This window comes from Faecalibacterium butyricigenerans, from assembly GCF_020687345.1.
Lineage (GTDB): Bacteria > Bacillota > Clostridia > Oscillospirales > Ruminococcaceae > Faecalibacterium > Faecalibacterium butyricigenerans.
Genome location: NZ_JAJEQL010000007.1, coordinates 1 through 57,671, shown reverse-complemented (window position 1 = coordinate 57,671; position 57,671 = coordinate 1). Strand labels below are relative to the sequence as shown.

The 57,671-nt window shown below is 58.7% G+C and carries 49 protein-coding genes and 1 tRNA gene (1 of these 50 running past the window's edge); 32 read left to right on the top strand and 18 right to left on the bottom strand.

From position 1 onward, the window contains the following. Together LKD23_RS04470 and LKD23_RS04465 are read left to right on the top strand one after the other, a co-directional pair. On the top strand, positions 1 to 439 hold the 3' end of the coding sequence (locus LKD23_RS04470) for a cell division protein FtsQ/DivIB (protein ID WP_227620597.1). It extends 1,004 nt beyond the left edge of the window; the window shows 439 of its 1,443 coding nt (coding positions 1,005–1,443); its start codon lies off the left edge, out of view; its stop codon occupies positions 437 to 439. 14 nt (positions 440 to 453) lie between these two features. Then, positions 454 to 1,932 carry a UDP-N-acetylmuramoyl-L-alanyl-D-glutamate--2,6-diaminopimelate ligase gene (locus tag LKD23_RS04465; protein ID WP_227620596.1) on the top strand — a complete coding sequence of 493 codons (1,479 nt, stop codon included), beginning with the start codon at positions 454 to 456 and terminating at the stop codon, positions 1,930 to 1,932. Between the two features lie 73 nt (positions 1,933 to 2,005). Here the strand turns inward: LKD23_RS04465 and LKD23_RS04460 are convergent, their stop codons facing one another. Together LKD23_RS04460 and LKD23_RS04455 are read right to left on the bottom strand one after the other, a co-directional pair. Continuing rightward, positions 2,006 to 4,117 (bottom strand): heavy metal translocating P-type ATPase, encoded by a 2,112-nt coding sequence (locus LKD23_RS04460; RefSeq protein ID WP_227620595.1) that lies wholly within the window; start codon positions 4,115 to 4,117, stop codon positions 2,006 to 2,008. 75 nt (positions 4,118 to 4,192) lie between these two features. Beyond that, positions 4,193 to 4,477: a DUF6110 family protein gene (locus tag LKD23_RS04455; RefSeq protein WP_227620594.1), complete on the bottom strand. Its 285-nt coding sequence runs from the start codon at positions 4,475 to 4,477 to the stop codon at positions 4,193 to 4,195. A gap of 340 nt (positions 4,478 to 4,817) precedes the next feature. Between LKD23_RS04455 and LKD23_RS04450 the strand changes: the two genes are divergently transcribed. The 3 genes from LKD23_RS04450 (at position 4,818) to LKD23_RS04440 (ending at position 7,426) form a co-directional block, all read left to right on the top strand. Next, positions 4,818 to 5,636 (top strand): Cof-type HAD-IIB family hydrolase, encoded by an 819-nt coding sequence (locus LKD23_RS04450; protein ID WP_227620593.1) that lies wholly within the window; start codon positions 4,818 to 4,820, stop codon positions 5,634 to 5,636. Between the two features lie 35 nt (positions 5,637 to 5,671). Continuing rightward, positions 5,672 to 6,658, top strand: a complete 987-nt coding sequence (locus tag LKD23_RS04445; RefSeq protein ID WP_227620592.1) for a 3'-5' exonuclease — start codon at positions 5,672 to 5,674, stop codon at positions 6,656 to 6,658. Between the two features lie 165 nt (positions 6,659 to 6,823). Beyond that, positions 6,824 to 7,426 carry a TVP38/TMEM64 family protein gene (locus LKD23_RS04440; protein ID WP_227620591.1) on the top strand — a complete coding sequence of 201 codons (603 nt, stop codon included), beginning with the start codon at positions 6,824 to 6,826 and terminating at the stop codon, positions 7,424 to 7,426. Positions 7,427 to 7,811: 385 nt separating this feature from the next. On the opposite strand, the gene LKD23_RS04435 is transcribed toward LKD23_RS04440, so the two are convergent. The 4 genes from LKD23_RS04435 to LKD23_RS04420 form a co-directional block, all read right to left on the bottom strand. Further along, the gene (locus LKD23_RS04435) at positions 7,812 to 9,740 is read right to left on the bottom strand and encodes an ABC transporter ATP-binding protein (protein WP_227620590.1); all 1,929 of its coding nucleotides are present in this window, start codon (positions 9,738 to 9,740) and stop codon (positions 7,812 to 7,814) included. Next, positions 9,740 to 11,494, bottom strand: coding sequence for an ABC transporter ATP-binding protein (locus LKD23_RS04430; RefSeq protein WP_227620589.1), 1,755 nt, complete (start codon positions 11,492 to 11,494; stop codon positions 9,740 to 9,742). The genes LKD23_RS04435 and LKD23_RS04430 overlap by 1 nt, the downstream gene beginning before the upstream one ends. 384 nt (positions 11,495 to 11,878) lie before the next feature. Next, positions 11,879 to 12,358, bottom strand: a complete 480-nt coding sequence (locus LKD23_RS04425; protein WP_227620588.1) for a MarR family winged helix-turn-helix transcriptional regulator — start codon at positions 12,356 to 12,358, stop codon at positions 11,879 to 11,881. A gap of 129 nt (positions 12,359 to 12,487) precedes the next feature. Continuing rightward, entirely contained in the window at positions 12,488 to 13,486 is a 999-nt protein-coding gene (locus tag LKD23_RS04420; protein WP_227620587.1) for a glycerophosphodiester phosphodiesterase, read from the bottom strand. 367 nt (positions 13,487 to 13,853) lie between these two features. On the opposite strand from LKD23_RS04420, the gene LKD23_RS04415 reads away from it, so the two are divergent. Both LKD23_RS04415 and LKD23_RS04410 read left to right on the top strand, forming a co-directional pair. Next, a complete protein-coding gene (locus LKD23_RS04415; protein WP_227620586.1) occupies positions 13,854 to 14,723 on the top strand; it encodes a phosphoribosylaminoimidazolesuccinocarboxamide synthase in 870 nt (289 codons plus the stop codon). 186 nt (positions 14,724 to 14,909) lie between these two features. Next, positions 14,910 to 15,779: a YitT family protein gene (locus LKD23_RS04410; RefSeq protein ID WP_227620585.1), complete on the top strand. Its 870-nt coding sequence runs from the start codon at positions 14,910 to 14,912 to the stop codon at positions 15,777 to 15,779. Here the strand turns inward: LKD23_RS04410 and LKD23_RS04405 are convergent. Next, the gene (locus tag LKD23_RS04405) at positions 15,766 to 15,933 is read right to left on the bottom strand and encodes a hypothetical protein (RefSeq protein ID WP_227620584.1); all 168 of its coding nucleotides are present in this window, start codon (positions 15,931 to 15,933) and stop codon (positions 15,766 to 15,768) included. The genes LKD23_RS04410 and LKD23_RS04405 overlap by 14 nt on opposite strands. Positions 15,934 to 16,010: 77 nt before the next feature. Between LKD23_RS04405 and LKD23_RS04400 the strand changes: the two genes are divergently transcribed. The 7 genes from LKD23_RS04400 to citF all read left to right on the top strand — a co-directional run bounded on the left by LKD23_RS04400 (position 16,011) and on the right by citF (position 23,650). Further along, positions 16,011 to 16,937: a LysR family transcriptional regulator gene (locus tag LKD23_RS04400; protein ID WP_227620583.1), complete on the top strand. Its 927-nt coding sequence runs from the start codon at positions 16,011 to 16,013 to the stop codon at positions 16,935 to 16,937. Between the two features lie 104 nt (positions 16,938 to 17,041). After that, the gene (locus LKD23_RS04395; protein ID WP_227620582.1) at positions 17,042 to 18,232 is read left to right on the top strand and encodes a M20 family metallopeptidase; all 1,191 of its coding nucleotides are present in this window, start codon (positions 17,042 to 17,044) and stop codon (positions 18,230 to 18,232) included. Between the two features lie 32 nt (positions 18,233 to 18,264). After that, positions 18,265 to 19,665, top strand: coding sequence for a YfcC family protein (locus tag LKD23_RS04390; RefSeq protein WP_227620581.1), 1,401 nt, complete (start codon positions 18,265 to 18,267; stop codon positions 19,663 to 19,665). Positions 19,666 to 19,691: 26 nt separating this feature from the next. Beyond that, entirely contained in the window at positions 19,692 to 20,567 is an 876-nt protein-coding gene (locus tag LKD23_RS04385) for a YitT family protein (protein ID WP_255668107.1), read from the top strand. Between the two features lie 313 nt (positions 20,568 to 20,880). Further along, complete coding sequence (citD, locus tag LKD23_RS04380) at positions 20,881 to 21,180, top strand: citrate lyase acyl carrier protein (protein WP_227620580.1); 300 nt, start codon at positions 20,881 to 20,883, stop codon at positions 21,178 to 21,180. Further along, positions 21,177 to 22,079 carry an aldolase/citrate lyase family protein gene (locus LKD23_RS04375; protein ID WP_207676938.1) on the top strand — a complete coding sequence of 301 codons (903 nt, stop codon included), beginning with the start codon at positions 21,177 to 21,179 and terminating at the stop codon, positions 22,077 to 22,079. Before citD ends, LKD23_RS04375 begins: the two co-directional genes overlap by 4 nt. A gap of 2 nt (positions 22,080 to 22,081) precedes the next feature. Beyond that, positions 22,082 to 23,650: a citrate lyase subunit alpha gene (gene citF, locus LKD23_RS04370; RefSeq protein ID WP_227620579.1), complete on the top strand. Its 1,569-nt coding sequence runs from the start codon at positions 22,082 to 22,084 to the stop codon at positions 23,648 to 23,650. A 233-nt stretch (positions 23,651 to 23,883) separates the two neighbouring features. On the opposite strand, the gene LKD23_RS04365 is transcribed toward citF, so the two are convergent. Beyond that, positions 23,884 to 24,576: a response regulator transcription factor gene (locus LKD23_RS04365; RefSeq protein WP_227620578.1), complete on the bottom strand. Its 693-nt coding sequence runs from the start codon at positions 24,574 to 24,576 to the stop codon at positions 23,884 to 23,886. Between the two features lie 114 nt (positions 24,577 to 24,690). Here LKD23_RS04365 and LKD23_RS04360 point away from each other — a divergent pair, with 114 nt between their 5' ends. From LKD23_RS04360 to LKD23_RS04340, 5 genes are all read left to right on the top strand, one after another. After that, positions 24,691 to 26,847, top strand: coding sequence for an ATP-binding protein (locus LKD23_RS04360; RefSeq protein WP_227620577.1), 2,157 nt, complete (start codon positions 24,691 to 24,693; stop codon positions 26,845 to 26,847). A 234-nt stretch (positions 26,848 to 27,081) separates the two neighbouring features. Further along, the gene (locus tag LKD23_RS04355; protein WP_227620576.1) at positions 27,082 to 28,419 is read left to right on the top strand and encodes a CitMHS family transporter; all 1,338 of its coding nucleotides are present in this window, start codon (positions 27,082 to 27,084) and stop codon (positions 28,417 to 28,419) included. 92 nt (positions 28,420 to 28,511) lie between these two features. Continuing rightward, positions 28,512 to 29,084: a carbonic anhydrase gene (locus tag LKD23_RS04350; protein WP_227620575.1), complete on the top strand. Its 573-nt coding sequence runs from the start codon at positions 28,512 to 28,514 to the stop codon at positions 29,082 to 29,084. A 125-nt stretch (positions 29,085 to 29,209) separates the two neighbouring features. Next, positions 29,210 to 30,145, top strand: a complete 936-nt coding sequence (locus LKD23_RS04345; RefSeq protein ID WP_227620574.1) for a CobW family GTP-binding protein — start codon at positions 29,210 to 29,212, stop codon at positions 30,143 to 30,145. 94 nt (positions 30,146 to 30,239) lie between these two features. Next, positions 30,240 to 30,881: a YczE/YyaS/YitT family protein gene (locus LKD23_RS04340; RefSeq protein WP_158396311.1), complete on the top strand. Its 642-nt coding sequence runs from the start codon at positions 30,240 to 30,242 to the stop codon at positions 30,879 to 30,881. Between the two features lie 47 nt (positions 30,882 to 30,928). Here LKD23_RS04340 and LKD23_RS04335 read toward each other — a convergent pair whose 3' ends face one another. Both LKD23_RS04335 and LKD23_RS04330 read right to left on the bottom strand, forming a co-directional pair. Next, the gene (locus LKD23_RS04335; RefSeq protein ID WP_227620573.1) at positions 30,929 to 31,447 is read right to left on the bottom strand and encodes a PTS sugar transporter subunit IIA; all 519 of its coding nucleotides are present in this window, start codon (positions 31,445 to 31,447) and stop codon (positions 30,929 to 30,931) included. 14 nt (positions 31,448 to 31,461) lie between these two features. Then, a complete protein-coding gene (locus LKD23_RS04330) occupies positions 31,462 to 32,484 on the bottom strand; it encodes a threonine aldolase family protein (protein WP_227620572.1) in 1,023 nt (340 codons plus the stop codon). A 161-nt stretch (positions 32,485 to 32,645) separates the two neighbouring features. On the opposite strand from LKD23_RS04330, the gene LKD23_RS04325 reads away from it, so the two are divergent. From LKD23_RS04325 to LKD23_RS04305, 5 genes are all read left to right on the top strand, one after another. After that, positions 32,646 to 33,722 (top strand): sensor histidine kinase, encoded by a 1,077-nt coding sequence (locus tag LKD23_RS04325; protein WP_227620571.1) that lies wholly within the window; start codon positions 32,646 to 32,648, stop codon positions 33,720 to 33,722. After that, positions 33,712 to 34,446, top strand: coding sequence for a response regulator transcription factor (locus LKD23_RS04320; protein ID WP_227620570.1), 735 nt, complete (start codon positions 33,712 to 33,714; stop codon positions 34,444 to 34,446). The genes LKD23_RS04325 and LKD23_RS04320 overlap by 11 nt, the downstream gene beginning before the upstream one ends. Next, positions 34,443 to 35,762 carry an ArsB/NhaD family transporter gene (locus LKD23_RS04315; protein WP_227620569.1) on the top strand — a complete coding sequence of 440 codons (1,320 nt, stop codon included), beginning with the start codon at positions 34,443 to 34,445 and terminating at the stop codon, positions 35,760 to 35,762. The genes LKD23_RS04320 and LKD23_RS04315 overlap by 4 nt, the downstream gene beginning before the upstream one ends. 226 nt (positions 35,763 to 35,988) lie before the next feature. Further along, positions 35,989 to 36,075 (top strand) — tRNA-Leu (locus LKD23_RS04310). Between the two features lie 168 nt (positions 36,076 to 36,243). After that, entirely contained in the window at positions 36,244 to 36,495 is a 252-nt protein-coding gene (locus LKD23_RS04305; protein ID WP_227620568.1) for a DUF6061 family protein, read from the top strand. Between the two features lie 420 nt (positions 36,496 to 36,915). On the opposite strand, the gene LKD23_RS04300 is transcribed toward LKD23_RS04305, so the two are convergent. The 3 genes from LKD23_RS04300 to LKD23_RS04290 are packed head-to-tail and all read right to left on the bottom strand — an operon-like array spanning position 36,916 to position 39,835. Beyond that, positions 36,916 to 37,881: a ParB N-terminal domain-containing protein gene (locus LKD23_RS04300; RefSeq protein WP_227620567.1), complete on the bottom strand. Its 966-nt coding sequence runs from the start codon at positions 37,879 to 37,881 to the stop codon at positions 36,916 to 36,918. A 12-nt stretch (positions 37,882 to 37,893) separates the two neighbouring features. Further along, positions 37,894 to 39,429 carry a relaxase/mobilization nuclease domain-containing protein gene (locus LKD23_RS04295; RefSeq protein WP_227620566.1) on the bottom strand — a complete coding sequence of 512 codons (1,536 nt, stop codon included), beginning with the start codon at positions 39,427 to 39,429 and terminating at the stop codon, positions 37,894 to 37,896. Next, on the bottom strand, positions 39,401 to 39,835 hold the full coding sequence (locus LKD23_RS04290; RefSeq protein WP_227620565.1) for a plasmid mobilization protein: 435 nt from the start codon (positions 39,833 to 39,835) through the stop codon (positions 39,401 to 39,403). Before LKD23_RS04290 ends, LKD23_RS04295 begins: the two co-directional genes overlap by 29 nt. A gap of 767 nt (positions 39,836 to 40,602) precedes the next feature. On the opposite strand from LKD23_RS04290, the gene LKD23_RS04285 reads away from it, so the two are divergent. Continuing rightward, positions 40,603 to 40,800, top strand: a complete 198-nt coding sequence (locus LKD23_RS04285; protein ID WP_227620564.1) for a hypothetical protein — start codon at positions 40,603 to 40,605, stop codon at positions 40,798 to 40,800. A 213-nt stretch (positions 40,801 to 41,013) separates the two neighbouring features. On the opposite strand, the gene LKD23_RS04280 is transcribed toward LKD23_RS04285, so the two are convergent. The 5 genes from LKD23_RS04280 to LKD23_RS04260 are packed head-to-tail and all read right to left on the bottom strand — an operon-like array spanning position 41,014 to position 48,090. Next, positions 41,014 to 42,417 (bottom strand): hypothetical protein, encoded by a 1,404-nt coding sequence (locus LKD23_RS04280; RefSeq protein WP_015565849.1) that lies wholly within the window; start codon positions 42,415 to 42,417, stop codon positions 41,014 to 41,016. A gap of 1 nt (position 42,418) precedes the next feature. Then, positions 42,419 to 43,213: a hypothetical protein gene (locus LKD23_RS04275; RefSeq protein ID WP_015565850.1), complete on the bottom strand. Its 795-nt coding sequence runs from the start codon at positions 43,211 to 43,213 to the stop codon at positions 42,419 to 42,421. Positions 43,214 to 43,224: 11 nt separating this feature from the next. Continuing rightward, a complete protein-coding gene (locus tag LKD23_RS04270; protein ID WP_227620563.1) occupies positions 43,225 to 45,021 on the bottom strand; it encodes a heparinase II/III domain-containing protein in 1,797 nt (598 codons plus the stop codon). 14 nt (positions 45,022 to 45,035) lie between these two features. Then, positions 45,036 to 46,298, bottom strand: coding sequence for a response regulator transcription factor (locus LKD23_RS04265; RefSeq protein WP_097840119.1), 1,263 nt, complete (start codon positions 46,296 to 46,298; stop codon positions 45,036 to 45,038). Further along, positions 46,273 to 48,090, bottom strand: coding sequence for a sensor histidine kinase (locus LKD23_RS04260; RefSeq protein WP_227620562.1), 1,818 nt, complete (start codon positions 48,088 to 48,090; stop codon positions 46,273 to 46,275). Before LKD23_RS04260 ends, LKD23_RS04265 begins: the two co-directional genes overlap by 26 nt. 344 nt (positions 48,091 to 48,434) lie before the next feature. Between LKD23_RS04260 and LKD23_RS04255 the strand changes: the two genes are divergently transcribed. The 7 genes from LKD23_RS04255 to LKD23_RS04225 form a co-directional block, all read left to right on the top strand. Further along, positions 48,435 to 49,754, top strand: a complete 1,320-nt coding sequence (locus LKD23_RS04255) for an ABC transporter substrate-binding protein (RefSeq protein WP_227620561.1) — start codon at positions 48,435 to 48,437, stop codon at positions 49,752 to 49,754. Positions 49,755 to 49,930: 176 nt separating this feature from the next. Next, positions 49,931 to 50,857 (top strand): carbohydrate ABC transporter permease, encoded by a 927-nt coding sequence (locus LKD23_RS04250; RefSeq protein ID WP_227620560.1) that lies wholly within the window; start codon positions 49,931 to 49,933, stop codon positions 50,855 to 50,857. 17 nt (positions 50,858 to 50,874) lie between these two features. Then, complete coding sequence (locus LKD23_RS04245; protein WP_227620559.1) at positions 50,875 to 51,735, top strand: carbohydrate ABC transporter permease; 861 nt, start codon at positions 50,875 to 50,877, stop codon at positions 51,733 to 51,735. A 73-nt stretch (positions 51,736 to 51,808) separates the two neighbouring features. Further along, positions 51,809 to 53,605, top strand: a complete 1,797-nt coding sequence (gene uidA / locus LKD23_RS04240; protein ID WP_227620558.1) for a beta-glucuronidase — start codon at positions 51,809 to 51,811, stop codon at positions 53,603 to 53,605. A 2-nt stretch (positions 53,606 to 53,607) separates the two neighbouring features. Further along, entirely contained in the window at positions 53,608 to 54,771 is a 1,164-nt protein-coding gene (locus tag LKD23_RS04235; protein WP_158401021.1) for a glycoside hydrolase family 88 protein, read from the top strand. After that, complete coding sequence (locus LKD23_RS04230) at positions 54,771 to 56,459, top strand: DUF2264 domain-containing protein (protein ID WP_227620557.1); 1,689 nt, start codon at positions 54,771 to 54,773, stop codon at positions 56,457 to 56,459. The genes LKD23_RS04235 and LKD23_RS04230 overlap by 1 nt, the downstream gene beginning before the upstream one ends. A gap of 190 nt (positions 56,460 to 56,649) precedes the next feature. Next, on the top strand, positions 56,650 to 57,671 hold a 1,022-nt coding region (locus LKD23_RS04225; RefSeq protein WP_349138517.1), incomplete at its 3' end, for a sugar-binding domain-containing protein.

The following is a 57,671-nucleotide window of genomic DNA, read 5'->3' as shown; positions in this document are numbered from 1 at the left end:
CTCCCTGAATACCCTGCTGACCGCGCTGGACAGCAGCGGTCTGGGGGCGGACGTCACCCGCATCGAGCTCGAAGACCCCGAACAGATGGCGTTCCTGTATCAGGGCCGCATCAGTGTGCTTCTGGGCACTTTGAACGAGCTGGACTATAAGCTCCGGCTGGCAAAATACGTCCTGCTGGACGAGGACGGCAAGGGCTGCTCGCCCACCGACACCGGGATGCTGGACCTGAGCCACCTGAGCGCCTCGTCCACCCGCAAATTCCGCTTCGCACAGGGAGAGCCGACCCTGCCCTCGGGCTATATCGCCCCGGTGCAGGCCGAGGCCCCGGCACAGACAGAGCCTCAGCCGGAGGAAGCCTCCGACCCCGAACCTGACACGGAGGGCGCGGACGCTGCGCCTGCCGATGAACCCACTGCCGCAGCGGCAGAACAGCAATAAGGAGCATCTGAACCATGAAACTGGAACAACTGTTGGAGGGCGTGCCCTATACGCTGGTACAGGGCAGCCTTGAGCTTGACATCGAGGACATCATCTACGACAGCCGCAAGGCGGCCCCGGGACGGCTCTTCGTCTGCATCGTGGGCACCCAGCGGGACAGCCATGACTATGCCGCCCAGTGTGCGGCCGAGGGGGTCACGGCGCTGGTCGTCCAGCACGACATCGACCTCTCTGCCGTCCCCGGCGTCACTGTGCTGAAGGTGGAGAGCAGCCGCTATGCGCTGGCCCTCATGAGCGGCAATCTCTTCGGCAACCCCTCCCGCCGGATGACCATGATCGGCGTCACCGGCACCAAGGGCAAGACCACCACCACCCATATGATCAAGAGCGTGCTGGAGGCCGCAGGCCGCAAGGTGGGCATGATCGGCACCAACGGCATCTACTTCCTCGGCCATCATCAGGAGACGGCCAACACCACCCCCGAGAGCTATGAGCTGCAGAAGACCTTCCGGGAGTTTCTGGACGCGGGCTGCGACACGGCTCTGATGGAGGTGTCCAGTCAGGGCCTCATGATGGACCGCGTGGCGGGCATCCACTACGACGTCGGCGTCTTTACGAATCTCTCGCCCGACCACATCGGCCCCGGCGAGCACAAGACCTTCGAGGAGTACCGCAGCTGGAAGGGACAGCTCTTCCGACGCTGCACCACCGGCGTCGTGAACATCGACGACGAGAACACCGAGGCCCTGCTGGAAGGCCACACCTGCAAGCTGGTGACTTACGGCTGCGATGAAAAGGCCGACTACCGCGCCGGTACGTACCAGCTGCTGCGCACCCACGACTTCCTCGGCGTCCGGTTCCATGTCTCCGGCAAGGACGATATGGACGTCAGGGTCAATATGCCCGGCGAGTTCAGCGTCTACAACGCGCTGGCTGCCCTTACCGTGGGCAAGGTGCTGGGCCTGCCGGATGAGGCCATCCACGAGGGCCTGAGCCGCTGCGTGGTCAAAGGCCGCGTCGAGCTGGTGCCCATCAGCAGGAAGTTCACCATCCTGCTGGACTACGCCCACAACGAGGTCTCCACCGAGAGCCTGCTGACCACCCTGCGGGCCTACAAGCCCCACCGCCTCGTGGTGGTGTTCGGCTGCGGCGGCAACCGCTCCAAGCTGCGCCGCTACGGCATGGGTGAGATCTGCGCCAAGATGGCTGACTTCTCCATCCTCACCGAGGACAACAACCGCTTTGAGAAGGTGGAGGACATCCTCGCCGACATCCGCGTGGGCATGAACAAGGGCAACCCCGACGCCAAATTCGTGGAGATCCCCGACCGCCTCGATGCGCTGCACTATGCCGTGGACCATGCACAGGAGGGCGACCTCATCGCCGTCATCGGCAAGGGCCACGAGACCTACCGCGACCGCGAGGGCGTCAAGACCCCCTTCCTTGAGCGGGAGCTGCTGGAAGAGTATGCCCAGCAGATCGGCCTTGAGTAAACGGTAATATTTGGACATAAAAATACCGGCTGTGCAGCTGCACAGCCGGTATTTTTATGGATTCCGGAGGGAGTTAATTCTTTTCCGCCAGCGCCTTCTGCGCCTTTTCCTCAGGGATGAGGTTGGTCATGCTCTTGAGGCTGATGCCGATGGTGGAGAGGTTGTGCAGCATGGCCGAAGAGGCAGGCTGCAGGATGCCCAGAGCACCCAGTGCGATGAGGGCAGAGTTGAAGGTCAGCACAAAGCGGTAGTTGGCGCTGACGCGGCGCTGCAGGGAGTTGGCGATGGTCTTGAGGATGACCAGCTCCTCGAGGCTGTCGGCCTTGATGGTCACATCCGCGATCTCGCGGGCGATGGCAGCGCCGGAGTTGATGGCGATGCCGACATCGGCGGCGGAGAGGGCGGGGGAGTCGTTGATGCCGTCGCCGATCATCACGACGGTGTGGCCCTCGGACTTGGCCTTCTGGACGAAGGCGGCCTTGTCCTCGGGCAGAACCTCGGCGAAGAAGCGGTCCACGCCCACCTGCTTTGCGATGGCGGCGGCGGTGCGCTCGCTGTCACCGGTCATCATGACCGTGTTGGTAATGCCGAGGCCGCGCAGGGCGCGCAGCACACGGGCGGCTTCCGGGCGGAGCGGGTCGGCGATGCAGATGACGCCGACCAGACGGCCCGAGGCAGCCAGATAGAGGTGGGAGTATTCCGGCTCGAGATCGTCAAACTTCTGGCGCTCCTCCTCGGGGATGCTGCAGTGCTCGTCCTCAAAGACGAAGTGATGGCTGCCGATGACGACCCGGTCGCCGCTGACCCGGCTGGCGATGCCGTGGGCCACGATATATTCCACCTCGGAGTGCATCTCCTCGTGGGAGATGCCGCGCTCTTTGGCTTCCCGGACGACGGCGTTGGCCATCGAGTGGGGGAAATGCTCTTCGAGGCAGGCGGCCAGCTGAAGGACTTCGACCTCGGTACGGCCGGAGAAGGGCACGACCTTGACCACCTTGGGGGTGGCGCGGGTCAGGGTGCCGGTCTTGTCGAAGACGATGGTGTCGGCTTTGGACAGGGCCTCAAGGTATTTGCCGCCCTTGACGGTGATGTGGCTTGCGCCGCACTCCCGCATGGCGGACAGGACAGCCAGCGGCATCGAGAGCTTGAGGGCGCAGGAGAAATCCACCATCAGGCAGGAGATGGCACGGGTGGCGTTCCGGGTCAGGGCATAGGTGACGATGGTCGCGCCGAGGCACCAAGGCACCAGACGGTCGGCCAGAGCCAGTGCACGGTTCTCAGTGCTGGACTTGAGCTTCTCGGACTCCTCGATCATGGCCACGATCTTGTCGTAGCGGTTGGTGCCGCCCTCGGCCTTGGTGGTCAGGACGCATTCGCCCTCCTCCACCACCGTGCCGGCGTAGACGGTGGCACCGGTGATCTTCCGCACCGGCATGGATTCGCCGGTCAGCGCGGCCTGATTGACCATGGCCTCGCCCTCGATGACGGTGCCGTCCAGCGGGATCATGCTGCCGGAGCGGACGACGATCTCGTCGCCGGGGTGCACCTTGGTCAGGGGCATCAACACCTCGGTGCCCTGTGCGCGCACCCAGACCTTATCGACGTTCAGGGCCATGCTGCGGGCAAGATCGTCAAGGCTCTTCTTGCGGGTCCACTCTTCCAGCAGGGAGCCGACGTTGAGCAGGAACATGACCGAGCCTGCGGTGGCAAAATCCCTCCGTAGGATGGACACGCCGATGCTCAGGGCGTCCAGCACCTCGACTTCCAGCCTGCGCCGCCACAGGCAGCGCACACCCTTCCAGAGGAAGTGGAGGGAGCGCAGCACCGTATAGGCGGCGTCGAGGGGGGCAGGCAGGAAGAGCTTGCGCAGCACCCGGCCCGCCACGAGGTCATACATCTTTTCCTGATATTCCTGATTGATGCGGCGGCTGTCGGCGCTGGTGACCAGAGCGTCCAGCTCAGGGTCGTCGAAGCGGTAGCCGCTCAGGGCGGCGACGGCCGCCTTGCGGGAACCGGTGTAGCAGACGACCACGTCGCCCGTCCGCTCGTAGACCTTGGCCTTGCTGACAGCGTCGTGGTGGTTCAGGTAGGCTTCCAACACGTCGGCCCGGTGCAGCGTCATCCGCACGTTGCAGACGTGTACCCGCAGACGGCCGCGGCTTTCATGAAGAATAGTACATTTCATATCTGAATATCCTCTGCGTATTGCAAAAACAGCCACGAAAAAGAGCCGCCCGCAGGCGGCTCAGAGGCTGTAAGATCACTCGTTGGTCTCGGCGGCAGCAGCCTCAGCCGTGTCCTCGATGACCTCGGCCTCAGCCTTGGCAGCGCGGGCCTCGTTGATGGCCTTTGCATCCTCGAGGATGTCACCGGCCTGCTCCTGCACCTTGCTGACGGTCTCCATGGTGCAGTCCTTCATGCGCAGGACAGCAGCGGTGGTCTGGGTGTAGACCTTCTTGGCATCGCTGCTGGACAGCAGCTTGAAGCCGGCGGAGCCGAACAGGGTGCCGGCAGCGAACAGAGCGATCTTCTTCATATCGACCATAGTTTATATACCTTCCTTTTATCGTACTTCACAGAGGTGCCGGGAAAGACACCGTACAAGTGTTTCTGCGGATATTATAGCGCGGATTTCGGAATTTGCAAGGGTTTTTGACGATGTTAAGATGTATTAACTTTTTACGGAAAGTAGTTAGAGAGGACTGTCTCTTCGCGTTTTTTGAAGCAAACTACAGTTTGTATTTTCAAACAAACCGGGAATTTCGGAGAAATCTCGGCCAGAGTCTTGCGCAGGACGCTGCATCCGTTGTACAATAAACAATGTATGACCAAAAACAGCGACAGGGCGGCGCGTTCCGGCCTGTTCCAGATAAGTGAGGCAGGAAATGGAAAAGAAAGAGATCCGTGTGCTGGCGCTCGACCTCGACGGCACCCTGACCAACGACCAGAAGGTCGTTACCCCCGCCACCCGGACAGCGCTGGACGCTGCCGCCGCCAAGGGTGTGACCATCGTGCTGGCTTCGGGTCGTCCCACGGCGGGCGTAGTGCCGCTGGCACGGGAGCTGGAGCTGGACAAGAAGGGCGGCTGCATCCTCTCCTACAACGGCGGCTCCATCACCGACTGCGCCACCGGCAGGACGCTCTACAGCCAGTGGCTGGATTCAAAATATGTGCCGGCCCTCTGTGCCTTTGCCAAGGAGCAGAAGGTGGCCATTGTCACATACAATGAGCAGGGCGTCGTCTCCGAAAGCCCCGAGGACCCGTGGGCGCTGAAGGAGTGCTTCACCTGCGGGCTGCCCATGCAAAGGGTGGAGGATCTCGCCGCCTATGTGGACTACCCCATCTGCAAGATGCTCATCACCCTCGACCCCGCCCGCCGCGACGAGGTGCTGGCGGCAGGCCGGAAGGTGTTTGAAGGCCGGATCGACCTTTACCCGTCCAGCCCCTTCTTCATCGAGGCCGTGCCACTGGGCGTCGCCAAGGACGTGAGCCTTGCGGGCCTGCTGAAAGAGATGGGCCTGACCCGCGACAACCTGATGGCCTGCGGCGACGGCCTCAACGACCGCTCCATGATCCGCTATGCCGGTGTGGGCGTGGCCATGCAGAACGCCGAGCCGCCCGTCAAGGAGGCTGCCGACTATGTGACGGAGGCCGACAACAACCACGACGGTGTGGCTGAGGCCATCGAGAAGTTCATTTTGTGAAAGGATACCAAACGCAAATGCCGCGCAACTTAGTTTTGTTCGATCTGGAGTGGAATATCGGCTATAAGCCCTTTACCTTCAATTACCATGGCGTCCAGCAGACGCTCCGGGGCGAGATCATCGAGATCGGCGCTGTCAAGATCGACGAGGACGCCAATGTGCTGGATACCTTCTCCATCCACCTCCGTCCCCGCATCTTCCGCAGCCTGCAGCACCACATCGCCAAAGTCACCGGTCTGACGCAGGAGGACCTCGACAAGGGCGAACCCATCCTTCAGGGCCTCCGCCGCTTCATGAAGTGGTGCGGCCCCGATGCCGAGTTTGCCGAGTGGGGGCTGGACGATGTGCCGGTGCTCAAGCAGAACCTCTTCCTGTGCAACCTCGACGAGAGCCGCCCGACGGTCTGGTACGACCTGCAGCAGATCTTCCTGCGGGAGCATCCCCGCAAAGAGGGCGAGGGGATGAAGCTGGAGAGCGTCGTCACCCGGATGGGCATCCCGATGGAGCGACCCTTCCACGATGCCCTGTCTGACACCCTCTACACCGCCGACATCTGCCGCAGGCTGGACCTGCGGGCCGGGCTGGCCGCTTACCCTACCGAGGACGAGACGCTGCACCAGAACCTCTGCCCGACACCGGGCGACTACCGGGATTTCAAGGTGTTCCGGGGCTATCTGGAACAGTCCACATGGAAGCTGGACCCGGTCATCGGCACGATGGCCTGCCCGGTCTGCGGCACGGCCCTGCAGCCGGACGACGTCTGGCTGAAAAAGGGGAGCAGCGGCTGGTATACCCTGTCCCAGTGCCCCGTCTGTGCGGGCAAGGGCGGCGAGGTAGGCCGGGGCGTGTTCCAGAAATACCGGATGTCCCGCCGGGACGGCCTGCACTGGGCCTTCGCCCGCTGCATCCAGATGCCGGACGATGCCTCTCTGGCCAACTGGAAAAGGCAGCGCGCCCAGTATCTGGAACGCCAGCGCATCAAGGCCGAAAAGCAGGCCGCCGAAGCGGCCCAGAACAATTGAAAAAGAAAATATCGTGCAGGAAAACGAGGGCCTGTTCCGTTGTTATAGGAGAGATGAGGCTGTAAAATGGCAAAATTGCTCAGATTTTGTTCATCTCCCGGTCATAGATGATGGATATACTATGACTCAATAATGGTCGGAAGCGAAAGGAAGGGTACGGGCACGATGGGAACGATGTTCATCGATGGGATACATCAGCTGGGTACGCTGGAATTCTGGAAGACATTGCTGGACAGCTTTGAGGGGCTGGGGCCGGTGGCACCTATCCTTCTGGCGATGGTGGAGTCCATCTTCCCGCCGCTGCCCCTTATCGCCATCGTGGCCCTCAACGTCGCAGCCCACGGCGGGCTGCTGGGCTTTGTCTACAGCTGGGTCGGCGTCGCTGCCGGAGGCACGGTGGTGTTCCTGTTCTGGCGGCGGGTGGTTAAGCGCTTTTTTTGGAAGCTGGCCTCCCGCTCCGAAAAGCTGAAAAAAGCCCAGCAGTGGGTCAGCCATATGGACACCGCCACCCTCTTCATGCTGGCGGTCCTGCCCTTCACGCCCACAGCGTTTCTGCATCTGGCTTTCGGAATCTCGGATTTTGACGAGAAGCGCTATCTGCTCACCCTTCTGGTCGGCAAGGCCGTGATGGTGGCAATGATGGCCCTCTTCGGCCAGTCGCTGGTCAGCTCGCTGCGGAACCCGGTGTACCTTATCCTCGCCATCGCCATCTGGGCCGGGATGTACTGGGTGAGCAAGAAGATCTGCAAAAAGCACGATCTGAACTGACAAAAATGCGAAGCACTTGACTTTTTTGCAGAAAGAGCATATAATAAAACCATAAAGGAACGGATGAGTATTCCATGTGCTCACCTAAAACTCAGCAAACAGAAGCCCCACGGTATTGCAGTACCGCGGGGCTTCTGTTTTGCGGGGATCAGTGCTTACCGGCCTTGAACCATCCGCCAAGCCACTTGTAGATGTATTCAGCGACTACACCTGCTGCGACGGACAGAATAAAGGAACGAATCTCATCCATGTGCTTTCACCCCCTTCCCCAATTTAATGGAGTCGGAAGGCCGACACCTACAGGATACCATAAAATTCGACGAAACACAAGAAAAGCCGCTGTACAGCTGTGAAAGGCTGCACGGCGGCTTTTGTGGTAGTGCGCTTAGTTTTCGGCCAGATTGCCGGTGTAGAGCTGGTAATACTTGCCCTTTTTGGCGATCAGCTCGTCGTGGCTGCCGCGTTCAATGATGCGGCCCTGCTCGAGAACCACGATGCAGTCCGCGTTGCGGACGGTGGAGAGGCGGTGGGCGATGACGAAGCTGGTGCGGCCATACATGAGGCCGTCCATGCCGCGCTGCACCAGAGCCTCGGTACGGGTGTCGATGGAAGAAGTAGCCTCGTCGAGGATGAGCACCGGCGGGTCAGCGACCGCTGCGCGGGCGATGGCCAGCAGTTGACGCTGGCCCTGCGACAGGTTCGCGCCGTCGCCGGTCAGCATGGTGTTGTAGCCGTCGGGCAGACGCTTGATAAAGCCATCGGCGTTGGCCAGACGGGCGGCGGCGATGCACTCCTCATCAGAGGCATCCAGCCGACCATAGCGGATGTTCTCCATGACCGTGCCGGTGAACAGGTGGGTGTCCTGCAGCACAATGCCCAGAGAGCGGCGGAGGTCGGATTTCCGGATCTTCTGGATGTTGATGCCGTCGTACCGGATCTTGCCGTCCTGAATGTCGTAGAAGCGGTTGATGAGGTTGGTGATGGTGGTCTTGCCGGCACCGGTGGAGCCGACAAAGGCGATCTTCTGGCCCGGACGGCCATAGAGGTTGATGTCATGGAGGACAGTCTTGTCCGGCAGATAGCCGAAATCGACGTCGGTGAAGGTGATGTCGCCCTCCAGCTTGTGGTAGGTGGTGGTGCCGTCGTGGTGGGGGTGCTTCCACGCCCAGATACCGGTGCGTTCGCTGGTCTCCACGAGGGTGTCGTCCTTATCATACTTGGCGTTGACGAGGGTGACATAGCCCTCGTCGGCCTCGCTGGGTTCATCCATCATCTTGAAGATGCGCTCTGCACCGGCCAGCGCCATGATGATACTGTTGGCCTGCATGGATACCTGACTGATGGGCATATTGAAGCTCTTGTTCAGAGCGAGGAAGGCCATGACGGTGCCCAGCGTCACGCTGCCGACGCCGCTGACGGCCATGGCTGCGCCCGCCAGAGCACAGATGGCATAGCTGATGTTGCCCAGCTGGGCAGTGACGGGCATGATGATGTTGGCAAAGCTGTTGGCCTGCTTGGCGCTGTCCTTGAGCTTATCGTTCAGCTCGCGGAAGCCCTCGAGGGTCTTCTGCTCGTGGGTAAAGACCTTGACGACCTTCTGGCCTTCCATCATCTCTTCGATGTAGCCGTTTACCTTGCCGAGGTCGCGCTGCTGGGCGATGAAGAACTTGCCGCTCTGCTGGGTGATCTTCTTGGAGCAGAACAGCATCAGGGCCACCATCAGCATGGTGACGATGGTGAGCTGCCAGCTCAGCATACACATACTGGCAAAGACGGAAACGATGGTGATGGCGCTGGATACCAGCTGGGGGATGCTCTGGCTGAGCATCTGGCGGAGGGTATCCACGTCGTTGGTGTAGACGGACATGATGTCGCCGTGGGGATGGGTGTCAAAGTAGCGGATGGGCAGGCTCTCCATGTGGGTGAAGAGCTGGACACGCAGATTGCGCAGGGTGCCCTGCGTGACGTTGACCATGATGCGGGCATTGAGCCATGCGGCGAGGATGCCCACCACATAGATGCAGCCCACCCGCATCAGTGCACCGGCCAGCGGCGCAAAGCTGGGGTCCTGCTGCTGGGTCATGGGGATGATATAGTCGTCGATGAGGGTCTGGAGGAACAGGCTGGCCTGCACGTTGGCCAGTGCGCTGACCACGATGCAGATGAGCACGAGGATGCAGTGGGGCAGATAGTGCTGGAACACCTCAGCCATGATGCGCTTGAGCAGTCTGCCCGGGTTTTCGACCTTCGGACGCGGGCCTCCCATGCCGCGGGGGCCGGGGCCGTGGACGACCTTTGCTTTCTGTTCTGCCATTACTGCTCACCTCCCTGCTTGTCGAAGTCGCCGCTGCCGCCCTGTGTCTGGCTGTTGTAGACTTCCTGATAGATCGTGTTGGTCTTCAGCAGCTCCTCGTGGGTGCCCAGACCGTTAATCTGGCCATTGTCCAGCACAAGGATGCGGTCGGCATCCTGCACCGAGGAGATGCGCTGTGCGATGATGATCTTGGTGGTGCCGGGGATCTCCTCCCGGAACGCCTTCCGGATCTTTGCGTCGGTGGCGGTATCCACGGCGCTGGTGGAGTCATCGAGGATCAGGATCTTCGGCTTGCGCAGCAGGGCGCGGGCGATGGTCAGGCGCTGCTTCTGGCCGCCGGACACGTTGGAGCCGCCCTGCTCGATCCAAGTATTGTACTTGTCCGGGAAGCGCTCAATGAACTCATCGGCGCAGGCCAGCTTGGCCATCCGGATGCACTCTTCCTCGCTGGCGTTCTCGTTGCCCCAGCGGAGGTTGTCGAGGATGGTGCCGGAGAACAGGACGTTCTTCTGGAGCACCATGGAGACCTCCCGACGGAGAACATTGAGGTCGTAGTCCCGGACATCCACGCCGCCCACGCTGACGGTACCGCTTTCGGCGTCGTACAGGCGGGGGATGAGCTGCACCAGACTGGACTTTGCGCTGCCGGTGCCGCCGATAATGCCCAGTGTCTCGCCGGGCTTGATGTCGAAGGTGATGTCGTTCAGGACGGGCTGGCCTGCACCATGCTTATACTTGAAGGAGACATGGTCGAAGCGGATGCTGCCGTCCTTGACCTCCTGCACCGGGGCCTTGGCCGGGGGCAGGTCGGTCTTTTCGTCCAGGACCTCGACGATACGCTTGGCGGAGGCAGCGGACATGGAGATCATGACGAAAGCCATGCTCAGCATCATCAGGGCCATCAGGATGTTCATGATGTAGCCGAACAGGGCGTTCAGCTGGCCGGTGGTCAGTGCGCCGTGGAGGATGTACTTTGCGCCGAACCAGCTCAGGGCGATGTTGCAGCCATAGATGGCCGTCAGCATGGCGGGGTTGTTGAAGCTCAGGCGGCTCTCGGCGTTGACGAACTGCTGGTACAGACCCTCGCAGGCCTTGGTGTACTTCTCGTTCTCAAAGCCCTCGCGGACGAAGCTCTTGACCACGCGGATGGCAGAGACATTCTCCTGCACCGAGGCGTTCAGGTTGTCGTAGTTCTTGAAGACCCGGTCGAAGATCTTGAAGGTGGGCACCATGATGCTGGCCAGTACAGCCAGAAGGAAGGCGATAGCCACCACGAAGATGAGAGTCAGCGGGCCGCCGATGGAAAAGGCCATGATGAGGGCGAACACCAGATGGACCGGGGCGCGCACACACATACGCTCCATCATCTGGAAGGCGTTCTGTAAGTTGGTTACGTCGGTGGTCATGCGGGTGACGAGGCCGGCGGTGGAGAATTTGTCGATGTTGGAGAAGGAGTAGTGCTGGATGTTCTCGTACATCGCATCGCGCAGGTTGCCGGCGAAGCCGGTGGATGACTCGGCGGCATACTTGCCCGCCAGAATGCCCAGCAGCAGAGCGATGGCCGCCACTGCGAAGGTGAGCAGGCCATACTTGAGGATGGCGTTCATATCGCCCTTTGCAATGCCAAGGTCGATGATGAAGGCCATGATGGTGGGCAGCAGGATGTCCATGACGGCTTCCAGCGCGGAAAACATCGGTGTCAGGATCGCGGCGCGCTTATACTCGCCCAGATGAGACACAAGCTTTTTTATCATCTGTGGAACCTCCTTTGAATAATTGTTTGGTACGGAACAATTTTATACAAAACAATTTTAATGTCAATGCTTTTTTCAAAGTTTCGGAAAAAGTTCATATTTGTTTCACTTCAGGGGGAATCAACCTCTCCGTCACGGCTTCGCCGTGCCACAGCCCGAGTTGCGGCTCCCAGCGTCTGCTTCGCTGTCGCTTGCATCCTGCTGGCCGCTGCCTCAACAGCTCCTCCCTGTTTCCGCCGCTGGCGGCGGTCGTCGCCGTTGCTCCTATCGAGGGGAGGCCTTGGCATATCGTAAAGCTTTATCTTTTCGCCAGAGGCTCCCCTACAAGGGGAGCTGGCGGGCGTGAGCCCGACTGAGAGGTTGGACGAAGGATAGCCTTCGTATTTATTTGAGGCCTAAATATAATTTATTCAGCAGCCGCAGCAGCTCGGTGTTCTCTTCTTCCGTCAGCAGGCTGGCGACGTATTCGTCGGTCTGGTGGAGGGCGAGCATGGTATTTTCGTGGAACTGGCGGCCCTTTTCGGTGAGCACCAGCTGCTTGAGGCGGGCGTCCTGCGCGACGCTCTGACGGGCGATGTAGCCCTTGCGCTCCATGAGCTGTAAAATATTGGTGACGGTGGAGCGGGTAATGGAGAACTCCCGCTCGATGTCCCGCTGGAACACGGGGGTGTCAGAGTTCCGGTAGAGGTACTCCATGATCCAGCCGTGCATGGGGGTCACGGCCTCCACGCCGTTGGCGCGGGAGATCTGGCCGATCCTGCGGAAGATGAGATTGTTCACCCGGCGCAGCTGGGCCGGGATGACCTGCGGAGTCTCCCAAGGCGGTGCGACAGGAGTGCAGCAAGGCTCGATTTCTTTACACATAGTTATCATCCTTCTGTTCGTTATATGGCAGAGCTGTGAATGTTCGGAGGTCGAACTGTTTCACATAAAACTGTTTGATACAGGACTATTATGGACCAAAAAAAGAGGGCTGTCAACCCTCTTTTGCGCCTAGTCCCACCGGCCCAGCCCTGTCAGGATGGCGATGGCGACTTCGGGCTTGTTTGTGACCACGAGTTCCGGGTCGAGCCGGAACAGCTGGCGCAGGTCATCCCGGCTGTCATTGCCCACCGGCCACGGCGCGACCTTGAAGCCGTGGGCGTGGGCGTTGGAGATCAGGTCTTTGTCCCGGAAAAAGGCGTGGTACTCCGGCCCGATGTAGTCCACCGGAAAGCTGAACTGTGCGACGTAATTCACAAAATCGGTCTGGTAGTAATACTGCTGTAAGATCTGGGCCAGATTCATGCCGGGGAAGATGGAGTAGAGGAAATTGAGGCGGTCTTTCAGATAATAAAGAAGGATGCTGTTCTCCTCGTCGAGGCTGTTGGGGTCTTCCAGCAGGGCTGCCGCTTCGCTGACGGCCTGCGGGCTGGAAAGCTTCTCTGCGAGAGGGTCGGTCTTCTTGAGGCCCAGCTTTTCCCAGAAGGTGGCGGGCTGGACGAGCTGGGACTCGGGGCTGGAGGTCATGGCACAGATGGCCATCTGGGGCATCCGCTCCTTCACCCGGCGGAGAGCGCCGTACTCGAAGGCCGTGATGACGGCCTTTTCTTCCAGTCCCGCGTCGAGGACGGCGTCGATGACCCGGTCTGCGATCTCCTCGTCCCGGTCGAAGTAGGGCTTCAGCTCGATGTGGATCATCTGGAAGCCCTGCGCGACTTCCAGCACCTCTTCGAGGGTGGGGATCTGCTCGCCTGCGTACTCGGGGCCTTTCCAGCTGCCGAAATCCAGCTTCCGCAGCTCGTCGAAGGTCATGTCCGGGATGTTGCCGTGGACGCCGGCCTTGAGGTCGGTGAAGTAGTCATGGGCCACCACGAGGTGACGGTCCTTGGTGAGCTGGACGTCGCACTCGAAGCCGTCTGCGCCCAGCGTCTTGGCCAGACGGAAGGACGTCAGCGTGTTTTCGGGGGCCAGATGGGACGCGCCGCGATGGGCGATGATAAGAGGGCGCATGGGCAAAGCTCCTTAGAAGACAGATTGTTGAAAAAATACTACCGTACATGATACACGTTTTCACAAATTCCGTCAATGACGGCGCTTCACAGGGGGAGAAGAAGGGCGAAAGTACGACTTTTATCGTCAAAACGACGAAAAAATAAGCTGGATTTTAGCACTTTTCACGAGAAAAAACCAAAAATCGGCCCATTTCTCTCCTATCTGTTTCTTCCCAACGGACAATTCCTATGGTAAGATTATAGTGTAATGAATCAAACCTCTCCGTCAGCGCTGATGCGCTGCCCCCCTGAAGAGGGGAGCGAGACTGAGAGGTTATCCCAAACGAAAAGATACCTACGGAATAAGGGAAATGGAGAGTTTTGCTATGACTGAGTTCAAGCCCATCAAGGAAGGCAAGGTCCGCGAGATCTACGACAACGGCGACAGCCTCATCATGGTCGCCACCGACCGCATCTCTGCATTTGATGTTATCTTAAAGAATAAAGTCACCAACAAGGGCAAGGTGCTCACCCAGATGAGCAAGTTCTGGTTCGACTACACCCGCGACCTGCTGCCCAACCATATGCTGAGCGTGGACGTGAAGGAGATGCCGGAGTTCTTCCAGCAGCCCCAGTACGAGGGCCGCAGCATGATGTGCCGCAAGCTGACCATGCTGCCCGTCGAGTGCATCGTCCGCGGCTACATCACTGGCAGCGGCTGGGCCAGCTACCAGAAGACCGGCAAGGTCTGCGGCATCCAGCTGCCCGAGGGCCTGCAGGAGTCCGAGAAGCTGCCTGAGCCGATCTACACCCCCTCCACCAAGGCCGAGATCGGCGATCACGACGAGAATATCTCCTACGAGCAGAGCATCGATGTGCTGGAAAAGCAGTTCCCCGGCCACGGCGAGGAGTACGCCACCAAGCTGCGCGACTACACCATCGCCCTGTATAAGAAGTGCGCCGAGTACGCCCTCTCCCGCGGCATCATCATCGCCGATACCAAGTTCGAGTTCGGTCTGGACGAGGACGGCAATGTCATCCTCGGCGACGAGATGCTGACCCCCGATTCCTCCCGCTTCTGGCCGCTGGAGGGCTACGAGGCAGGCCACGGCCAGCCCTCCTTCGACAAGCAGTTCGTCCGCAACTGGCTCAAGGCCAACCCCGACAGCGATTACGACCTGCCGCAGGACGTCATCGACAAGACCATCGCCAAATATGAGGAAGCCTACGAGATGCTGACCGGCAAGAAGCTGTAAGGCTCCCGGAAATTCCGACCACCGCCCGCTTTGGGGAAGACCAGAGCGGGCGGTTTTTGCGTTGCGGTGTTTTACCTCTTGAACAGGGCGGTGGGTGGTGTTACAATAGCACAAGAAACGGGCACATTTTCGGCCCTTTGGTGTAAGAAAAAGGAAGCCGTGCGGACGGCGAAAGGAAACAGTCAAATGGAGATCAGCACGCGGGAGAAACTCTTGCAGACCATCAGCAGGTACATCATCATCACCCTGAGCATCAGCATCATGACCATCGGCGTATACTTCTTCAAGTTCCCCAACAACTTCGTCTTCGGTGGCGTGACCGGCGGCGCAGCCCTTGTGGCAAAGCTCACCCCTCTGTCGGCCTCGGCCTTCTCGTCGTGGGCAAACGTCATCCTGCTCGTTCTGGGTTGGATCTTTCTCGGCAGGGATTTTGCCATCAGCACCGGCTGGGCCACCGTCGTTATGAACGTGGAGCTGGCTGTGTTCGAAAAATATGTCCCTCTCAGCGGCCCTCTGTCCGACCAGCCCATGCTGGATCTGGTCTTCGCCATCGCCCTGCCTGCCATCGCGTCGGCCCTGCTCTTCAATGTGGGCGCCTCCTCTGGCGGCACCGATGTCATCGCCCTTATCCTGAAAAAATATACCCATATGCAGAACACCGGCGAGGCCCTCTTCATCACCGACCTTGCCATGGTGCTGGCAGCCTGCTTCGTGTTCGACCTCTACACCGCCCTTTACTCCTTCGTGGGTCTGACGGTGAAGAGCCTTGTCGTCGATGCGGTGCTGGAACAGATGAAGATGTGCAAGGCCATCCTCATCATCTGTGACGACAAGGACCCCATCTGTGACTTCGTCATGCGCAAGCTGGTGCGCGGTGCCACCTACACCCCCTGCTACGGTGCCTACACCGACCGCCCCCACTACATGATCTATACCACCCTTACCCACCGCGAGGCCCTGCAGCTACAGGCCTTTATCCACAAAGAGAACCTCAACGCCTTCATCTCGATGCTCAGCACCACCGAGGTGTTCGGCAAGGGCTTCAATCACGCATAAAAATAATCAGCAGGATAAACACATCTGTGTCATTCCTCGGAGAGGAATGATGCAGATGTGCTTTTTCTTTGTTCTGCTTATTCAGCTCCGCCCGCAGCAGCTTGGTGTCCTTGCCGCTGAGGATATCCTGTTGTCTTAACGGTATTGCCTGCAAAGGAGGGCTTTTTTGTTTGCGCTCAAATGTGCTATAATAAGAAAAGTGTCGTTATTTGGTGAGGAGGCTGGAATCGAATGGACTTAAAGGAGCAAAAGTACGTCTGCACCCTTGCGGAGTGCAAGAGCCTGACCCGCGCCTCGGAGCGGCTGTATATCTCGCAGCCCGCACTGAGCCTGTACATCAACAATGTGGAAAAGAATCTGGGTGCGCCGCTGTTCAAGCGGAATGGCCGGAAATTCGAGCTGACGTGGCTGGGCAAGCAGTATGTGGAAAAGGCTTCTCAGATGCTGGAGCTGGAGCGGCAGTTCGAGGCGGTGATGCGGCAGACGGAGCAGGAGAGTGCCGGGCAAGTGCGTATCGGTATCGCACAGCGGCGCGCCATCTGGTTTCTGCCTGCGGTGCTGTCGGTGTACGAGCGGGAGTGGCCGCAGGTGGATGTGGTCATCCGGGAAGGAAATCTGGCCGATTTGACCATCATGCTGAAAAACCGGGAGCTTGACCTTGTGGTGCTGAGCCAGAGCGATGTAACGTCCGAGATGGAGACTATCCCACTGGGCATGGAAGATTTTCTGCTGATGGTGTCCGGAGACCATCCGCTGAACGAAAAGGCGGTTCCCGTCGAAGGCTCAAAGCTCGACTTCCTTGACCCGCACCTTCTGAGCGGTGAGACGATATTTCTGAACACCGAGATGCAGAGCGCCCGGCGGGTGGAAGAAAAGATCCTGAAAGATTACAAGGTCAAGCCGGGACGCATCCGGGTAGTACGCAATATGGAGCTTGGCGCACAGCTGGTGGCCGAGGGTCTGGGTGTGGGCTTTATCCGGCAGGGCTATCAGAAGAACATCCACTATCCGAAGCCGGTGAAATACTACACCATCGATAGTTCCAAGTACGGACAGAATGTTGTGGTGGCCTACCGTCAGGATGTGGAGCTGACCAAACCCATGCGAGCTATGATCATGCAGATGAAGGATGCAGCAGAGGAGTATTTGGAGTTCTGATAAACTGAACATAAGAATTCCAAAATGAAGATATAATTTTTTCAAAATGTACAAAGCGCCTCCGATTTGGTAAACTGAAAGTACCAAAAATGGAGGTGCTTATTATGTTGGAGGAAAAACTGGAGCGAAGCGTTGAGCAGAGCGCAGCTGCCCTGACTGCAATGGCAGACGACTTCTTCGACCACCCGGAAGTGGGTCAGCAGGAGTTTCATGCATTTGAGACCCTGACCGGCTGGCTGGAAAAAGAAGGCTTCACTGTGGAGCGCGGTATTGCTGGTATGAAGACGGCGTTCCGTGCCGTCTGGAAGCACGGCGAGGGCGGCCCAAACATCGGCCTGCTCTGCGAGTACGACGCTCTGGCCGGTCTGGGCCACGCCTGCGGCCACCATATGCAGGGGCCGGCCATTCTGGGCGCAGCCAAGGCGCTGAAAGATGCAGCCATCGACGCACCGTATACCATCACGGTCTACGGCACACCTGCTGAAGAGACCATCAGCGGCAAGGTCGTGATGCTGGAAAACGGCTGCACCTTTGAGGAGCTGGATGTGGCGCTCATGATGCACGGCGGCCCGGCTACGCAGGTGGATGTCAAGTCGCTGGCACTCAACAAGCTCAAGATCATCTACCACGGTGTCTGCTCTCACGCAGCGCTCAAGCCCGAAAAAGGTCGCAGCGCACTGGACGGCCTGATTCTGGCTTGTCAGGGCGTCGAGTTCCTACGGGAGCATGTTCCCTCGGACGTTCGGATGCACTACACCATCGTCAACTGCGGCGGCACGGCGGCAAATGTGGTGCCCGGCTATGCAGAAGCGAGTATGTATGTCCGCTCCTACAGCCGCACCGATCTGGACGGCGTGGTGGCCCGCGTCAAGAAGGTATTGCAGGGTGCGGCCATGATGACAGAGACGGAAGTGGAAATCATCGAGGAAAAGAGCCTCGACAACAAGATCCCGGTGCTGTCCCTCAACGAACTGGTGATGGAGCAGGCCGAGAAGGTCAAAGCTCCCTGCATCCGTCCGGCCCGCCAGAAGACCGGCTCCACCGACTTCGGCAACGTGATGCGCCATGTGCCCGGCACCTGCATCCGCGTGGCCTTTGTCCCGGAGGGTGCAGCAGCTCACTCGCAGGAGTATCTGGATGCCGGCAAGACCGAAGCGGCCCACAATGCGGTGGTCTACGGCGCAAAGATTCTGGCTCTGACGGGCGCACAGCTCATTGAGAACCCGGAAAAGCTGGAAGCCATCAAGAAGGAGTTCCATGAGAATCTGGCCAAAGAACTGCACGGCCAGAGCTGACGCTTTGGCGCGTCAAAAGAGAGGAGAAAATTATGGAAACGAAAAAGAAGCAATTCAAGATGCCGCATACCTTCGTTATCATCGGCATCATCATCCTGTTTGCGGTCCTGCTGACCTGGATCATCCCGGCAGGCTCCTACACCCGCTTCGAGAACGAAGCAGGCATTAAGGTCATCGACCCCAACGATTTCAACTACATTGATAAAACTCCCGTCAATCCGCTCGAAATTCCTCTGTACATCGTCAAAGCCTTCATCAAGCGCATTGATCTGATGCTGGTCATCATGTTCGCAGGCGGTGCCTTCCACATCCTGACCAAGACCGGCGCACTTCACGCCGTGGTTGCCAAGATGGCAAAGATCTTCTCCACCCGCGTCTATCTGTTCCTGCCTATCCTGACGCTGGTGTTCGGCCTCATCTGCACCACGCAGGGCGTCAACCTGTTCATTGCCTTTGCACCGATCATGGTCATGATGGCTTTTGCGATGGGTCTGGACTCCATCACCGGTGCATCCATCATCCTGCTGGGCGGCGCCATCGGTTTCTCCACTGGCCCTCTGAACATCAACACCACCATCGTGGCTCAGAAAATTGCCGGTCTGCCGCTGTATTCCGGCGTGGGATACCGCTTTATCTGCTTTGCGGTGTTCTATGTTATCACGAACATCTACCTCATCCGCTACGCACTGAAGATCCAGAAGCATCCCGAACTCAGCCCCATGTACGAGATCGACAAGACCAGCGAGTTCCGCAATGCTGCTGACCTCGACTCCTTCGGCAAGCTGGACGCCCGCAAGATCCTCATCATGCTGGTCTTCTTCGCATCCCTTATCCTCATCGTCTACGGCGGCATCAAGCTCGACTGGGATATGTCTGAGACTGCATCTGTCTTCCTCGCACTGGCTGTCATCGAAGGCGTGCTGGGCGGCTTTGGCCCCTCCGCGATTTCCAAAGAGTTCCTTGAGGGCTGCAAGAAGATGCTGGGCGCTGCCTTCATCATCGGCATGGCACAGGCAATCAGCAGCATCATGAACGCCGGTCACATCACCGATACCGTTGTCCACGCACTGGCAAACGGCCTGAACTTCGTCCCTACCATCCTGCTCGGACCCGCCATGCTGCTGGCAAACACCATCATCAACGTCTTCCTGACTTCCGGCAGCGGTCAGGCCGCAGCTGTCATTCCCATTCTGGCACCTCTGGCCGACCTCGTGGGCGTTACCCGTCAGACCGCAATTCTTTCCTTCAACTTCGGCGACGGCTTCTGCAACTATGTCCTGCCCACTTCCACCGCTCTGATGGGTATCATCAGCGCTGTGAACATTCCCTATGACCGTTGGATGAAGTTCATGTGGAAGCTGTTCCTCATCTGGCTGGCCGTCGGTTCTGTGCTGCTGATGATCGCACAGGCGATCCACCTCGGCCCCATGTGAACTGGAAGGCGGCAAAAAATCAGACTATGGCGTCAACAATAAAAGAAATCAAAAATCCTTGGATTCGGACGCTGGCTGAGTATGGTCTCATCACGGTCAGCATCTGGATCATGGTCATCGGCATCTACTTTTTCAAATTCCCAAACCACTTTGCTTTCGGCGGCGTGACCGGCTTTTCCACAGTGTTCAGCCAGCTGCTCCACTGCTCGGCAAGTACCTTCACCACCGTTGCTAACTACGCGCTGCTGGTGCTGGGCTTCATCTTTCTGGGTAAGAGCGTCGGCATCCGCACCGTTTATGCGACCATCGTTATGTCGGTGAGCTTGCAGGCACTGGACGCTCTGGTGCCGATGCACGGTACTCTGACCGACCAGCCTATGCTGGAGCTGGTGTTTGCCATTATGCTCCCGGCTATCGGTTCGGCGATCCTGTTCAACATCGACGCATCCTCGGGCGGCACGGATGTCATCGCCATGGTTCTGAAAAAGTACACCAGCATGAACATCGGTTCTGCCCTGATGGCAGCGGATGTGGCGGCTGTGGGCCTCTCGTTTGCAATGTACGGCCCCTCCACCGGTCTGTTCTCCATCATGGGTCTGGTGGCCAAGTCGATGGTGGTGGATAACGTCATCGAGAATATGAACCTCTGCAAGTGCTTCAACATCGTGTGTGAGCACCCGCAGGCCATCTGCGACTTCATCATCCACGATTTGAACCGAAGCGCGACCACCTTTGAAGCGCGCGGCGCGTACTCTGACGCCCACAAGACGGTCATCATGACCACCATGCGGCGCAGTCAGGCCATCCGCCTGCGCAACTTCATCCGCCAGCAGGAGCCGACGGCCTTTATCATGATAGAAAATTCCAGCGAGATCATCGGTAAGGGCTTCAGCCCCGTGTAAAAAAGGATTTTTCCGCAGCAGGCAAAACGCACAGCCAGTGGTTTTGCCTGTTTTGCACTACCCGACCGGATGACATTCCGTGCAGGAAAACGGGTAAAGCGGAAGATAAAATGCAAGGCTTCCATGACCAAATGGAATAAATCTTGTGTACAAGAGAAATTTTTGGCGATTCTTAACGAATATTAAGACGGAAGCTATGCCTTTTGTAAGATTGTCCGATTATGATAGAACCATCAGGAGCGGTGCGGAAGAGCGCCGCCCCGCAAGAACGGTATAATGAATGAAGAAACCACCTTCCAAGGAGGAAAAAAGCATGGAGATCAAGAAAGCAGCCACGGCTGGTACTCTGGAATCCAGCGACTGCATGGTGACCGTGGAGCCGGGCGAGGGCAAGATCGATTTCTCCCTCGAAAGCTCCGTCATCCACCAGTACGGCAACCAGCTGCGCAAGGTCGCGCTGGAGACCCTGAAGAATCTGGACATCGATAACGTCCGCATCACCATCGTGGACAAGGGCGCACTGGACTGCACCCTGAAGGCCCGCATCGAGGGCGCTGTTTATCGCTCTGTTGACCAGTATGAGGATCTGCCTTGGGGAGGTGCCATTCGATGAATAATCCGAACAAAAAGCGCCTGCGCCGCACGATGATGTTCCTGAATGCGCAGAAGCCCGGTCTGATCAAAGATCCCTACATCTATAAGGCCGACTCCCTGATGCTGGACCTCGAGGACGCTGTCGCCGAGAACCAGAAGGACGTCGCCCGCTTCAGCCTGTACCACGCCCTGAAGACCGTGGATTACCGCGGCGCCGAGCGGGTCGTCCGCATCAACGGTCTGGACACCCCCTACTGGCGTGAAGACATCCGTGCCTGCGTGGCCGGCGGCTGCGATTCCATCCGCATCCCCAAGACCGAGCACGCCGAGGATGTCCACCGCGTGGCTGCTGCCATCGCCGAGGACGAGAAGACCTATGGCCGTCCCGAGGGCGAAGTCCTCATCATCGCCGCTCTGGAGTCTGCCCGCGGCGTCATGAACGCTCTGGAGATCTGCGAGTCTGACGAGCGCCTGTTCGGCATCGCACTGTCCGGCGGCGACTACACCAAGGACCTGCAGACCCATATCACCGGCACCGGCATCGAGCTGATGGGTGCCCGCCAGCAGATGATCATTGCCGCCCGCGCTGCAGGTGTGCAGTGCTTCGACACCGTCTACACCGACCTGAAGGATATGGACGGCTTCCGCAAGGACGTGGAGAACATCCACCTGATGGGCTTTGACGGCAAATCCATCATCAACCCCCGTCAGATCCCCATCGTCCACGAGATCTTTACTCCCACCCAGAAGGACATCATCTTCGCCGAGAAGGTCGTCAAGGAGATCGACAGCAAGAAGGCTCTGGGCATCGGCGTCTTCACCGTCGATGGCAAGATGATCGACATCGCCTTCTACGACGGTGCAAAGCGCACCATCGATCTGGCCAAGGCATCCGGCGTGTATAAGGGGGATTTGTGATTATGTTGAACGCAGTAGGCAGAGAAATTCCCGAAGAGATCCTCGAGCGCACCGGCAAAGAGGTCTTTCAGGGCAACAACTATAAGGACGGCAAGGCTTTCCAGAAGGCCAGCCCGAAAGTCACCCCCGTGATGCGCAACGACCACGATAAGATGGTCCAGAACATCCACGAGGCCCTCGTCAAGTGCAACGCCCACGACGGCATGACCGTTTCCTTCCACCACCACTTCCGCGAGGGCGACCTCGTGGTCTGCATGGTCATGGAAGAAATCCACAAGATGGGCTTCAAGAACATCACCCTGAGCGCAAGCTCTCTGGGCAAGGCCCATGACGCCCTCGTCCCCATGATCGAGGACGGTACCATCGTCAACATCGAGTCCTCCGGCGTCCGCGGCAAGATCGGCGATGCCATCTCCCACGGCAAGCTGAAGGGGCTGGCCACCATGCGCAGTCACGGCGGCCGCGTCCGCGCCATTGAGACCGGCGAGACCCATGTGGACATCGCTTTCATCGGCGCACCTTCCTGCGATGAGTACGGCAACTGCTCCGGCATGGGCGGCAAGACCAACTGCGGCGTCCTGAGCTACGCCTATGTGGACGCTGAGATGGCCGACTATGTGGTCGCTGTCACCGACTGCCTCGTGGATTACCCCAACTATCCCGCTGAGATCAACCAGACCAAGGTGGATTACGTCTGCGTCGTGGACCAGATCGGCATCCCCGAGAAGATCGCTACCGGCGCTGCAAAGCCCACCACCGACCAGCGCAAGATCCTGATGGCCGAGTACTGCACTCAGGTCGTTGCAAACACCCCCTACTTCAAGGACGGCTTCTCTTATCAGACCGGTGTCGGCGGTGCATCCATCGCTTCCACCATCTCTCTGTCCAAGATCATGGAGGAGAAGAACATCCATATGGGTCTGGGTGTCGGCGGCCTGACCAAGCCCATGTGCGAGCTGTTGGACCGCGGTCTGGCCCGCAAGCTGGTGGATACGCAGGACTTTGACCTCGACGCGGTCAACAATGTCCGCACCAACCCCAACCACTTCCCCATCTCTGCTGGCGAGTACGCAAGCCCGATGAACAAGGGCGCGTTCGTCAACAAGCTGGATTACGTCATTCTGGCCTCTCTGGAGGTTGATACCCACTTCAACTGCAACGTCGTCGTCGGTTCGGATGGCATCATCACCGGCGCACAGGGCGGCCATCCCGATACCGCACAGGGTGCAAAGTGCACCATCGTCATCGCTCCTCTGCTGCAGGGCCGCATCCCGGCCATCTGCACCGACGTGACCACCGTCACCACCCCCGGCGAGAGCGTTGACATCGTCGTCACCGACTACGGCGTGGCCGTCAACCCCCGCCGTCCTGACCTGCTGGAGGCTCTGAAGGCCGCTGATTGCGTGCCTCTGAAGACCATCGAGGAGCTGCGCGACATCGCCTACTCCATCGTCGGCGAGCCTGAGAAGGTCCAGTTCGGCGACCGCATCGTGGGCATCATCGAAGCCCGCGACGGCACGGTCATGGATGTCGTCCGTGAAGTCAAGCCTTTCTCTTTCCGCGAAGATTGAGTGATATAGCGTAAAAACGGGTTTGTGGCTTGCCAACCACGCTTCGGAATGGATTCACGGATATTCCTTCGCTCTTCTCACCCCCGTTTTTGTGTCTGGATACGCACACAAGCTTCATGCGATTCTCCTTTTTCAAGGTTTTGTGTTTTATACCGGCATAAAACCAAAGAGCAGCCAGCTGCACCGCGCGCAGCTGGCTGCTCTTCTTTTTGTTTTTTGAAAAAAGGATGTTCTTACGGCACGAACCGGTAGCCCACGCCCCGGATGGTGATGATGTGCTGGGGGGTGCGGGCGTTGTCCTCGATCTTGCTGCGCAGACGGTTGATGTAGACCATGATGGCGTTGTCGTCCACAGCGATGAGGTTGCCCCAGATCTGCTCGTAGATCATATCCTTGGTGAACACCTGCTGCGGGTGGCGGACAAAGAGGAGAAGCAGGCTGCGCTCTTTCTCCGAAAGGTTCAGCTCCACGTTGTTTTTGTAAAAGCGCATGGTGGTGGTGTCACAGAGGAAGGGGCCGCAGCTGATCTGCTGGCTGTTCTCCTGTGAGAAGCTCTTGCTGCGGCGGATAAGGGCTTTGACCTTCGCGCCTAAGATCTGGGGGCGGAAGGGCTTGGTCACATAGTCGTCTGCGCCCAGAGACAGGCCGTACATGAAATCATAATCCTCGTTGCGGCCGCTGATGATGATGACCGGCGTGGTGACGCCGTTGCGCCGGATGGTCTGAATGACGTCAAAGCCCTCCATGTCTCCCAGCGTGATGTCCATCAGGATCATATCCAGCGTGCCGCTCTGCCGCGCAATGACGTCCAGCGCCGCCGCGCCGCTGTTGACGACGAGAGGATCCATCTCATTGCTGATCATAACTTTCGATAAAAGTTTGCAAATTGCTGGATCATCGTCTACAATAAGAACATGATACGACATGATAACTCCCTGCACTTTTCTGACCGGAACGGTTGATTCTGCTTACGCTTACATAAATAAAATTATAACATTTTTAGACAGGAAGAGCAAGACCGCCCCAAAGGAGGCTATGAAATGAAGGAGAAAACTGCCCCGAAAAAGACATGGCTCCAGACCCTGCGCGCCCTGTGGGTGCCGCTGGCCATCGGCATCGTGACGGTGACCGCGCTGGCCCTTGTGGTGGGGGCGGTGTGGCAGGACTACCGCACCGCCCTGATGACCAGCCAGACGCGGCAGATGGAGCTGGTGGTGCAGAGCACCGCCGACAGCATCCGCGTCCTGCTGGAGGAATACGCTGACCGACTGGACTCCATCGCCGAAAAGGTGGCGGCGGATGCAGGTCTCCGCCCCACTGTGGCCCGGAGCGACACCATACGGGACGTCTGGCTGGAAAACAGCAACGGCGAGGTCGTCTACAGCTGCTATGAACTCAGCGCGGTCTGTGATGTCCTTATCACTCGGACAGAGAAGATCTCCTACTGGCAGTACCACAGCGGGGATGAACACTATCTTGTGATGAAAAAACAGGCGGGGGGGAAGACCGTCTGCCTCGTGGTGGACGCTACGGTCATGTACCAGCAGCTCATCTCGGAGATCCACGTCGGCACCAACGGTTACATCATGATAAAGAACGACGACAATCTTGTGGTCATGCACCCCGAGGCCGTCCAGTGGGGCATCAAGGTCGTGGAGGGCCGCCAGCGCATCTATAAGGATCGGACGCTGGATCTGAGCAGCCTGAGCGAGCTGCTGCGCGCCCAGCAGGAGGAGGAAGCCGGCACGCTGGATTACTACTCCTACTGGTGGACCGACCCGAGCCTGCCCCGGGTGCATAAAATAAGCGCCTTCCGCCATCTGAAGGTAGGGGACAGCTTCTGGATCGTCAGCGCCGTGGTGGATTATGACGACCTCTACGAGCCGGTACAGCAGAGCTTTGTGAAGGTGGTGTTCATCTTCGGCGGCGTGGCACTGGTGCTGGTGCTCTTCATGTTCCAGATGTTCCGTCTGCAGGAGCGCGACCGCCGGAGTGCCACCGAGATCAGCGACCTGAAAACCCTGAACCAGACCCTCGAAGAGCTCCACCGCAGCGAAGAGTCGCTGGCCCACGGCCAGCGGCTGCAGATGATGGGGACCCTCACCGGCGGCATCGCCCACGAGTTCAACAACTTCCTCACCCCCATCACCGGTTATGCCGACCTCATCATGGCCGACGCCGACCCGGGCAGCGAGATCTACGACAACGCGATGGAGATCAGCGAGGCGGCCCAGAAGGCGCAGGAGGTCGTGAAGCAGATCTCCTCCATGAGCCGGAAAAACGTGGAGACGGTCTACGATGCTGTGTCGGTGGAGGGTCTGCTGCACCGGACGAGGAAGCTGGTGGAGACCAACTGCCCAAAGAATGTGGAGCTGTGCGAAGAAAACGCGCTGACCGGCGAATGCGTTCTGGGCAATGCGACCCAGCTGCAGCAGGTGCTGCTGAACATCAGCATCAACGCCATCCACGCCATCGGCGCCGAGGGCGGAAAGCTGACCATCCGGGGTAGTGTCGTGCCACGCAGGGAGCTTGAGGCCCTCTTCCCGGAAGAAAAGATCTCGGAAGAGTGGCCCAACTACGTTTGCCTCAGTGTCACCGACACCGGCTGCGGCATGGACAAGGAGACGATGCAGCACATCTTCGAGCCGTTCTTCACCACCAAAAAGACCGGCGAAGGCACCGGCCTCGGCCTTGCTCTGGCGGACCAGATCATCCGCACCCACCGGGGCCGCATCCGGGCGGAGAGCACCATCGGCAGGGGCACCACCTTCTATGTCTATCTGCCGGTGCTGGAGCAGCAGCAGGAGCGGGAACAGCTGCAGTGGGGTGTGGACAGCAAGCTGCGCATCCTTGCGGCGGACGACAACAACAAGGTCCTCGACCTGCTGGACAAAGACCTCAGCGCGCTGGGCCTGAGTGTGTCCACCTGTTCCCGCCGGGGCGAGCTGCGCCAGCTGCTGGAGCAGCAGCCTTTCGACGTCCTCGCCATCGACGAGAGCCTTGCCGGCAGCAGCGGCGTGGACTTCTGCATGGCCATCCGGGGCCGCTACCCCGGCATGACCCGCATCGTCATGACCAACTCGCCTACCCGGGAGATCGTGGACGCCCGCAGCCACGGCGTCATCGACGGCTATATCGTCAAGCCCGTGTCGGCGTCCACCCTGCTGGCCCAGATACGGAGCAGCAGAAAGGAATGAGGGCTGCGCGCAAAGCCTCTCCCTTTGGGAGAGCCTTCCGGGGGGGAGATTGTATCCAACCTTCCATACGGAATCTTACAGGATATTAAGAGATTCCTTAACAAACCGTAACGCAAGGCGCTTTGGCGTTTAAGTTTGGGCCGGTATACTGAAACCATAACGAACGGGAATGATTCTGGATGACAAAACAGAATGCATCCCCAGTATACGAAAAAGGAAAGGAAGTACAAACCCATGAGTGATACGATCCTCGCTCTGCTCGGCTTTGCAACGGTGATTGCGGTCATCGTCCTGCTGCTGCGCAATGTCACGGTCCCTGCACTGGCATTCGTCAGTGTCTCGACCATCACCGCAGCCATTCTGGTGGCGACCGGTGCTTTCACGCTGGATGAGATGGCCGGCTTTATCAAGGAGGGCGTCAAGGGCGTCCACGGCACTGCCGTCCTGTTCATCTTCTCCGTCCTGTTCTTCGGCGTCATGACCGATGCTGGCATGTTCGACAAGATCATCGGTGCGCTGATGAAGAAGGTCGGCAACAACGTCGTCGGCGTTGCCCTGATGACCTGCCTCATCGCCATCATCGGCCATCTGGACGGCGGCGGCGCTTCCACCTTCCTCATCACCATCCCCGCCATGCTGCCCGTCTACAAGCGCCTGCATATGCGCCGTGAGACCCTGCTGCTCATCTGCGTCACCGCAATGGGCGTCATGAACCTGATGCCCTGGGGCGGCCCCACCATGCGCGCCGCAAGCGTCATCGAAATGGAGCCGAACGACCTGTGGTTCCAGCTCATGCCCATGCAGATCGTCGGCTTCGTGCTGGCCATCGGCACTGCCATCTTCTGGGGCCTGCAGGAGAAGAAGCGCATCGCAAAGCTCGGCGATGCCATCGCTGCTGAGGACGCCGGCAAGTACGACGACTCCGACGACGGCAAGAAGGACGAGACTCTGGCTCGTCCCCAGAACTTCATCTTCAACGTCATCCTGACTCTGGCCGTCATCATCGTGCTGGTTCTGGACATCTTCCCCTCTTACTACGTCTTCATGGTCGGCTGCGCTCTGGGCATTCTGGTCAACTACCGCGGCAAGAAGCTGCACAACTCCATCATCAAGAGCCACGCTTCCGCTGGTCTGAGCATGGCATCCACCATTCTGTGTGCCGGTGTCTTCCTCGGTGTCCTGAGCAAGAGCGGCATCATGGAGAAGATGGCAGTCGTCATGGCAAGCTTCATCCCGACCTCTCTGGGCCGTTTCCTGCCCATCATCATCGGCATCCTGAGCGTGCCTCTGGCTCTGCTGTTCGATACCGACTCCTACTTCTACGGCCTGCTGCCCGTTCTGGTCAGCGTCGGCAACCAGTTCGGCGTCAACCCGGCTCACATCGCCATCGCAATGGTCGTCTGCCGCAACTGCGCTACCTTCATCAGCCCGGTGGCTCCTGCTACCTATCTGGGCATCGGTCTGGCCGGTGTCGAGATCAAGGACCACATCAAGTACTGCTTCGGCTGGCAGTGGGGCGTTTCCATCGTCTGCCTCGTCGCTGGTCTGATCCTCGGCGTCATCCACTTCTGATCAACTGAATTTCCGCCCGGCTGCCCTTCGTTGGACGGCCGGGCATTTTTGCAGGATACTTTTTACCACTTTTTCCCAAGGAGGCTGCTGCAATGCGTGAGAACTTTGTCTGCACCGCGGCCGATGCCATCTACAAGCTGGCAGCGGGCAACCTGAAATACCTGAACGCGGAGAACGGGAGCGGCGATATTTCCCGCCGCATCCGGATGTCCACATGGGCCAAGGGCCAGTCGCCCTATGCCATCATCGTCACCTGCTCGGACTCCCGGGTCATCCCGGAGAACATTTTCTCGGCGGGCATCGGGGAGCTGTTCGTCATCCGGCTGGCGGGCAATATCATCGACGACCACCAGCTGGGCAGCATCGAGTACGCGGCAGGTCATCTGGGCTGTCGGCTGGTGGTGGTGCTGGGCCATACCCACTGCGGCGCGGTGGATGCGGCCATCCACCACGAGTCGTCCGGCTATATCCGCTACATCACGGACGAGATCAAGAAGGCCATCGGAGAGGAGACCGACCCCTACAAGGCCAGCTGCCTCAACGTCCGGCACAGTGTGCAGGAGATCGAAAAGAGCCTGTGCATCCATAACATCGAGGAGGAAACAGGCCTGCGGGTCGTCGGTGCGATGTATCACATCGAGGACGGCAGCGTCGAATTTCTGTAACATCGGAGCATTGCGGCAAAAAAGGCCCTTTTCCACGGCGGGAAAGGGCCTTTTCCTCTGTTTGACAATCCGGCCTCGTTCGCTTATACTGACAGCGGAAAAAGAAACCGACGGAGGGACGGAATATGGTACAGGTAGATTTGATCACGGGATTTCTCGGGGCAGGAAAGACCACCTTCCTGCGCAGATATGCAGCGTGGTGGGCCGGGCAGGGCGTCCGGGTCTGCGTGCTGGAAAATGACTTCGGCGCGGTGAATGTGGACGCCATGCTGCTTCAGGATCTGGAGGCGGTGGGGGTCGAGGTCGAGACCATCAGCGGCGGCTGCGACTGCGACACCCATCAGCGCCGGATGCGGACGAAGCTCATCTCGATGGCCATGCGGGGCTTTGAACGGGTCGTCGTGGAACCCAGCGGCATCTTCGACGTGGACGAGTTCTTCGACGTGCTGCGGGACGAGCCGCTGGACCGCTGGTATCAGCTGGGGAATGTCATCGCCATCGTGGACGCTCTGCTGCCTGAGACCCTCTCGCCGCAGGCGGAATATATCCTCGCCTCCGAGAGCGCATGGGCGGGCAAGATCCTGCTGAGCCGCTGCCAGCTGGCCACGGACGGGCAGAAGGAGGGAGCAAAGGCCCATCTGGCCCGTGCGCTGGAGGCCTGCAAGTGCTCCCGGAAGTTCGCGCCGGAGGAGATCCTTGCAAAGGACTGGGCCGATTTGACGACTGACGACATGGCCCGCATCGCAAGGTGCGGCTACCGGCAGGCCAGCTGCGAAAAGCTCCATTTTGAGGAGCACGACGCCTTTGCTTCGGTCTACTTCCTCGAGCTAGGCCTGCCCCGTGCCCGTCTGGAACGGAATATCCCGTCCCTCTTCGGCGATGCCGCCTGCGGCAGGGTCCTCCGGGTGAAGGGCTTCGTGGAGGACGGCGGCCAGTGGTATGAGCTGAACGCCACCGCAGCCGGTCTGACGGCTGCACCCATCCCGCAGGGACAGCAGGTGATCATCGTCATCGGCGAGGGGCTGGACAAGGCCCGGCTGGAAGAGAAGCTGAGGCGGTGAGTTTTCCACAATGAAGCAGATAATTGTGCAATATTGATTGCGCCGACCCTCCTGCAGCGTTATAATAGAGAAAAATAAATCAGGAGGCCGTTTCATGAGCATTTCGACCACCCAAAAGCCGACCACCCGCCGCATCGTGGGCATGGTGGTGGGCATTGTCATTATTGGTCTGGGCATCGCCCTCTTCAAGCAGTCCCATCTCGGCAACGACTCCATCAGCGCGCTGAATATGCGCCTCGCCGAGCTGCTGGGCATCTCGCTGGGCGTGCAAAACGTCGCCACCAACATCCTCTTCTTTGCGCTGGAATTCTGGTTCGGGCGCAAGTACATCGGCCTTGGCACCTTCGTCAACGGCATCGGTATGGGGTTCATCATAACCTTCTTCTACGACCCCATTGCCGCGGCCTTCGGCCCGGCAGCGTCCCTGCCGGAACAGCTGGTGTGGGTAGTGCTGGCCGTCCTTGTGACGGCGCTGGGCGCGTCTCTCTACCAGACGGCTGACCTCGGCATCGCGCCCTACGATTACCTCTCGCTGGGTCTGCGGGACTACACGCACTTCCAGTACTTCGGCTGCCGCGTCTTCACCGACGCCTTCTGCGCCCTGCTCTGCTGGCTCCTGGGCGGTCTTGTGGGTCTGGGCACCCTCATCTGCGCGTTCTGCCTCGGACCCTTCATCCAGTTCTTCAACGGCCTCGTCTCCGAGCGGGTCCTGCAGTATAAGCCCGAAAAAGCATGAGCATAACAAAAAAGACATCCGCCGGCGGCAGATGTCTTTTTTGTATCTTACTCGAATTTGAACAGCGGCGTTCCGGTGGAGACGATGCCGCCTGCGGTGAGATGGAGTGCCGGTAGGTCGTCGGCGTTGGTCACGATGACGGCGCTCTCGGTGGAAAGCCCGGCGGCGCGGATGACGTCGAGGTCTACCCGCAGCAGGGGCGTGCCCGCCCTGACGGTCTGGCCCTCTTGGACGAGGAGAGTGAAGCCGCTGCCCCGGAGGGTGATGGTGTCCATCCCGATGTGGATGAGCAGCTCGATGCCCTCATCGCTTTCCAGCCCGATGGCATGGAGGGTGGAGGCCACTGAGACGACTCTGCCGTCGAAGGGAGCAAAGACCGTGTCACCGGTCGGCTCGATGCCGCAGCCGGGGCCGAGGATGGCCGCAGCAAAGGTCTCGTCGGGCAGCTGCTCCAGAGGGAGGACGATGCCGTCGATGGGCGCTTTGACGACCATCTTTTCGCCGGAGAACCGTGTCTCTTCCGCCGCCTCCGCCCTGCTGCCGAAGAGCCTGTCAAAAAAGCCCATAGAGCGTTCCTTCCTTACATCAGAGCGATAAGCTTCTCGACTTCTTCCATCCGGGTGGCCCAGCTGGTGGCGATGCGGACGACGGTGTGGCTGTCGTCGAACTTCTCCCAGAAGCCGAACTTGGCCTTGCCCTCCAGCGCGGCCAGCTGTGCGTTTTCCAGCACGACGAAGATCTGGTTGGTGGGGGAGTCCATGAAGAAGCGGTAGCCCTTTGCGGTGAGGCCCTTCTTGAGGGCATTGGCCGTCTCGATGGCGTTGCGGCTGATGCGGGTGTAGAGGTCGTCGGTAAAGAGGACGTCGAACTGGATGCCCATGAGGCGGCCCTTGGCCAGCAGAGCGCCCTGCTGCTTTACCATCGTCATGAAGTGGGCCGGTGCGCCGTGGGGGAAGACCACGGCCTCGCCGCAGAGTGCGCCCACCTTGGTGCCGCCGATGTAGAACACATCGGTCAGCTTGGCGAGGTCGGCCAGCGTCACATCGGTGCCCTCGCTGGCCAGTGCGTAGCCCAGACGTGCGCCGTCCACGAAGAGGGGCATATGGTAGGCATGGCAGACGGCGGACAGGGCTTCCAGCTCGGCCTTCGTGTACAGCGTGCCGTACTCGGAGGGGTGAGAGATGTAGACCATGCCGGGGAAGACCATGTGGTCGTGGTTCGCGTCGGCGTAGAAGGTCTTGCAGAAGTCCTCTACATCGGCGGCGTCCAGCTTGCCGTTCTTCTGGGGCAGGCCGATGACCTTGTGGCCGGTGAACTCAATGGCACCGGCCTCATGCCCGGCCACATGGCCGGTGGCGGCGGCGAGCACGCCCTCCCAGCGGTGGAGCAGGGAGGCAATGACGATGGCGTTGGTCTGGGTGCCGCCCGAGATGAAGGACACATCTGCCTCGGGGCAGGCGCAGGCGGCGCGGATCTTCTCCTTTGCGCTGGCACAGTAGGGGTCGGTGCCGTAGCCGGACACCTTCTCGAAGTTGGTCTCGGTCAGCTTCTGGAGGATGGCCGGATGCGCGCCCTCGCAGTAATCATTTTCAAAATACAGCATATACGTTCTACTCCTTTTCTGCAGCGGATGACTTTATTATGTACCCCGGCCCGGAGTTTGTCAATTCCGGGGGCAGAAAGCAGCCACCCTTTGCTGTATCTTTAATATATTTGTGGTATAATTTTATGGTAAGACCGAATATAGATCGGGAGGGGACAACGATGAAGCAGACGCTCCGCAAGCGGGATATTTGGGTGTTTCTGGCGGCGCTCATCGGTGCATTCGCCTGCATGACGCTCATCCAGTTCATCAGCGGACGCATCGACGGCGTGGCCTCGATGGTGTTCCTGCTGGCGGTGTTCTTCGTCTCGATGTACACCGACGGCTACTGGTGGGGCGTTGCAGCCTCCATCACCAGCGTGCTGGCGGTCAACTTTGCGTTTCGCACGCCCTATTTTGCCTTCAACTTCACCATCCCGGAGAACATCTTTTCGGGCGTGGTGATGCTGGTGGTGTCCTTCATGACCAGCACCCTCACCACCCGCATCAAAAAGCAGGAGCAGCTGCGGATGGAGAGCGAGACCGAAAAGATGCGGGCCAACCTCCTGCGGGCAGTCTCCCACGACCTGCGCACCCCGCTGACGTCCATCTACGGGGCCTGCTCGACCGTCATCGACAACTACGATTCGCTGGGCCGGGAGCAGAAGGTCAAGCTCCTCTCCGAGGCCTGCGCTGACGCCCAGTGGCTCAACCGGATGGTGGAGAATCTGCTCTCCGTCACCCGCATCGACGCCGACGGCGTCGCCATCCAGAAGACCCCCACGGTGCTGGAAGAGCTGGTGGATACCGTACTGGTGCGGTTCCAGAAGCTCCACCCCGGTGTGCCGGTGGAGGTGAAGCTGCCGGATGACTTCATCGTCATCCCGATGGATTCCATGCTCATCCAGCAGGTGCTGACCAATCTGCTGGAAAATGCCGTGCTCCACGCAGAGGGGATGACCAACCTGACGCTGCGGGTGTTCACGCTGGGGCGGCGGGCGGTGTTCGAGGTCATCGACAACGGCTGCGGCATCCCGAAAGAACAGCTGAAGAGGCTCTTCAGCGGCACGACGCTGGCGCAGGATACCTCGTCGAGCGGCAAGCACGGCATGGGCATCGGGCTGTCGGTGTGTGCGGCCATCATCAAGGCCCATGGCGGCGAGATCAAAGCCGAGAGCACGCCCGGTGAGGGCACGACCATCCGGTTCTGGCTGGAAACGGAAGAAGTGGATACGGAGGAAACAGAGGATGAGCAATAATAAATTCAAGGTACTTATCATCGAGGATGAGGCGAACATCTGCAGCTTCATCCAGACCCTGCTGGAGACCAACGGCTATCAGGCGCTGGTGGCCCAGACCTGCATGATGGGCATGACCATGTTCATCTCCTACAACCCCGACCTCGTCATCCTTGACCTTGGCCTGCCCGACCGGGATGGTCTGGATGCCATCCGCTCCATCCGTCAGAAGTATCTGACCCCCATCATCGTGCTGTCGGCCCGCACCACCGAGCGGGATAAGATCGAGGCCCTTGACCTCGGCGCCAACGACTACATCACCAAGCCCTTCGGCACCGGTGAGCTGCTGGCCCGGGTGCGGGCTGCGCTGCGGGTGAACCGCTATGGCGGCGGCAGTCTGCCCGGCGGAGTGTTCAGCGCGCAGGGCCTCACCATCAACTACGAGCGCCGCAAGGTGTTTGTGGACGGGCAGGAGGTGCGCCTGACCCAGACGGAATACAACATCGTGGCCTTCCTGTCCGAACACGCCGGGCGTGTGATGACCTATGCGGCCATCGTCCGGGCCATCTGGGGCGACACGGACGCCAGCAGCACCAAGAAGCTGCAGGTGAATATGGCCAATATCCGCAAAAAGCTGGGCAGCCGCCCGGGCAGCAATACCTACATCCTCAACGAGCTGGGCGTGGGCTATCGGATGATTGAGGAAGACGCCAAGCCGCTGGAGTCTGCGGAGGAGACAAAATGACACTGGCGCTGATCCTGTTCGTCCTGTTTTATATTTTGATGCTGGCGGTGCAGCAGTACCGTCCTTGGGTCGCGCTGGGCGGCGCGGGGACGTTCCTGCTGCTGGGGAAGCTGGGCGTGTACGATTTCACGCTGGCGGACGCCGCCCGGGCCGTGGACTTCAATGTTCTGCTGATGATGGCAGGGATGATGGGCACGGTCTTTCTTTTTATCCAGAGCAAAATGCCCGCCCGGCTGGCCGAGGAGCTGATCGCCCATGTGCCGGATGTCCGGTGGGCCGTGTCGGTGCTGGCCCTGCTGGCGGGGTTCATCAGCGCGTTCGTGGACAATGTGGCCACCGTCCTGATGGTGGCCCCGGTGGGGCTTGCCATCGCCCGGCGGCTGCGCATCTCGCCGGTGCCGGTGCTCATCGCCATCGCGGTGTCCTCCAATTTGCAGGGCGCAGCCACGCTGGTGGGGGACACCACGAGCATCCTGCTGGGCGGCTTTGCGGGGATGAACTTCTTCGACTTCTTCTGGATGGAGGGCCGGCCCGGCATCTTCTGGAGCGTGGAACTGGGGGCGCTGGCCTCGCTGGGGGTGCTGTTCTGGCTCTTCCGCGACCAGCGCCAGCCCGTCCATGTGGAGGTGGAAACAAAGGTGGAGGACGATGTGCCCACGGCTCTGCTCCTGCTGACGGTGGGGCTGCTCATCGCGGCGTCCTTCCTGCCTGAGCCGTCCGGCGGCGTGCTGCATCTGCTCTACACCCTCCGCAGCGGCCTTGTCTGTATGGGGCTCTGCCTCTTCGGGGTGGCCCGGGCCTGCTGGCGCAGCCGCTCGCTGACTCCGCTGGGCGAGACGGCCCGGGCACTGGACTACGACACCCTGCTGCTCCTGTTCAGCCTCTTCATCCTACTGGAAGGAGTGAGCAAGGCGGGCGTCATCGACGCGGCGGCCCGGATGTTCCACTCCGCCGCCGGAGACGAGCCCCTGCGGCTCTATCTCCTGCTGGTGGCGGCGTCGGTGGGGCTGTCGGCTTTCATCGACAACATCCCCTATGTGGCGGCCATGCTGCCGGTGGTGCAGGGGGTCGCCGCTCTCATGAACGGCGGCGCAGGCATCGAGCCGGAGCTGTTCTATTTTGGCCTGCTCACCGGCGCGACGCTGGGCGGCAACCTGACCCCCATCGGCGCGTCGGCCAACATTGCGGCCATCGGCATCCTCCGCAAAAACGGCGAGTGCGTCCGCACCAGCGACTTTCTGCGCATCGGCGTGCCCTTCACGTTGGCGGCCGTCCTTGTGGGGGCGGGGAGCCTCTGGCTGTTCTGGGGCGTGTGAGAAAATTCGGAAAAAACTGCAAAAGAAAACGGCGTGAGAGGGCAGGCATCCACCCCGGCAACAGGCATCACCGGAGCGGATGTCTGCTTTTTGTGCGCAGGGACGTGAGATAAAATATACAGGAAAGATTGCAAAAACTTTTTTGAAAAAATGCTTGACTTTGCGGTTTTCTGTGGTATAATAACTATCGTTCCGAGCCGAACGGCCACGAACAAAAACAGAATATGCGGATATGGCGGAATTGGCAGACGCGTTAGATTCAGGTTCTAATCGGGGCAACTCGGTGGAGGTTCAAGTCCTCTTATCCGCACCACAACAACAAAATCCGAACTTTTTTCCAATAGGAGAAGGGTTCGGATTTTTTGTATTCTTTGGAAAACAGAACGAATCCCTTGCTTCCATCGAAAAACGTCCTAGACCTTATCATAAGAAAGCACGACAGACCACTGTAAGAGTGCCGTAAGGCGGAAAGGACACAAACATGAAGTACGATGAAAGAGCTTGCAAATTCAACATGGATACCGGCTGCGTGGAACTGCTGCTCCGGGATGGGAGAATGCTCTCCATTGACTGCACTGGGGTCGAGGATGAATTGGACGTGACCATGGCGCAGCAGACGGAGCTGGATTACCTTATTTACAATGACCCACTGGGCTATGCCGATTTGATCCTGAATGGTGACCCAGAGGAATATTTGAAGAATGTGATCGGGAGCCATGGGTTAGAAGATTAAGTGTAAAACAAAAAACAGGGTGCGCCCACCCGGACGCACCCTGCCAAAAGCCACAGACAACAGCGATATGTACAGCAGGGCGTTCCCCGTCGGGAACGCTCTGTTTTTCTTTGCTGGTGGTGTGATGAGCCTGCTCTGCCTGCCATGCGGCAAATTCTCTTTGGCCTTCCTCGCTGTTCCAGCAGGCAAGGATGGCCGGGTAGAATGCCCGTGCCAGACGGTCGATGACTTCATCGGGGTAAGGGGAAGTGTTTGTGGACTTTTTCTTTTTGTTCAAACGCACGCTCCTTTGATCGTCCCACCGCAGCAAAGCCGGGCAAGAAAATCAAAGTTCCATTTTTTATCAGGCGCAAGGGCGCGGATGCTTTCCGCCCTGCACTTGCGGCTGGGGGCTCGTTGATGGCTTACAGGTGTCTGCTGTTATGCGGTCTTTTCTTCTTCAAGGGCTTCTGCAAGAGCCTTTTCCAGATAGGTTTCGATTTCAGTCAGGTAGTTAGCAGGCCTCTGCATTGCGAAGCGGAGAACCTTTTGCTTTTCCGGGTCAGTGAAATAGCTGGGATTGTTTTTGAGCGTTTTCTTCCATGAGTTTTTCATCATTTCGGTCGCACGGCTCAAGGATTTGTAAACCTTCATAAACTCGTCCGGTACATGATAGCACCGGAATTCTTCTGTTTGTGGTGTGGGCATGGGAACGGGTTCTGCTTTTTCAGGTTCAAATTCTGCGCTGGCAGATTCCAACACTTCCAATGCCTCTGGATGCAGGATTTGAGCAAGGACATCTGAACGATGCTCGGCACTTGCCTGCACGAGTTTGGACATTTCTTCGTTGGTAAACTTCACTTCGCCGGAAAAGACTTTCTGCTTGATGCCGGGAGAGAGGTTGTCTGCGATGTCGATGCCTCGTGTATAGTGGCTGGCGCGGAGAACGGAGGCACGGCTGACACCATTTTCCTCTGCGATCCGGTCACAGGTTTTCTTTCCAGAGTGGTGGTTATCACCGTGATCACCACCACTTTTCTTTGCTAAAGTGTACTGATTACCCCGAAAGATTTTTGCAGCTTTCTTTTCAGCTTCATACTGTTTCCCAAGCAGATAGCGTTTCTGTTCGGGGCTCAGGTTTCGCCGTCCCAACTGATTCCGGCAAATCCACGCAATGGCTTCTTCGCGGTTCTCAAATCGGAGCGGCATAGTGGAAAAATAAATCTCAGGATGCTTCTGGAGAATGGCATAACGGTTGTGGCCGTCAACAAGGGTGTTGTTCCAAACAATCAAAGGAGAGAGTAGCTTGCCTTCCTTGAGGATATTTTCTTCAAGCTGCTTAAATTCATCATCGGTCAGAGGGGGAATCTGAGACTGGAACTCCGGGTCAATTTTCAGATTGATCATACGCACACTCCTTTATCTCTCCTGCTGCGCCAGTTCTTCCTCCCGGAAAAAGGACGCAACATTCTGCTTTGCGGTTTTCAGTTTGAGCAGTTCCTCTTTAGCTTCCTTGTACTGCTCGTAGAACTTTGCCTTTTCGGATGCCAGCTGCGCATACTCGGCTTCCAGCTTTTTCGGGCTGGGCAGCTTTGTGATGTTGTTTGCCTTGAAATAGGCTGCTGCCGCCCGGTACGCTGTCAGCTCTGCACGGTGCTGTTCTTCAAAGGCTGCGGGTCGTTTTGCAGCTTTTAACTGCTGTGCAACGCTCTTGGTGCTGGTGTAGGCTGCGACGTGATAGCGCAGCTCTTTGTTGGCTTTCATGCGACCTTCGAGGTCTTTCACTACGGTCAGTGATTCATGGAACTTGGTGTCAAGCTCTGCGATTCTCTGGTCGAGTGCGTCCTCGTCAGTCAAGCCCTTTTCTTCTAGGAGAATCAAGGTCTGTGCCATGGCTTTGAGGTTGTGTTTTTTCGCCCAACGCTCGTAGCCGATGCCCTTGCCCTGTTTCAGCTTCGCCTGAATATCCACCAGTTTCCCGATGGTATCCTGCTTGAACTGCGCCTTGGGTTTGCGTTCGGCGTTTGCTTGCAACGTGACAAGCACTGCCGCCTTATCGAACTTGTCCCCGAGATGTTTCGCCCGGATGAACCTTGTTCTGCCAGAGGGCAGATAGCTGAGTTGTCCACGGCTTTCCTTGACGGCGATGCCGTACTGCTGCATGAGCTTGTCAGAGAAATCTTCAAAGCTGGTGGCACGGTACAGCACCGAAGAAATCTGTTTCCGCAGGGTATCTTTTACGGTTTCAAACTTCTTCTGCTTGGGCTGCTGTCCAGCTGCGGTGAGGGCTGCGTTTTCACGGTCAAGTTTCAACTGGCCGCGCCTGCGCGCCCAATACTCAGCTTCGCTGACACGCTCTTTCGAGCCGTTGAGCAGGTCGATCTGGTACAGTCCGGCACCCTCGCACAGCTCCATGACCTCGACACGGAGGTGCCGCATGGTCTGGGCGGTGCTGGAGTGCTTCATGCCCTCGCGCCAGTCGCGGGGCTTCTGCATATAGGGTTTGCGCTCCACTTCTCGTGTTCGGATGCTGCCGATCACGATGTGGACGTGGATATTTCCTGAATGGTTGTGCCCATCCGGGTGAGTGCAGACGATGGCGGGATGACCGGGAAAGTTTTCTTCGCAGAATTTCAGGCCAAGTGCCTGTGCCTTTTCCATGGTCAGCCCATTGTCGGCTGCATCTCTGGGGTCAAAGCTGATGATATACTGGTGACTTTTGATATCACCATGCTGGGTGTTCTTGCCATACTTGCGGTTTGCCAGCAGACAGGCCGTTGCAAACGAGAAATCGCCGCACTCAAGGGTGTCGAGCAGGTACGAATCCCGCAGCTTCGGCTTGCCCTGTTCATCCAGAAGTTGCTTTCCAGTGAACGCATCATGCTGGTAAACGAGGTACGCTTCGATGGCGGTGTAGTCCGAGTTCTTAGAGCTGATATGCTTGAGCGTTGCCATACAGTTCACCCAGAACTTTCTCGGCGTGCAGCCGGAATGCGGTCAGGTCTGCAAGTTCGTCAAGAATTTTCGCTCGGATCTGCTCGGTGTTTGCACCGCCGAAGTTGAAGTGCCTTGCAAGTTGGTTGAGGTTGGTGCCCACTTTGCTGCACTGAGCAAGCAAAGTGGAAACAGCGGTCAGGGTTTCTTCTCCACCGTCGGCAACGATGACCGTTTTCTCGATCTTGACGTTGTGGATGGCGCGGCGGATGAAGGTGGAGAGGGAGAGATTCAGGAGTTTGCAAGTGAGTTCCAGTGACGCTTTTTCCTCCGCTGTCACACGGAACTTGATGACGTGCGTTTTGTTGTTCGGCGTGTCGTGGTGCTGGGAATTGCTAGGAATCAGTTGAACATTCGTTTTGGTCATTGTACCTCCTGTCTGTTCGATAACTCCTCGGTGAAGTTATGTAAAGCACGACACGCCGTTCCATTCGTGCCGTAAGGCACGAATGATGAGCAGGGTTTGGGGCAGGCACGCCCCAACAAGATCACTTCGGAAATGCAGACGCATTGCAGAAGTGAAGTCCCAGCGGAGCACAACATTTTCAAGAATTGAAAATTTGTGGCCACGGGACGGTTCTTGCCCTCTACCGCTGCGCTCAAAACGCTTCATCAACAAATGTTTCCGAATTGTTAAGGCGCAAAAACAAGTAGAGATTTCCGCTGCTCGTGTATGTTGATCACCGTTTGCTCCGAACAAAGTTCCTACCCCTGTTTTGCAGCGGCGTTGTCCGGCTCGCCCACGGAAAGTGTGAGGTCATGGCACAGTATCACGTTCAGACGGCTTATGAAGGATTCAAGGTACAGTATGAAGAAAGCCGGGCGCAGTGCGGACACTACGTCCTACTTCTTTCAAGCGCAAGAATAACACTTTACAGTTGTACAGTCAACAACAAAAAACAAATTTTGGAAGATTGAACAACTACATAAGATTTTATTTGTGAAAAAGAAAAATACCGCCCATGCAGCGCAGCGATGGATTTTGTCGGGTGAATCGGCGGCAAAATAGATCGGGTGTGTTGCGGGGCGGTAAATTCTTTCGTGGACTTTCCCTCACTGAAGTGGTGGGTCTCACGGTGATAACCAACCACTTTCTGTGGCTGTGTTCAAAATGAACACGACCACATCTTGTGGATGGTTTCAAACCAATCCACAAAATCAGTGAGATTTGTGACAGAGAATATCATGTTTCGCAAGGTGCGTCAAGATGATTTTGAAAAATTTATGACGGTAAAGCATAAGAAGTCTTACTATTTGGCTCAAATTGAAGTCTACTTGACTTTTTTATTGAAGAGATGTCCGTTTTATGCTGCTGCATCTGTAACAGCCTGACGATAAGCACTTGCAGCGTTGTTATTTTATTCAACTGGCTGGGGGATAGTCCTCTGCATCGGGCGAAGTATTCCTCAGTACGGTTTCCACCGCGCACAGAGCAATCTTGGCAAGATTCAGCGTGGTATGGGGATTCATGGCGGTATGCCTCCGTCTATTTTTCTGTGTATAGAATACCACATAAACAAAAAGAGAACGGACGGTCGTTTCTGTTTACGAATTGAGCGCCTGCCACAACGCATCTGAAGCATCAAACACTGCCACGCTGTACCCGGCAAAGCGGCTCTGGATATCAACAGTCTGGCTGCCATCGGCGGCAGTGTTGTAGCTGCCCAGTTCCAGCCCGGAAAGGGCGGGCTGGCTGCGCCACGGGATAAGCTTTGTCTGCCATTCCGCGCCCAGCTTTTCGCTCAGTGCCCCATAGGCCTGTTCGAAGCCCTCCGGGTCATCCAAGATCCAGATTTTGCTCTCGCCGTTGGCAAGGTCGGTGTTCATCTGGGTGGCACCGGCCATCTGACCGTTCATGTCGGTCAGGGCGGCATCGGCGCTCCATGTGTAGTTGTTCACCTGCACCACCACAGTCCCGTCGCCGTTGGCGTCCTCCGCATAGTCTGCCAGCGCAGTCTGCAGGCGCTGCACGGCCTCGTCCGGCAGGGCCTCCGCCGTGACTACCGCCACGGTGTAGTCCGGGTCTACGGTAGTCAGCAGGCCGTGCGCCACATACGCTACGCCCACAATGACCATTGCCGCCACCGCCACGATGCCCCAGTTGTAATACCACCAGTTGGCGCGGGAGCGCTTTTTCTGCTCCTGTGCGGTCAGGGGCTTATCCGGCGCTGCCGGGCGCGGGATGCTGCGCACCTCTACGCCGTATTCCTGCCGCAAAACCGGGAACAGGGTCTGCATCGCTGCCAGCCCCGGCAGCCAGAAGCCGAACAGCACCGCCCAGAACACGCTGACCGGGAACAGCAAGATCATGCCGCCGATGCCCGCCAGCATGAGAACGCCTGCCAGGACGCAGCGCGCCGGGGCGACAGCCAGCAGCCTGCCCGCCCGGCGCAGCAAGCTGTCCGGGGCGGGCAGTTGCAGCGGCAGAACGGCAGCGCAAAGCGTAGCCAGAACCGCCAGCACCAGAAAATCCAGCGCCAGAAAAACGAGAATGGCAAGCCCGGGGTAATACCCCTGCTGCGCGGCGGCTTCAAACACAAAGGCCGATACAAAGCACAGCAGCCCCAGCACCAGCGTGCCAATGCAGCCAAAGCCGCAGGCGGCTTTCCAATGGGCGGCTAGGGTCTGCTTTGCCCGGGGCAGCCACTGGGAGGGGTCGTTCTGCAAGCTGCGCAGAGCGCAGTCTGCCAGCAGCACCATGGCAGGGCCGGTCAGCAGACCGGTGACCGCACTGCACACCACCGTCAGCGGCAGGGAGAGCAGGGTCACGCCCAGCGAGACCCCCAGTGCGGCAGGCAGGCAGAGCACGCAGACCATCAGGTTCGTGCCCAGCAGCTGGCCGAGGTCGCGGCCGACCATCTGGCAAAAGCGTGCAAAGCCTTTTTTCTCCGGCTCGTTTGGGCCTACGCCGTGGCCGTCCCGCCCATAAAGGGCATTGTAGATGCTCATTTTACTTCACCTCGGTGCCAAAGGCTTCGATTTGGGTCAGCGCCGGGAAGGGGGAAGTCCCCTCGGCCTGAATCAGATCCTTCAGCACAAGGCTGCGCACCCGCTTGGGCTCAAAGGCCACGCTCTGGGGTTTGGCGCTTTTCACCAGCGGGATGTCCAGCTGGCTGCCATCAGAAAATTCCACCGTGGCCTTTACCCAGTAGTTGTCGTGGGGGAAATCTGCCCGCTCGGTGATGCGCAGCTCATCCAGCAGTACTTCCCGGCCAAAATCCAGCGTCAGGGCTGCGTTCGGGTCGCGGTTGATGCCCCAGCTCTGGTAGGGATACTCGCCGTGGGCGCTGTTCTCAAAAATGCCGTCGATGGCGTTGCGGGCGGCAAACACCGCCTCGCCGCGCGTTTCTACGTTGGCGCTGGCGTGGGGATAAAAACCGGTGTCGCCATGCTCGTCATAGCAGTTGAAGGCCAGATTCCGCCGGGCGGCAATCTCTTCCGGCAGTGCCAGCCGTGCCCGGATAACGTGACGGCTGCCCGCAAAGCTCTTGGGCGAGTAGGTGATGGCCTGCTCCCCGAAGGGAATGTGGAAGTTGATCTCCCGCTTGACCACATACACAAGGGCTTCGGGCATGGTGTCCTCGAACTGGATGACGCAGTACTGCCCGGGATGGTCGATCTCCAGCGCCACCCGGTCGCCGGGCTTGTAGCAGTTGGTGTAAACAAGGGATACGGCGGTGTCAGCGTCACAGGTCATCAGGGTGTGGCCGGCTTCGTCCAGAATTTTCAGCTTGATGGTTTCCATGGCAGTTCTCCTTAGTACAGTTCGAGCTTCAGCATTTTTTGGAAATGCAGGGTGATCTTATAGATCGTTTCCGGCCATGCGGTGCGCAGGCGCGGGTCGGTGATAGGCACCGCCGTAACAGCAGCCGTTGCGGCGTCCGGGTCAAAGCGGATGCCGCCCAGTGTGCCCACCGCAAAGCCGTCCGCAGTGGGGACGGGTTGCTGCTCGGTGAGCAGGGTCAGGTCTACTGTGCCGGGATAGTCTGTTTCGTCCCGCAGGGTGATGCCCTGTTCGCTGACAGATACGCTGCGGCGGTAGGTGGTAAGCCCCGGGATGGGCGGGTACGCGCCCGCCAGTTCGCCGGTGATGCTATTTTCCTCGGTGCACACCTCCCGGGCAGCGTATTCCGCGCCGGGCAGCTGCTGCACGCCGTCAAAGGTGGGCAGGTTGTGCCATGCGCTCTGCATCGTCCAGATCTCATACCGCTGAGGGCTGAAGGTCTTTTTGGTGTAGCTCTCCACTCCGATATCGATGAGAAACGGTCTTCCGTCCTTGTACACGGTAATGCTGCCGGTATCGTTGTGGTTGTGGCTGTCGCCGTTGGAGCCAAACTTTGCACCCAGCACCCAGCTGCCCTGCCGTGCGGCATAAATGCCTACACTGGGGTACCATACTGCAGAACGATGCTGGGGAACTGCGGCGTATTCCATCAGTTCCTGCTCGGCAAAGGCGGTGGTCAGCCGGTACCACAGGTTGATGTGGGTGCTGCCGTCCGGGTTCTGCAAATGGTCGGGGTCGGCATCGGCACGGAAGTCTGCCGCCGCAAGGGCCTGCAAAGCATCGCTGCCCACAGCCTGCCCAAAGCGGTATTCCCGCGCACCGCACCGCCCGGCAAGGGGGCTGCAATCGCCAAAGTTCAGGTAGTAAGGCCCTTCCACATGGACATTGCAGATGTACTCCGCGATATTTTTGATCTTAGGTTCATGGAACAGGGGAGAGAAAGCCTCCGGCACAATGCTGGACAAAATTTCAAGGCAGCCCCACAGGGTCAGCCCGGCGTGGCGGTAATACTGCGCACCCTCGTTGCAGCAGCCGTCCGCACCGTAGTCCTTTAAAAAGCAGTCAAGACTGTATGCTGCCTGTTTGACGGCAGCCTGCCGCTGCTGCTGCGTGGTGGGCAGCAGAAAGACCGTGAGCAGCACATTCTGGGTGCACCAGCTCGTCCAATTGCACATAGGCTCTTCGCCGTTGCCCATCCACCAGAAGTGGCTTGTAAAATAGGGCGTCAGGATGCGGGCGTCCAGCTCCCGCTCCATCCGCGCCGTGATGCCCGGCGCAGCGGCGTCCAGCTCATCGGGCAGTAAATACCGGGTCAGCGCCAGAAGCGCGCCGGTCTCGGCGGCAAATAAATCTACGATGGGGCGGGTGGTGTCCGGCAGGGGCAGCTGCGGGGTGTCCCGGATGTAGCTGTTGTGGGCGGGCAGCTGCCATGCGCTTTCCTCACAGATTGCCCATACGGTATCGGCAATGGCGCCCAGAAAGCGCCCTTCGTGCTCCACACACTCGGCACTTACCAGCGCGCACAGCCGCGCCCGGCGGGAGAAGTAAGCCGTCTCCCATGGCGTGCGCCGCCCAGTGTGGGTGAAATCCAGCCAGAGCGAGAGCGGCAGGGACGCAATGGGCGTTTGCAGCGCGGCTTCCCCCGCCTGCAAAAAGCGCTGCTTTGCCCGCAGGGGCAGCCCCTGCCATGCGGTGCGCTCTTTGGCAGGGGGGAAGGGCCGGTAATCGGGAAGAAATTCCGGCAGATGGGCAAGCTGTTCCTGTATCATAAAAGCCTCCGATTTTAAATACTTTGCTGGTATTCCCGCGGGCTGAGCCCCGTGACCTTTTTGAACACCTTGGAAAAATAGAAAGCGCTCTCATACCCCAGTTTCTCAGCGATCTCGTATACTTTCAAGTCGCCCTGTTCCAGCATCTCTTTCGCCGCAGCGATGCGGGTCTCGGTGATGTACTCCACAAAGCCGCTGTCGCCGTATTTGCCGAACAGCTGGCTGAGGTAGTTGGGCGAAAAATTGAACACAGCCGCCACATCGGCCAGCGTCAGTTTTTCCGAAAGGTGATTCTTAATATACTCCTGCACCTGTGCCACCACCTGCATCTTCCCGGCGGTGGCATCGCCCTCGTTGACCTCCACGAACTGGATGGGCTGCTCCACCGTGAGCAGGGGCTGCAGGTGGGCGTTTTCCCGGCAGCGGCGCGCCAGCCCCAGCAGGGAGCCGGTGGGGCGGCCTACCGCCCAGAGCAGCCGTACCGTGAAATAGTTGTATAGAATTTGGCTGGCGCGTTCCAGCAGCGGGCGCAGCACCGTCCGGTAGTTCTGGCACTGGGCATCGGTCAGGCAGAACAGCACATTGCAGCGCATGGCATCCGCCCCGGTCACATAGCAGGGCAGGTAGTTTTGCAGGGTGGTCTCCAGCATCCGCCCGCAGGAAAAACTCAGCTTCAGCTGCTGGGCGGGGGTAAGGGCGGTGTTGGCGATGATCTCGCAGCTGGCTACAAGGTAGGCGTCGCTTGCAAGGTTCAGCTCCATGTGCTGCAAAGGCTGCTCCAATGCGGCTTCGTCCGGGAACAGCCCGGCGTACAACCGCACGAAAAAACGCTCCTGATAGCTGCGCACACTCTCGGCAAGATTTTCCTGTGCCGACAATTCGCCCAGCAAAGCACGCTCCTTTTTTACCTTTTCGGCGGCCTTGGCAAGGGCGGTTTGCAGGTTCTCGGGGGTCAGGTCCAGCTTGACCAGATAATCCACCACCCCGGCACCCATGGCCTGCTTGATGTAATCAAATTCTTCAAAGCTGGTCAGCATGATAAAGGCGGGCAGGGCGCTGCGTTCCCGGCAGGTGCGGGCAAGGGTAAGCCCGTCCATCACCGGCATTTTTACGTCGGCAATGACGATATCCGGCTTCTCCCGCTCAATGAGTTCCAGCGCCAGCTTGCCGTTGCGGGCGGTGCCGCAGACGGTATAGCCCAGCTTTTCCCATTCCAGCATCCCCTGCAGGCCGATGAGCACCAGCGGCTCATCATCCACCAGTAATATCCGCAGCATGGCTGTCTCCTTTCTGTTGATAGGGCAGCCGGATGGTGACCTCGGTGCCCACGTCCTCTTCGCTTTCAATGGTCAGGCCGTAGCCCTCGCCAAAGGAATACCGGATGCGGCGGTTCACGTTCCACAGGCCGACATGACGGAACTTTTCAGCCTTTTCGGCACCCTCGGCGGGCTCGTCCAGAAGGTGAGCTACCTGCTCCGGCGGCATGCCCACGCCGTCATCGGTAATGCGCAGCAATACGTCCCCGGTATCCGGGTCGGTGGAGATATCCAGCAGCACGCTGCCGTGGCCGCCCTTGGGTTCCAGCCCGTGGAAGATGGCGTTTTCCACCAGCGGCTGCAAGGTGAACCGGGGAATCATGCAGTCCCGGCAAAGGGTCTCGCTTTCAATGCGGGAGACCTCAATCTCCAGGTCGCCGCCGTAGCGGTACTGCTGGATGGTAAAGTAATCGTTGAGCAATGCCAGCTCCTCCTGCAAAGGCACCAGCTTCTGGGTGCCTTTGGAGATGCTCTTGGTCAGCCGCGCAAAGGCGGTGACCATTTCGGCAATGCCGGGTGCGTGCTGGATGGTGGCCATCCAGCGGATGCTGTTGAGGGTGTTGTAGATAAAGTGCGGGTTCACCTCGTTTTGCAGCATCCGGTATTCCAGTTCCTGCTTGCGGCGCTCGTCCTCCACCCGGCGGGTCATCAGGCTGTCCACGTTTTCAGCCAGCTGGTTGATGCCCCGGCCGATGTCGCCCAGCTCGTTGTTCCACTCCACCGTGCGGTCGGGGGCAAAGTTGCCGCTGCCCACGGTCTCGATGCGCTTTTGCAGCGCCTCCACCGGGCGGGTGATGACCTGCTCCAGCCAATGCTGCATCAAAAAGCTCAGTCCCCAGATGATGGCAGTGCCAAGGGCGACCAGCCACAGGTACACGCCGTAGTGCAGCAAAAAGGTATTTGCGGGCAAAAGCTGTACCAGCGCCGCGCTGCGGCCGTTCAGTGTTACCTTGACTACATAATACTTCTGGCCGTCCAGCTGCACCTTTCCCTGCCATGCGGTCTGCTCTGTCACGCCGTTATTGCTGCCGGTGCGCAGGGTATAGTCCACCTCCCGCAGCGGATTCTCAATCTCGGTCAGGCTGCCGTTTTCGATCTGCCACAGGCGGCTGCCCATCTCCCAGTACAACGCGCTGCCGTCGGTCAGGCTGTAACCTGCTGCCGGGTCGGTGATAATGGCAGTATCCAGCGCAAGGTAGGTGCTGCCCCGGTGCAAGGTGCCCTTGCCGCAGCGGACAGGCTGGCTGAGGGCGATGCAGCCCGGACTGCCGGGCAGCAGCGGGTCGGTGGTGAACTGCATCCCGTACCCCTTGGTGAGAAACTGATTTATGCTGGTGCGGTTGAGCGCCGCCGAGGAGTTCAGCGTGCCGAACTGCAAATGCCGGTCGTTCTCATTGGTAATAAAGAAGCGGAGGATATGGCTGTACAGGGTGCTGGAATAGTATTTTTCCTGCACGGCTTCGTAGGCGGCAATGGTCTGGGTGCCATTGATATTTTCCTGCGTGATGTACCGCCGCACGGTGCTGTCGATGGAAGCCCAGTTCAAAAGAGCATCGGCGCTGTCCAGACTGGTCTCGATGGAGGTGGCCACCAGCCGCAGGTTGAACTCTGCCGCCTGCAGGGAGTTGGCGCGCACATATTGGTTGGAGAGGATGAACAGCGCCGCGCCCACGGCCAGCGAGGTAAGAAAGGTAAAAAAGCGCATTCCCCACACGATCTGCCGCCGCAGCGGGAAACGATGGCTGCTCTTCATAACGGTGCCTCCTTTCCGGTAATATTTTGCATTCTTTCCTTTATACAGTACTGATTCCGGCGCGGTTTGTCAACGACTTTTTTCATGAAAATTGTGTACTTTATACGCTTTTTTCTTGTGCCATGGATGTAAACTGTGCAAGAGAACAAGAAAGTGCAGACTCCAGTGTAAGAAAGTGCATCTTTTTTTAAAAGATACAGAAAAACTGCAACTCTTCCCGGAATTTTTCCATTCCGGTTTTTGCGTTTGTGCGGTATCCTAGTGTCAACAAAAGCGAGCGGCTCCCCGGCACGGGGGAGACCGCTGCACAGAACAAACACACTGCCCTGAAGGAGGACACACTTATGAAAAAGATCTCTCGTCGTTCGTTCCTTACCGCTGCCGCTGCCTGCGGCGCAGCTGCTGCCCTGAGCGCCTGCGGCGGCTCTTCCGCAAGCTCCACCGCTGCTTCCTCCACTGCCGGTTCCACCGCTGCATCCGCAGCCGCAGGCCCTGTTACCCTGCAGTGGTCGGTGTGGGATAAGGAGTCCACCCCCTACTGGCAGGCCATGGCCGACGGCTACATGGCAAGCCACAAGGACGTGACCATCGAGATGGTGGATCTGGGCTCCAGCGATTACATGACCGTTCTGGCTACCCAGCTGGCCGGCAGCGCCGATCTGGATGTCGTGACCGTCAAGGATATCCCCGGCTACGCAAACCTGATCAATCTGGACTACCTCAAGCCCCTGAACGAGGTGCTGACCCGCGATACCGGCGATTTCAACGGCACCATCGAGCAGCTGACCACCGATGACGGCAACTTCTACGCCGTGCCTTTCCGCAGCGACTTCTGGGTGCTGTACTACAACAAGGATCTGTTTGATGCTGCCGGTGTGGAGTATCCCTCCAATGACCTGACGATGGAAGATTACGACGCTCTGGCCCGCAAGATGACCAGCGGCTCCGGCGACACTAAGGTCTATGGCTGCCACTACCACACCTGGCGCTCTGCCGCTTCTCTGTTCTCCATTCTGGACGGCAAGAACACCATCATCGACGGCAAATACGACTTCATGAAGCCCACCTACGATATGGTCATTGCCCAGCAGAAGGACGGCATCTGCATGGACTACGGCTACCTCAAGACCTCTTCTCTGCACTACTCCGCAGCCTTTGAGAACCAGCAGTGCGCAATGGTCAACATGGGCAGCTGGTTCATTTCCACGCTGGAAGCTTACATGAAGGATGCCGAGACCAAGTTCAACTGGGGCATCGTCAAGTACCCGCACCCCGCCGGTGCAGAGGCTGGTTCTACGCTGGGCACTGTGACCAGTCTGGCCATCAACGCCGATTCTCCCAAGGCAGAGGCCGCTGCCGACTTCATCAACTGGTGTGTCTCCGAAGAGGGCGCACAGGCCATTGCCAAGACCGGCACCTTCCCGGCCTGCGGCTCCGCTGCTACCGCCGAGATCATCAAGTCCACCGAGGGCTTCCCCGAGGACAGCAATTCTGTGGATGCACTGACCACCAGCAATGTCTATCTGGAAATGCCCTACACCCAGTACGCATCGGATATCGAGACCATCCTGAACGCCGAGCACGATGCCATTATGACCATGAGTGAGACCGTGGACGAGGGCATCCAGAACATGAACGATCAGGTTCCCGCAGTTCTCGGCTAAAAAGCGTTTCCCACATTGCTTTGCGTTTCTCCTTCTTCATCATTTTCATTCCCCATTCGTTTTTCCAATGAATGTACGTTGGAAAAAAGCCCTGTCCGAGCGGGGCGGGTATGCACAGCGCCCGCCCCGCTCATTTTTTGGAATCCTGTTATACTTCCGGGAAAGGAGGCTCTTTTATGGCGAGTGCTGCTGTCCAGAATAAAACTCCCCGTAAAGTGCTTAAAAAATCGACCCGCGATTCTCTCATCGCGTATTCCTTTATTGCGCCAAACTTCATTGGCTTCTGCGTGTTTACGCTGGTGCCCATGGTGTTTGCCATTGCGCTGGCCTTCTGCGCATGGGATGGCCGCCACGCCATCGAGTTCATTGGCCTGAAGAACTTTGTAAAGCTCTTCACCACCGATAAGATCTTTCAGGCGGCGCTGAAAAACACCATCGTCTATGTCATCGGTACCGTACCGCTGACGCTGGCCTGCTCGCTGGCGATGGCCGTACTGCTGAACCAGAACGTGAAGCTGCGCAACTTCTTCCGCACCGTGGCATTCTTCCCCTACGTTGCCTCGCTGGTGGCGGTGGCAGCGGTGTGGAACATGATCTTCAACCCCTCCATGGGTCCCATCAACATGATCCTGAACCAGTTCTTCGGCGTGGCAGTGGAAAACCTGCCCCGCTGGGCTGCCGGTAAGGACACCGCCATGATCACGGTCATCCTGTTCAGCGTGTGGAAGAACATGGGCTACTACATGGTCATTTATCTGGCAGGCCTGCAGGGCTGCAACCCGGACCTCAACGAGGCCGCCGAGCTGGACGGTGCAAACCGTTGGCAGCAGTTCTGGCACATCACCCTGCCGCAGCTGCGCCCCACCACCTTTTTTGTGGTCATCATGCTCACCATCTCCGGCTTCAAGGTCTACGACCAGATGTACATGATCACCCAGGGCGGTCCCGGTACTGCTACCATGACGCTGGTGTACTACATCTACAATGTGGCCTTCGTGAATACCCCGAAATACGGCTACGCAAGTGCCATTGCCATGGTGCTGTTCGTACTGGTGCTGATCGTTACCATCATCCAGTTCCGCGGCTCCAAGGGTGAGAACTGAGAAAGGAGGAAGAAGCTATGACGACCGCTGTTATTAAAGACCACGCTTCTCAGAAGCGCCGCAATTTCATCTCCAAGTTCCTGATCTATTTCTTCCTCATCGTCATCACGGCCTGTATGCTGCTGCCCTTTTTGTGGATGCTGTCCTCCTCCTTTAAGCTGAATAAGGACGTGTTCGGCTTCCCCATCCAGTGGATCCCCAAAAATCCCCGCTGGCAGAACTATGTGGACATCTGGACCCAGATCCCGCTGCTGACCTTTGTGAAAAACACGGTCAAGATCACCGTGGTGGTCACCCTGTTGCAGCTGTTCACCTCCTCCTTTGCGGCCTACGCCTTTGCCAAGATGCAGTTCAAGGGCAAAAACGCGCTCTTCCTCGGCTACATTGCCACCATTGCAGTGCCTTGGCAGGCCTACATGGTGCCCCAGTTCATGATGATGAGCTCGTGGCATTTGAACAACACCCATCTGGCCATTATGTGCCTGCAGGCCTTCAGCGCCTTCGGCGTGTTCCTGATGAAGCAGTTCTACGAGGGCGTGCCTACCGAGCTGTGTGAGGCTGCCCGCATTGATGGCCTGAGCGAGTACGGCATCTGGTGGCACATCATGCTGCCGCTCAGCCTGCCCGCCCTGTCTACCCTGACCATCTTCACCTTCGTGAACACCTGGAACGACTTCCTTGGCCCCCTGATCTACCTGACCAAGACCGAACTCAAGACCATCCAGATCGGTCTGCGTATGTTCATCACCCAGTATTCCGCAGAGTACGGCCTGATCATGGCGGCCTCTGTGGTAGCACTGATCCCGGTGCTGATCGTGTTCCTCTCCCTGCAAAAGTACTTTGTGCAGGGCGTGGCATCCACCGGCATCAAGGGCTAAACAAATCACCCGTAAGCGGGGCGTGGGCAGTACCCGCGCCCCGCATTTTTTGCAGAAATAGAGAGAAAGTGTTATGTTATATCCTGAACAGAATGAAGCACGCTTGAAGCTGAGCCTTGACGGCACATGGGTGTTTGCGCTGGGCAGCTGCGTGGAAGACCAGTTCGATCCTGCAAAGCCCCTGCCGGATGCCCAGCCCATCGCCGTGCCCGCCAGCTACAACGACCAGAACGACCAGACCACCGCCCTGCGCCGCCACTACGGCTGGGCATGGTATCAGCGCAAGGTCACGCTGCCCACTTTCTGCGCCGGGCAGCGGGTGGTGCTGCGGTTCGGCTCGGTGACCCACACGGCAAACGTCTGGCTGAACGGCCAGCTTATCGCACAGCACAAGGGCGGCTTTACTCCCTTTGAAGCAGACGTCACCGCCCTGCTGCGCCCCGGCGAAACGGCGCTGCTGACCGTAGCCTGCGACAACCGGGTGAACCACAGCACCCTGCCTGTGGGCAACGAGGACGGACAACTGGCCTTCTTTGGCTCGGACAACGCGGGCATCCCCAGCGTGGAAGCCGCCAAGCGCGCCGCCGCACCCCAGAACCGCCCGAACTTTGATTTCTTCAACTATGCGGGCATCCACCGCCCGGTGTGGCTCTACACCACACCCAAAGAGTATATCGAGGATGTGACCGTGGTGCCCGCCGTGGACGGCACGGTGCAGTACGCGGTCAAAACCACCGGCAGCGCGCCTGTCCATGTCACGGTGCTGGACGCTGACGGCAACGCCGTTGCAAGCGCCGAAGGTGCAGAAGGCACGATCACCATCCCGGAGGTGCATCTCTGGGAGCCCAGACCCGGCACGCCCTACCTGTACACCCTGCACATCACCTGCGGGGCGGATGTCTACGATCAGACCTTTGGCGTGCGCAGCATTGAGGTGCGGGGCACACAGGTGCTTTTGAACGGAAAGCCGCTTTACTTCAAGGGCTTTTGCAAGCACGAGGACTTTACCGCCCATGGACGCGGCTTTGACCCGGTACTGAACGTGAAGGACGTGAACCTGATCCACTGGGCAAATGCCAATGCCGTGCGCACCAGCCACTACCCCTACGCCGAGGAATTCTACGACCTGTGCGACCGGGAGGGCATTCTGGTCATGGACGAGACCCCGGCGGTGGGCATCGGCGGCGGGGCTGCGGTGAATCCCTACAAGGAATACCCCCTCGCGGAACATCACCGACAGGTGCTTGCTGAGATGATCCATCGGGACAAAAACCACCCCTGCGTGGTGCTGTGGAGCCTTGGCAACGAGCCGGATCTGGAGCACTTCCCGCAGGATGCCTACGATTACTGGCACCCGCTGTATGAGCTGGCGCATCAGCTGGACCCGCAGAACCGCCCGGTCACCCTCGTCTGCTGCCAGAACGACTATACGAAAGATATCACCACCCGCACCATGGATATCGTCTGCATCAACCGCTACTACGGCTGGTACAACCTTTCCGGTGACATGGACGCCGCTTGCTACGGCCTGAATCAGGAGCTGGATTTCTGGGCAGAGCAGCACAAGCCCGTGATGATGAGCGAGTACGGTGCGGACACCGTGGCAGGGCTGCACACCGCCGGAGCCGAGATGTTCAGTGAGGAGTTTCAGGTGGAGTTCTACCGCCGTCTGGATGCAGAGTTTGACAAGCGCCCGTGGTTTGTGGGAGAATTTGTCTGGAACTTTGCAGACTACGACACTGTGCAGGGCCCCATGCGGGTGGATGGCAACAAAAAAGGTCTGTTCACCCGGGATCGCCGCCCCAAGCTGGGCATGCACTTTCTGCGCCAGCGGTGGTCAGAGATACCTACGTTTGGATTTAAGGAGTAATCATGATGAAAACCTACCAGAACCACGCTATGACCGACGCCGAGGCACGGCAGGCACTGGCCGATGCCTGCAAACAGGTGGAGACCAATCTGCCCCTGTACACCTACCAGTGCCAGAACCATTCCAGTGTGAACGATATCTACCCCGGCTGCGCCAATAACCAGTGGACCTGCGGCTTTTGGCCCGGTGAGATCTGGCTGGCCTACGAGGCCACCGGGGACGAAAAATTCAAGACAGCCGCCCTCATTCAGGTGGACAGCTTTGCGGACCGCATTGCCCGCAAGGTGGAGGTGGACCACCACGATATGGGCTTTTTGTACAGCCCCACCTGCGTGGCAGCGTGGAAGCTGGTGGGCAGCGAAACCGGCAAAAACGCCGCCATTGCCGCCGCCGACCAGCTGCTGACCCGCTACCAACCCAGCGGCCGCTTCTTGCAGGCATGGGGCACTATGGACGACCCCGGCAACTACCGCTATATCATTGACTGCATGCTCAATGTGCCGCTGCTGTACTGGGCAGCGCAGGTGACCGGTAGCGACCACTACCGCGAGATCGCCGCTGCCCACACCGCCACCACGCTGGCAAACTCCTTCCGGCCGGACGGCAGCACCTACCACACCTTCTTTATGAACCCGGACGGCACCCCCAAGGGCGGACGCACCTGTCAGGGCTATAAGGACGACAGCTTCTGGGCACGGGGACAGGCGTGGGGCGTGTACGGCAGCGCCATTGGCTACACCTACACCCACGACGAAAAGTTTTTGGATGTGTTCCGCAAGGCGCTGGAATTTTACCTTTCCCGCCTGCCGGAGGATATGATCCCCTGCTGGGATATGCTCTTTGCCCCGGAAAGCGGCGAACCCCGGGATTCCTCCTCCGCTGCCATCGTGGCCTGTGGATTGCTGGAAGCGGCAAAGTATGTGGACGAAACAGAAGCTGCCCAGTGGCGCACACTGGCACGGCAGATGCTGGCCAGCCTTGCCGCAAATTATGCGGTAAAGCCTGGTACCCTCGGCTCCGGCCAGCTGCTGCACGGCACTTACAGCAAAAAGAGCCCCTACAACACCTGCACCCCGGAGGGCGTGGATGAATGTACGAGCTGGGGCGATTATTTTTACATGGAGGCGCTGACCCGCCTGACCAAAGACTGGGAGATGTACTGGTGATGAACTTGCAGACCAAAGCGGATTTTACCGCACTGATGCACAAATTTCTCGACCCCCTCAAGCCCTGTTATTCCGCAGGCTGCGCCCGGCTGCATCTGGGCGAGACGGGTGTGACCTACAACCAAAATGCCATTGAGCTGGAAGCCTTCAGCCGCCCGCTGTGGGCGCTGGTGCCCTTCTGGGTGGGCGGCGGCTCTGACCCGGAGTTTGAAAAAATCTACCGCAAGGGTCTTGCCGCCGGCACCGACCCGGAAAACCCCGAATACTGGGGCACCACCGGGGAATACGACCAGTGTTATGTGGAGATGGCGGCTATTGCCTGCGGCATCCTCACCGCACCGGAAAAGCTGTGGACCCCGCTTTCTGATACCGAAAAACAGAACCTTGCCGCATGGCTGGGGCAGATCAACGCCCACACCATCCCGGACTGCAACTGGCAGTTTTTCCGCATCCTTGTAAACCTTGCCCTGAAAAGCGTGGGGATGCCTTACAGCCCGGAACTGCTGGAGGATGGCCTTTGCAAAATTGACAGCTATTACAGCGGCGACGGCTGGTCCACCGATGGCGCCTCCGTGCAAAAGGATTACTACATCCCGTGGGCCATCCAGTATTACGGACTGCTCTACTCTAAATTTGCCGCCGACACCGACCCCCGGCGTGCTGCACTCTACCGCCAGCGCGCCCAGCTGTTCGCGCAGCAGTTCGTCTATTGGTTCGATGCCAACGGCGCAGCCCTGCCCTTTGGCCGCAGCCTGACCTACCGCTTTGCCCAGAACAGCTTCTGGGCGGCCTGCATCTGGGCAGGGCTGGAGCCGCTGCCCCTGCCGGTAATGAAGGGCCTTATCGTCCGCAACTTCAACTGGTGGCTGGGGCAGAAAATGTTCGACCGGGACGGCATCCTGACCATCGGCTACTGCTACCCGCAGATGTACATGGCCGAGCGGTACAACGCCCCCGGCAGCCCCTACTGGGGCATGAAAAGCTTTTTGCTGCTTGCTTTGCCGGATGACCACCCCTTCTGGTCTGCCGAAGCCGCGCCCATGCCCGCATTGGAGCGGCTCAAGCCCATGCCATACGCCAATATGCTGGTGCAGCGCCGGGCGGGGCGGGTAACGGCCTATGCCGCCGGTGTCAACGAGGGCCACGGTCACGGACAGTTCCCGGAAAAGTATGCAAAATTTGCCTACGATACCCGCTTTGGCTTCTGCGCCTCCCGCAGCCGGGAGGTGCTCAATCAGGCCGCGCCGGACAGTATGCTGGCCTTTGTCATCGACGACAACGTGTTTGTGCGCAAGGTGAGCAAAACGTGGGAAATTGAAGCCGGGGCTGTGACCGCGCAGTGGTCGCCCTTCCCCGGGATTGAGGTGACCACCACTATCACTCCCACGGCCACCGGCCACCGCCGCCACCATGAAATTGACAGCAGTTTCGACTGCGAAGCCTATGACTGCGGTTTTGCCGTGCCCAATTTTACACCGGACTACGCCGAAAGCGCGGAAAACGATACCGCCGAAGCCCATTGCGACACCCTGTGCTGCGCCGTGCGCGGCAGGGGAGAAGCAGTGGTCATCGGCTGCGACCCTAACACCAGCCTGTACTTCACCAATGTCCATCTGCCCGCCGTGAAGTACCACATCCCCAAGGGACACACGGTACTGGACACCGAGGTCTTTGACGAAGCAAACTGATGCCGCTTCTTTCTATAGCAGTTTGCGTTTTTAATGCACAAGCAACATCCGCAAACTGCATATCGCAAATATGCCGTTTTGATAGGCACTATTTTTGAAAATTGCGATAGAAAAACAGTCGTTTTTGTGCGGCCGTTTTTCTTATATTCTGTGCTATAATGAGAGCAGAAAATGCTGCGAGGTGACATTTATGCCTTTAAATAATCCTATCACATCGGCGCTTCTGGCCGACCCGGAAATTTTCCAGCAGAACCGTTTGCCCTTCCACGCTCATTTTGCAGACCAGACAAGCCCGGAAATGCCGCTGGCCGTCAGCTTGGATGGCGAATGGGCTTTCCACTATGCGGAAAACCTGACTGCGCCTTTCTCAGACTGGGACACCCTGACCGTGCCCGGCTTCATCCAAATGCAGAGCCTGCAAAAGCCCGGCCAGCCCTACGGCACGCCCCATTACGTCAACACCCAGTACCCGTGGGACGGCCATGAAAAGCTGCACCCCGGTCAGATTCCGCAGGATTATAACCCCATCGGGGAATACCAGCGCAGTTTCACCCTGCCGGAAAGCTGGGCAAGCTGCTATCTGCGCCTGAACGGCGCGGACAGCGCTGCCGCCGTCTGGTGCAATGACGTTTACATCGGCTACACCGAGGATACCTTCACTCCCGCTGAATTTGACATGACCGCCGCCGTCCACCCCGGCGAAAATACCCTGACGGTACAGGTGTACCGTTTCTCCTCCGGCAGCTGGCTGGAGGATCAGGATTTCTGGCGCATGAGCGGCTTGTTCCGCTCTGTGGAGCTGTTCACAAAGCCGGAAATTCACCTCGAGGATGTCTTTGTGAAGCAGGATTTTGCCCCGGACTTTTCCAGTGCCACTGTCACCTTTGATTGCAAGGTCAGCGGCGCGGGCACCATCTCGGTGGTGTTTGATGGCGAGGAGCAGTCTGCTGAGGTGGGCGAACCTGCCGAATACGACAGCGGTGTGGTGTTCGGCAAGGGCGAGGCCGACCCGGACGTGGAAGAGGACGTGCAGGATGTCTCCTTCACCTTTACGGTGGAGCATCCCACCCTGTGGAGCGCCGAGCAGCCGAACCTGTACGAAGCAGAAATTGCCCTGCTGAACGAGGGTGCTCTCGTGGAGCGCACCGGATTGAAAGTCGGCTTGCGTAAGTTTGAGCTGAAAGAACGCCAGATGCTTTTGAACGGCAAGCG

Bases quoted from the DNA above. Each gene is read 5' to 3' on its own strand.
- LKD23_RS04465 (WP_227620596.1), top strand. From the start codon at position 454: ATGAAACTGGAACAACTGTTGGAGGGCGTGCCCTATACGCTGGTACAG.
- LKD23_RS04460 (WP_227620595.1), bottom strand. From the start codon at position 4,117: ATGAAATGTACTATTCTTCATGAAAGCCGCGGCCGTCTGCGGGTACAC.
- LKD23_RS04455 (WP_227620594.1), bottom strand. From the start codon at position 4,477: ATGGTCGATATGAAGAAGATCGCTCTGTTCGCTGCCGGCACCCTGTTC.
- LKD23_RS04450 (WP_227620593.1), top strand. From the start codon at position 4,818: ATGGAAAAGAAAGAGATCCGTGTGCTGGCGCTCGACCTCGACGGCACC.
- LKD23_RS04440 (WP_227620591.1), top strand. From the start codon at position 6,824: ATGGGAACGATGTTCATCGATGGGATACATCAGCTGGGTACGCTGGAA.
- LKD23_RS04435 (WP_227620590.1), bottom strand. From the start codon at position 9,740: ATGGCAGAACAGAAAGCAAAGGTCGTCCACGGCCCCGGCCCCCGCGGC.
- LKD23_RS04430 (WP_227620589.1), bottom strand. From the start codon at position 11,494: ATGATAAAAAAGCTTGTGTCTCATCTGGGCGAGTATAAGCGCGCCGCG.
- LKD23_RS04425 (WP_227620588.1), bottom strand. From the start codon at position 12,358: ATGTGTAAAGAAATCGAGCCTTGCTGCACTCCTGTCGCACCGCCTTGG.
- LKD23_RS04420 (WP_227620587.1), bottom strand. From the start codon at position 13,486: ATGCGCCCTCTTATCATCGCCCATCGCGGCGCGTCCCATCTGGCCCCC.
- LKD23_RS04415 (WP_227620586.1), top strand. From the start codon at position 13,854: ATGACTGAGTTCAAGCCCATCAAGGAAGGCAAGGTCCGCGAGATCTAC.
- LKD23_RS04410 (WP_227620585.1), top strand. From the start codon at position 14,910: ATGGAGATCAGCACGCGGGAGAAACTCTTGCAGACCATCAGCAGGTAC.
- LKD23_RS04400 (WP_227620583.1), top strand. From the start codon at position 16,011: ATGGACTTAAAGGAGCAAAAGTACGTCTGCACCCTTGCGGAGTGCAAG.
- LKD23_RS04395 (WP_227620582.1), top strand. From the start codon at position 17,042: ATGTTGGAGGAAAAACTGGAGCGAAGCGTTGAGCAGAGCGCAGCTGCC.
- LKD23_RS04390 (WP_227620581.1), top strand. From the start codon at position 18,265: ATGGAAACGAAAAAGAAGCAATTCAAGATGCCGCATACCTTCGTTATC.
- LKD23_RS04385 (WP_255668107.1), top strand. From the start codon at position 19,692: ATGGCGTCAACAATAAAAGAAATCAAAAATCCTTGGATTCGGACGCTG.
- citD (WP_227620580.1), top strand. From the start codon at position 20,881: ATGGAGATCAAGAAAGCAGCCACGGCTGGTACTCTGGAATCCAGCGAC.
- LKD23_RS04375 (WP_207676938.1), top strand. From the start codon at position 21,177: ATGAATAATCCGAACAAAAAGCGCCTGCGCCGCACGATGATGTTCCTG.
- citF (WP_227620579.1), top strand. From the start codon at position 22,082: ATGTTGAACGCAGTAGGCAGAGAAATTCCCGAAGAGATCCTCGAGCGC.
- LKD23_RS04365 (WP_227620578.1), bottom strand. From the start codon at position 24,576: ATGTCGTATCATGTTCTTATTGTAGACGATGATCCAGCAATTTGCAAA.
- LKD23_RS04360 (WP_227620577.1), top strand. From the start codon at position 24,691: ATGAAGGAGAAAACTGCCCCGAAAAAGACATGGCTCCAGACCCTGCGC.
- LKD23_RS04355 (WP_227620576.1), top strand. From the start codon at position 27,082: ATGAGTGATACGATCCTCGCTCTGCTCGGCTTTGCAACGGTGATTGCG.
- LKD23_RS04350 (WP_227620575.1), top strand. From the start codon at position 28,512: ATGCGTGAGAACTTTGTCTGCACCGCGGCCGATGCCATCTACAAGCTG.
- LKD23_RS04345 (WP_227620574.1), top strand. From the start codon at position 29,210: ATGGTACAGGTAGATTTGATCACGGGATTTCTCGGGGCAGGAAAGACC.
- LKD23_RS04340 (WP_158396311.1), top strand. From the start codon at position 30,240: ATGAGCATTTCGACCACCCAAAAGCCGACCACCCGCCGCATCGTGGGC.
- LKD23_RS04335 (WP_227620573.1), bottom strand. From the start codon at position 31,447: ATGGGCTTTTTTGACAGGCTCTTCGGCAGCAGGGCGGAGGCGGCGGAA.
- LKD23_RS04330 (WP_227620572.1), bottom strand. From the start codon at position 32,484: ATGCTGTATTTTGAAAATGATTACTGCGAGGGCGCGCATCCGGCCATC.
- LKD23_RS04325 (WP_227620571.1), top strand. From the start codon at position 32,646: ATGAAGCAGACGCTCCGCAAGCGGGATATTTGGGTGTTTCTGGCGGCG.
- LKD23_RS04320 (WP_227620570.1), top strand. From the start codon at position 33,712: ATGAGCAATAATAAATTCAAGGTACTTATCATCGAGGATGAGGCGAAC.
- LKD23_RS04315 (WP_227620569.1), top strand. From the start codon at position 34,443: ATGACACTGGCGCTGATCCTGTTCGTCCTGTTTTATATTTTGATGCTG.
- LKD23_RS04305 (WP_227620568.1), top strand. From the start codon at position 36,244: ATGAAGTACGATGAAAGAGCTTGCAAATTCAACATGGATACCGGCTGC.
- LKD23_RS04300 (WP_227620567.1), bottom strand. From the start codon at position 37,881: ATGATCAATCTGAAAATTGACCCGGAGTTCCAGTCTCAGATTCCCCCT.
- LKD23_RS04295 (WP_227620566.1), bottom strand. From the start codon at position 39,429: ATGGCAACGCTCAAGCATATCAGCTCTAAGAACTCGGACTACACCGCC.
- LKD23_RS04290 (WP_227620565.1), bottom strand. From the start codon at position 39,835: ATGACCAAAACGAATGTTCAACTGATTCCTAGCAATTCCCAGCACCAC.
- LKD23_RS04285 (WP_227620564.1), top strand. From the start codon at position 40,603: ATGGTTTCAAACCAATCCACAAAATCAGTGAGATTTGTGACAGAGAAT.
- LKD23_RS04280 (WP_015565849.1), bottom strand. From the start codon at position 42,417: ATGAGCATCTACAATGCCCTTTATGGGCGGGACGGCCACGGCGTAGGC.
- LKD23_RS04275 (WP_015565850.1), bottom strand. From the start codon at position 43,213: ATGGAAACCATCAAGCTGAAAATTCTGGACGAAGCCGGCCACACCCTG.
- LKD23_RS04270 (WP_227620563.1), bottom strand. From the start codon at position 45,021: ATGATACAGGAACAGCTTGCCCATCTGCCGGAATTTCTTCCCGATTAC.
- LKD23_RS04265 (WP_097840119.1), bottom strand. From the start codon at position 46,298: ATGCTGCGGATATTACTGGTGGATGATGAGCCGCTGGTGCTCATCGGC.
- LKD23_RS04260 (WP_227620562.1), bottom strand. From the start codon at position 48,090: ATGAAGAGCAGCCATCGTTTCCCGCTGCGGCGGCAGATCGTGTGGGGA.
- LKD23_RS04255 (WP_227620561.1), top strand. From the start codon at position 48,435: ATGAAAAAGATCTCTCGTCGTTCGTTCCTTACCGCTGCCGCTGCCTGC.
- LKD23_RS04250 (WP_227620560.1), top strand. From the start codon at position 49,931: ATGGCGAGTGCTGCTGTCCAGAATAAAACTCCCCGTAAAGTGCTTAAA.
- LKD23_RS04245 (WP_227620559.1), top strand. From the start codon at position 50,875: ATGACGACCGCTGTTATTAAAGACCACGCTTCTCAGAAGCGCCGCAAT.
- uidA (WP_227620558.1), top strand. From the start codon at position 51,809: ATGTTATATCCTGAACAGAATGAAGCACGCTTGAAGCTGAGCCTTGAC.
- LKD23_RS04235 (WP_158401021.1), top strand. From the start codon at position 53,608: ATGATGAAAACCTACCAGAACCACGCTATGACCGACGCCGAGGCACGG.
- LKD23_RS04230 (WP_227620557.1), top strand. From the start codon at position 54,771: ATGAACTTGCAGACCAAAGCGGATTTTACCGCACTGATGCACAAATTT.